General features: G+C 59.1%; 37 protein-coding genes and 11 pseudogenes. 21 read left to right on the forward strand and 27 right to left on the reverse strand.

Features of this window, described 5'->3' with window-relative positions; all coding sequences use genetic code 11:
• Positions 1–248 precede the first annotated feature (248 nt).
• Together RCCGE510_RS29950 and RCCGE510_RS29955 are read left to right on the forward strand one after the other, a co-directional pair.
• Positions 249–692 carry a thermonuclease family protein gene (locus RCCGE510_RS29950; RefSeq protein ID WP_192815373.1) on the forward strand — a complete coding sequence of 148 codons (444 nt, stop codon included), beginning with the start codon at positions 249–251 and terminating at the stop codon, positions 690–692.
• Between the two features lie 202 nt (positions 693–894).
• Positions 895–1,152, forward strand: a complete 258-nt coding sequence (locus RCCGE510_RS29955; protein WP_007636621.1) for a WGR domain-containing protein — start codon at positions 895–897, stop codon at positions 1,150–1,152.
• A gap of 36 nt (positions 1,153–1,188) precedes the next feature.
• On the opposite strand, the gene RCCGE510_RS29960 is transcribed toward RCCGE510_RS29955, so the two are convergent.
• The 4 genes from RCCGE510_RS29960 to RCCGE510_RS29970 all read right to left on the reverse strand — a co-directional run bounded on the left by RCCGE510_RS29960 (position 1,189) and on the right by RCCGE510_RS29970 (position 3,060).
• Positions 1,189–1,449, reverse strand: a complete 261-nt coding sequence (locus RCCGE510_RS29960; protein WP_007636622.1) for a hypothetical protein — start codon at positions 1,447–1,449, stop codon at positions 1,189–1,191.
• A gap of 94 nt (positions 1,450–1,543) precedes the next feature.
• Positions 1,544–2,035, reverse strand: coding sequence for a hypothetical protein (locus tag RCCGE510_RS29965; RefSeq protein WP_007636623.1), 492 nt, complete (start codon positions 2,033–2,035; stop codon positions 1,544–1,546).
• Between the two features lie 326 nt (positions 2,036–2,361).
• Positions 2,362–2,526 (reverse strand): hypothetical protein, encoded by a 165-nt coding sequence (locus RCCGE510_RS35325; protein ID WP_007636624.1) that lies wholly within the window; start codon positions 2,524–2,526, stop codon positions 2,362–2,364.
• 225 nt (positions 2,527–2,751) lie between these two features.
• Positions 2,752–3,060 (reverse strand): DUF736 domain-containing protein, encoded by a 309-nt coding sequence (locus RCCGE510_RS29970; protein WP_007636625.1) that lies wholly within the window; start codon positions 3,058–3,060, stop codon positions 2,752–2,754.
• Positions 3,061–3,685: 625 nt separating this feature from the next.
• Here RCCGE510_RS29970 and ltrA point away from each other — a divergent pair.
• Positions 3,686–5,212, forward strand: a complete 1,527-nt coding sequence (ltrA, locus tag RCCGE510_RS29975) for a group II intron reverse transcriptase/maturase (RefSeq protein WP_007636202.1) — start codon at positions 3,686–3,688, stop codon at positions 5,210–5,212.
• 558 nt (positions 5,213–5,770) lie between these two features.
• Positions 5,771–5,947 carry a hypothetical protein gene (locus RCCGE510_RS35330; RefSeq protein WP_007636626.1) on the forward strand — a complete coding sequence of 59 codons (177 nt, stop codon included), beginning with the start codon at positions 5,771–5,773 and terminating at the stop codon, positions 5,945–5,947.
• A 6-nt stretch (positions 5,948–5,953) separates the two neighbouring features.
• Here the strand turns inward: RCCGE510_RS35330 and RCCGE510_RS34050 are convergent.
• Positions 5,954–6,175: pseudogene (locus RCCGE510_RS34050) on the reverse strand (zincin-like metallopeptidase domain-containing protein); the annotation flags it as partial.
• Positions 6,176–6,281: 106 nt separating this feature from the next.
• A complete protein-coding gene (locus RCCGE510_RS29980; RefSeq protein WP_007636627.1) occupies positions 6,282–7,235 on the reverse strand; it encodes a hypothetical protein in 954 nt (317 codons plus the stop codon).
• A gap of 98 nt (positions 7,236–7,333) precedes the next feature.
• On the opposite strand from RCCGE510_RS29980, the gene RCCGE510_RS29985 reads away from it, so the two are divergent.
• Positions 7,334–7,804: an Lrp/AsnC family transcriptional regulator gene (locus RCCGE510_RS29985; RefSeq protein WP_007636628.1), complete on the forward strand. Its 471-nt coding sequence runs from the start codon at positions 7,334–7,336 to the stop codon at positions 7,802–7,804.
• A gap of 128 nt (positions 7,805–7,932) precedes the next feature.
• Here RCCGE510_RS29985 and RCCGE510_RS29990 read toward each other — a convergent pair whose 3' ends face one another.
• Positions 7,933–8,799: a zincin-like metallopeptidase domain-containing protein gene (locus RCCGE510_RS29990; protein ID WP_007636629.1), complete on the reverse strand. Its 867-nt coding sequence runs from the start codon at positions 8,797–8,799 to the stop codon at positions 7,933–7,935.
• Between the two features lie 387 nt (positions 8,800–9,186).
• Here RCCGE510_RS29990 and RCCGE510_RS36010 point away from each other — a divergent pair, with 387 nt between their 5' ends.
• Positions 9,187–9,312 (forward strand): hypothetical protein, encoded by a 126-nt coding sequence (locus RCCGE510_RS36010; protein WP_276310698.1) that lies wholly within the window; start codon positions 9,187–9,189, stop codon positions 9,310–9,312.
• Positions 9,313–9,537: 225 nt separating this feature from the next.
• Here the strand turns inward: RCCGE510_RS36010 and RCCGE510_RS35335 are convergent, their stop codons facing one another.
• The 4 genes and pseudogenes from RCCGE510_RS35335 to RCCGE510_RS30010 all read right to left on the reverse strand — a co-directional run bounded on the left by RCCGE510_RS35335 (position 9,538) and on the right by RCCGE510_RS30010 (position 13,859).
• Positions 9,538–9,834 (reverse strand): hypothetical protein, encoded by a 297-nt coding sequence (locus RCCGE510_RS35335; protein WP_192815370.1) that lies wholly within the window; start codon positions 9,832–9,834, stop codon positions 9,538–9,540.
• A gap of 121 nt (positions 9,835–9,955) precedes the next feature.
• Positions 9,956–10,153 carry a hypothetical protein gene (locus RCCGE510_RS30000; RefSeq protein WP_007636631.1) on the reverse strand — a complete coding sequence of 66 codons (198 nt, stop codon included), beginning with the start codon at positions 10,151–10,153 and terminating at the stop codon, positions 9,956–9,958.
• Positions 10,154–10,203: 50 nt separating this feature from the next.
• Positions 10,204–11,840, reverse strand: a pseudogene (locus RCCGE510_RS30005) (MFS transporter).
• Between the two features lie 375 nt (positions 11,841–12,215).
• Positions 12,216–13,859: an MFS transporter gene (locus RCCGE510_RS30010; RefSeq protein ID WP_037080366.1), complete on the reverse strand. Its 1,644-nt coding sequence runs from the start codon at positions 13,857–13,859 to the stop codon at positions 12,216–12,218.
• A 695-nt stretch (positions 13,860–14,554) separates the two neighbouring features.
• Here RCCGE510_RS30010 and RCCGE510_RS30015 point away from each other — a divergent pair.
• The 3 genes and pseudogenes from RCCGE510_RS30015 (at position 14,555) to purU (ending at position 16,876) form a co-directional block, all read left to right on the forward strand.
• Positions 14,555–14,758, forward strand: coding sequence for a cold-shock protein (locus RCCGE510_RS30015; RefSeq protein ID WP_007636633.1), 204 nt, complete (start codon positions 14,555–14,557; stop codon positions 14,756–14,758).
• 412 nt (positions 14,759–15,170) lie between these two features.
• On the forward strand, positions 15,171–15,872 hold the full coding sequence (locus RCCGE510_RS30020; protein ID WP_240539714.1) for a GntR family transcriptional regulator: 702 nt from the start codon (positions 15,171–15,173) through the stop codon (positions 15,870–15,872).
• Positions 15,873–15,996: 124 nt separating this feature from the next.
• Positions 15,997–16,876, forward strand: a pseudogene (gene purU, locus RCCGE510_RS30025) (formyltetrahydrofolate deformylase).
• Positions 16,877–17,227: 351 nt separating this feature from the next.
• Here purU and RCCGE510_RS30030 read toward each other — a convergent pair.
• The 5 genes from RCCGE510_RS30030 to tssI all read right to left on the reverse strand — a co-directional run bounded on the left by RCCGE510_RS30030 (position 17,228) and on the right by tssI (position 23,471).
• A protein-coding gene (locus RCCGE510_RS30030; RefSeq protein WP_085989785.1) for an IS3 family transposase occupies positions 17,228–18,417 on the reverse strand; the annotation gives its coding sequence in 2 pieces (ribosomal slippage) (positions 17,228–18,165 and positions 18,165–18,417; 1,191 coding nt in all).
• A 309-nt stretch (positions 18,418–18,726) separates the two neighbouring features.
• Complete coding sequence (locus RCCGE510_RS34065; RefSeq protein ID WP_346426508.1) at positions 18,727–18,882, reverse strand: hypothetical protein; 156 nt, start codon at positions 18,880–18,882, stop codon at positions 18,727–18,729.
• A 42-nt stretch (positions 18,883–18,924) separates the two neighbouring features.
• Positions 18,925–19,230, reverse strand: coding sequence for a hypothetical protein (locus RCCGE510_RS30045; RefSeq protein ID WP_007636648.1), 306 nt, complete (start codon positions 19,228–19,230; stop codon positions 18,925–18,927).
• A 516-nt stretch (positions 19,231–19,746) separates the two neighbouring features.
• Positions 19,747–20,718: a hypothetical protein gene (locus RCCGE510_RS30050; RefSeq protein ID WP_007636650.1), complete on the reverse strand. Its 972-nt coding sequence runs from the start codon at positions 20,716–20,718 to the stop codon at positions 19,747–19,749.
• A gap of 725 nt (positions 20,719–21,443) precedes the next feature.
• Positions 21,444–23,471, reverse strand: coding sequence for a type VI secretion system tip protein TssI/VgrG (gene tssI, locus RCCGE510_RS30055; RefSeq protein WP_007636652.1), 2,028 nt, complete (start codon positions 23,469–23,471; stop codon positions 21,444–21,446).
• A 549-nt stretch (positions 23,472–24,020) separates the two neighbouring features.
• Between tssI and RCCGE510_RS35785 the strand changes: the two are divergent.
• A pseudogene (locus tag RCCGE510_RS35785) lies at positions 24,021–24,158 on the forward strand (CoA ester lyase); the annotation flags it as partial.
• A gap of 105 nt (positions 24,159–24,263) precedes the next feature.
• On the opposite strand, the pseudogene tssG reads toward RCCGE510_RS35785, so the two are convergent.
• From tssG to tssA, 7 genes and pseudogenes are all read right to left on the reverse strand, one after another.
• Positions 24,264–25,235, reverse strand: a pseudogene (gene tssG / locus RCCGE510_RS30060) (type VI secretion system baseplate subunit TssG); the annotation flags it as partial.
• A complete protein-coding gene (tssF, locus tag RCCGE510_RS30065; RefSeq protein WP_007636656.1) occupies positions 25,199–27,085 on the reverse strand; it encodes a type VI secretion system baseplate subunit TssF in 1,887 nt (628 codons plus the stop codon). The pseudogene tssG and the gene tssF, both read right to left, overlap by 37 nt.
• Entirely contained in the window at positions 27,085–27,591 is a 507-nt protein-coding gene (tssE, locus tag RCCGE510_RS30070) for a type VI secretion system baseplate subunit TssE (RefSeq protein ID WP_007636659.1), read from the reverse strand. Before tssE ends, tssF begins: the two co-directional genes overlap by 1 nt.
• A gap of 83 nt (positions 27,592–27,674) precedes the next feature.
• Positions 27,675–28,208, reverse strand: a complete 534-nt coding sequence (locus RCCGE510_RS30075; protein WP_007636660.1) for a type VI secretion system tube protein Hcp — start codon at positions 28,206–28,208, stop codon at positions 27,675–27,677.
• 115 nt (positions 28,209–28,323) lie between these two features.
• Positions 28,324–29,811, reverse strand: a complete 1,488-nt coding sequence (gene tssC, locus RCCGE510_RS30080) for a type VI secretion system contractile sheath large subunit (RefSeq protein WP_007636661.1) — start codon at positions 29,809–29,811, stop codon at positions 28,324–28,326.
• A 2-nt stretch (positions 29,812–29,813) separates the two neighbouring features.
• Positions 29,814–30,368 carry a type VI secretion system contractile sheath small subunit gene (gene tssB, locus RCCGE510_RS30085; protein WP_007636663.1) on the reverse strand — a complete coding sequence of 185 codons (555 nt, stop codon included), beginning with the start codon at positions 30,366–30,368 and terminating at the stop codon, positions 29,814–29,816.
• A 33-nt stretch (positions 30,369–30,401) separates the two neighbouring features.
• Positions 30,402–31,394, reverse strand: a complete 993-nt coding sequence (gene tssA / locus RCCGE510_RS30090; protein WP_007636664.1) for a type VI secretion system protein TssA — start codon at positions 31,392–31,394, stop codon at positions 30,402–30,404.
• 126 nt (positions 31,395–31,520) lie between these two features.
• On the opposite strand from tssA, the pseudogene RCCGE510_RS34575 reads away from it, so the two are divergent.
• Positions 31,521–31,735, forward strand: a pseudogene (locus tag RCCGE510_RS34575) (IS3 family transposase); the annotation flags it as partial.
• 1,341 nt (positions 31,736–33,076) lie between these two features.
• Here the strand turns inward: RCCGE510_RS34575 and RCCGE510_RS35790 are convergent.
• Entirely contained in the window at positions 33,077–34,066 is a 990-nt protein-coding gene (locus tag RCCGE510_RS35790) for a hypothetical protein (RefSeq protein ID WP_240539715.1), read from the reverse strand.
• Positions 34,067–35,277: 1,211 nt separating this feature from the next.
• Positions 35,278–35,845, reverse strand: a pseudogene (locus RCCGE510_RS34075) (transposase); the annotation flags it as partial.
• A 646-nt stretch (positions 35,846–36,491) separates the two neighbouring features.
• On the opposite strand from RCCGE510_RS34075, the gene tssK reads away from it, so the two are divergent.
• From tssK to RCCGE510_RS30140, 9 genes and pseudogenes are all read left to right on the forward strand, one after another.
• Positions 36,492–37,847 carry a type VI secretion system baseplate subunit TssK gene (gene tssK, locus RCCGE510_RS30110; protein ID WP_007636670.1) on the forward strand — a complete coding sequence of 452 codons (1,356 nt, stop codon included), beginning with the start codon at positions 36,492–36,494 and terminating at the stop codon, positions 37,845–37,847.
• A gap of 61 nt (positions 37,848–37,908) precedes the next feature.
• Positions 37,909–38,511 (forward strand): FHA domain-containing protein, encoded by a 603-nt coding sequence (locus tag RCCGE510_RS30115; RefSeq protein ID WP_037080261.1) that lies wholly within the window; start codon positions 37,909–37,911, stop codon positions 38,509–38,511.
• The gene (gene icmH, locus RCCGE510_RS30120; RefSeq protein ID WP_007636673.1) at positions 38,511–39,800 is read left to right on the forward strand and encodes a type IVB secretion system protein IcmH/DotU; all 1,290 of its coding nucleotides are present in this window, start codon (positions 38,511–38,513) and stop codon (positions 39,798–39,800) included. The genes RCCGE510_RS30115 and icmH overlap by 1 nt, the downstream gene beginning before the upstream one ends.
• Positions 39,801–39,809: 9 nt before the next feature.
• Positions 39,810–43,421 (forward strand): type VI secretion system membrane subunit TssM, encoded by a 3,612-nt coding sequence (tssM, locus tag RCCGE510_RS30125; protein ID WP_007636675.1) that lies wholly within the window; start codon positions 39,810–39,812, stop codon positions 43,419–43,421.
• 296 nt (positions 43,422–43,717) lie between these two features.
• Entirely contained in the window at positions 43,718–45,334 is a 1,617-nt protein-coding gene (locus RCCGE510_RS30130; RefSeq protein WP_037080265.1) for a hypothetical protein, read from the forward strand.
• Between the two features lie 105 nt (positions 45,335–45,439).
• A pseudogene (locus RCCGE510_RS30135) lies at positions 45,440–45,673 on the forward strand (SIR2 family protein); the annotation flags it as partial.
• A gap of 857 nt (positions 45,674–46,530) precedes the next feature.
• A pseudogene (locus tag RCCGE510_RS34085) lies at positions 46,531–46,857 on the forward strand (carbamoyltransferase N-terminal domain-containing protein); the annotation flags it as partial.
• Positions 46,858–46,909: 52 nt separating this feature from the next.
• Complete coding sequence (locus tag RCCGE510_RS34090; RefSeq protein WP_004678808.1) at positions 46,910–47,053, forward strand: hypothetical protein; 144 nt, start codon at positions 46,910–46,912, stop codon at positions 47,051–47,053.
• Entirely contained in the window at positions 47,050–48,060 is a 1,011-nt protein-coding gene (locus RCCGE510_RS30140; protein WP_037080268.1) for a LysR substrate-binding domain-containing protein, read from the forward strand. Before RCCGE510_RS34090 ends, RCCGE510_RS30140 begins: the two co-directional genes overlap by 4 nt.
• Positions 48,061–48,271: 211 nt before the next feature.
• Here the strand turns inward: RCCGE510_RS30140 and RCCGE510_RS34095 are convergent.
• Positions 48,272–48,847: pseudogene (locus tag RCCGE510_RS34095) on the reverse strand (radical SAM protein); the annotation flags it as partial.
• 765 nt (positions 48,848–49,612) lie between these two features.
• Here RCCGE510_RS34095 and RCCGE510_RS35795 point away from each other — a divergent pair.
• Positions 49,613–49,889 (forward strand): annotated as a pseudogene (locus RCCGE510_RS35795) (nuclear transport factor 2 family protein); the annotation flags it as partial.
• A 134-nt stretch (positions 49,890–50,023) separates the two neighbouring features.
• On the opposite strand, the gene RCCGE510_RS30150 reads toward RCCGE510_RS35795, so the two are convergent.
• Complete coding sequence (locus RCCGE510_RS30150; protein ID WP_037080273.1) at positions 50,024–50,911, reverse strand: hypothetical protein; 888 nt, start codon at positions 50,909–50,911, stop codon at positions 50,024–50,026.
• Positions 50,912–52,119: the final 1,208 nt, after the last annotated feature.

The raw sequence follows: 52,119 nt of genomic DNA on the forward strand, positions 1-52,119 counted from the left end.
GCTCGCGCACACCATATTACCGACCCTACTGAAGGTCGAGGCCGAGAGTCTCCATAAACGCAGATGAAACCGGGTCCGAGATAGGTTGAGGAAAGCAGGAGAGGAGCGGGCAAGTGGCGAATTCGAATGTGGTTCCGTTCAGGAGGCCGCGGAAATCCGGTGGCAAGATCGATCGCCGTAGCCCGCAGGGAAAACCTCGAACGGGACAGAGCGGTCCGCGCAAATTACTGATGGCAGTCATCTCAGCCATCGTCGTTGCTGCGGCAGGCTGGCTTGCCTTCGGCGGCGCCGGCAACCTCCCCGGACTGCCGGCTGTGGCCAAGACACCGGTAACGGACTCGTCGTCGGCCGCGTTTTCAATCTGCGGCGGCGGCCGTCATGTGAATTGCGTCGTCGACGGCGAGACGTTCTGGTTCCAGGGGCAGAAAATCCGCATCGCGGATATCGACACGCCGGAACTCAGCCCTCCGCGCTGTGAGGCGGAGCGGATCAAAGGCGAGGCCGCGAAAGCCCGCCTGCTTGCGCTGCTCAATGGAGGCAACTTCTCACTGGCGGCCAGCTGGCGCGACGAAGACAAGTATGGCCGCAAGCTCCGGACCGTAATGCGATCAGGACACTCGCTCGGAGACACTCTCGTCAACGAGGGCCTTGCCAGGCGCTGGGACGGTGCCAGACACGGATGGTGGGGTTGAGGACCCGCGAGAGGATCGTTGCCGGATGGCCGAAACCGCCCCGCGGGTTCGGGGAGCATAAGCGAGTAGAGCCGTGCGCCGAAGGCGTCTCGCCCAAGTCTGTCATGACCGTTCACCTATCATCACCGATGTGAATCGATCTGTGCCGACCACTTCATAAGTGTCGTTGGACGCGATTCCCAGGATCAGCGATTCTAACCTCATGATCTCGCAACCCTACCATCTCTATGTCGAGCGCTCAGACGCGTCCAGGAACATGTCGCGCTACTACGCCATGTCGATCGAACCCAACCTGTTCGGGGACGTCTGTCTCCTGCGTAAATGGGGCCGCATTGGAGCCAAAGGCCCGATGATGGTCCATCATTTCGGACGGGAAGAAGAGGCCGTCGAACTGTTTCTCGATCTGCTCCGACAAAAGCGCAAACGCGGCTATCGCCCGCGCGCCTCCGTGGCGAATTGAGAAATGCCCGCCGAAGCGGGCCTTGAACTCTCCTCATCAGCGCCGGTTCCAGTCGGTCTCGAAGGACACCTCGATCTCGACGAAGAACGGGATCTTGATCGCAAGCTTCAGGCCGAGCTTGCCCTTGCGGAAGAAGTGGCTGATCACCTTGGCGAGAGTCCGGAGCCGGCGGCCGGTATCCGCGAGGAGCCGCAGAAGGCGGCGGGGAAAATTCTGGCGGCGGCAGGTTGCGTCGTGACGAACGGGTTGCAACATCCCCGATGAGAGATGACGGCAGGTCGAAAGGAAGAGGCTCAACTGGTCGTTCTCGCGATCATCGCGATGATCTCGTAGGCATCCCAATGAAAGGCGGCTCTCGCCGCCCTTCGGATGGTCGAGCCCTCAGGATTGATTATGATGCTGGGCACCTGATGTAGCTGACACGGGAGGCACTTACCGCGATACCGGTTTCCCGCGTGATATCCTTGATGATCGGCGCTAGCGAGCCGAGTTCGTCATCGTTGAGCGCACTCAGCTCCGGATAGTCGATGTCGACGCCGGTATTGTCCGCCGTCAAAGCGCTGGACCAATCGCCGCCGTTGACGCGGTTTTCGTGCGTGTCCAAATCGATGTCGAGTTCATCCAGCAGATTGATGGTGAAGCGTCCGAAGATCTCGGTCTCACCTTCCAGCCGGTACGCGGCATATTCGTCGTCGCCGGCAAGAATGCTCCGCTCCAATGCCATGATGGTCCGGATACGACCGGCAGCCGCCTCGAGCCCTTCGAGCAGTCGCTCATGGAGCTTTCGCAAGAGGTCGGTATCGCAGCCGAAGCGGTTTGCCCGGACGACGAGCCGGAAACCGGAAAACTTGGCATAAAGCATGAGGTTTTGATTGGTTGTCATAATTTGATCTCCTTCATCTTGATGACGGAGATCGGCCACTCCGTGGCAAAGAGGGGTCAGGGACCGCGGAACGCGGTTCGCAAGCGGGGGAACCGATTTTTCTGAGAAGCGCAGCGGCGGAAAAATTGGGGGAACCGCGCCGTCCTGACGCCGGATTTGCTGGAGTAAACTGGGACTTCAGAGAGAGAAGAGACCCACGGTCCCGGAGGGGGCGTGACCGTATCCGGCGTGAGCCGGAGGGGAGCGTTGAGGGGTGAAATCCCTGACAGCCGGGAGGCCGGTCGATCCGGCCGACAGGCTTATATTCCAGCAGAATGAGAGCCGCCTCAGAAAGGTGGCTCGGCTTCGATGATGCCGTCCTGTTCAGCAAGCGCCACGGCCAGATCAGCCTGGGCGAGCTGAAGCTCCGCTTCGACCTGGCGCCGCTCGACGGCGTCGCAGGCGCTCCTCAACTCGGCACGCAGTTCTTCGATGTGCTGTTCGATGGTCATCGTCTCATCTCCTTGAGTTCGTGAAAGACGAGACGGCGGGGCGGGACGATGTGACGGGGTCAAGGAGCGCGGAAGCGACCGGCGGAGCCGGCGAGTGGGGGAGCCGATTTTGTGGAGCGGAGGGAACCGGAGCGGAGGCAAAATTGGGGGAAACCGCTCGTCCTCGAGGCCGGCTTTTCCTTGTGGCCGGTTGGCCCTGCCTGGCCGGCGGGGCCTGTCCGGATCTCAGTCCCGGTTGGGACGGGACCAGATCAGCTGGTAGCCGTCCTCGCCCTCGACCTCGGTGAGCGTCGCGTAGATCGGAGCGGGGAAGCTCGGGTCGTCGAGCTTGACCGAGAGGTAGTCGCGATCCTGCTCGGAGCGCTTCTGCCAGGCCGCACCCAGCTCGACGTTGCCGGCGTAGATGCGGTAGTGCGGACCCTTGTCGGAGGGATTTTCGATGCGGGCGATGCGGGCCTTGACGTTGAGGGCGAGCGTGCGGATCGAGCCGTTGAAGCCGGTTTCGGTGGCGGTGAAGGTGCCGATGACTGCCATGACTTGGTTCGTGCGCCAAGAGTGACGGCTGGAAACCGTCACGCGCACTTGTTGCCCCTGCGGGGTGGGAGACCCCGACGCCAACGTGCCGCAAGCACGGGGGGTGAAGCAGACGGGTGAGGTAAGCCGGGTGCCTTCGGCGAGCCATAAATCAGCAGAACCCGTCAAAGTCGGACGACCAGGGACTTCCGCCCGTGGCCGGTCCGGCAAGCATGCCTGCTATGGGAAGAGTGATCGAACCGATGTCTGACGCCTCGTTGCAACATGGAACCTGCCAAACCGGAAGTGGGCAGGTCGGTCGAAAGACCGGAGTAGCGCCGATCTCCGTTGAATCACCGGAGATCAGGGGCGTGCGCTATCGCGCACGTCAGCCAGCGGCCCAGCTTGCGGTGGCCGATGGTCGGAGTTCTCACGGGGTAGAGTCGGTCCCTAAGGCAGGCGAAGGGACATCAGGTGAACTTGGGAACCTTGCCGTGTTCTCTCCCGCCGGACGGCGCGAGATGATCGAGGCGACCGATGATCGGTACGGCAGGGGGCGGAGTCTTCGTAGTAGTCCGAGGACGGGAAAGCCGTCCACATGGCGAAGGGAGACAGTGAGTGAAGCAAGCCGGCAGGAGGTGGGCCGATGAAGCCCGATGCGGTGAACACCGTGTTCGTCCTCGACATGCAGCGCAAACTTCACAGGTGGAGTGTCGCGGACGCCAACAAGGTGTTCGCGGATCTGTTCAACATCGTATGCGACCGCAGGACGCTCTCGGAAAGTTGGCGACGATTGTCCCGTAACAAGGGCAGTCGAACACCAGGAACCGATGGCGTCACGCGGAAAACGGTCGAAGAGTGGCCGGGCGGCGCTACGCAGTTCATCGAAGATATTCGAAACGAGCTGCGCGGCGGCACCTATCGGCCCGAGCCTGTCCGGCAAAGGCTGATCCCCAAACCGGGCAAACCCGGCAAGGTGCGTCCACTCGGCATTCCGACGCTCAGAGACCGACTGGTACAAATGGCTTTGAAGCTCGTGCTGGAACCGATCTTCGAGGCGGACTTCTATCCGTCCTCATACGGTTTCCGGCCCGGCAGGAGCACCCATGATGCGCTGGCGAACATCCAGCGTCATTTGCACCCCACACCCAGCGGCACCTCCGAGTACCGCTTCGTGATTGAAGGGGACATCAAGGGCTGCTTCGATGCCGTCAATCATCACGTGCTGATGGAGCGCGTACGCCGCCGTATTGGGGATCGTAATGTCCTCAGGCTCGTACTCGCCTTCCTGAAAGCTGGTGTCATGATCGAGGGTTCCGTCCATCACCCTGTCACGGGTACCCCGCAGGGCGGCATCATCTCGCCGTTGCTGGCCAACGTCTATCTGGCTGCCATCGACGAGAGATATGGACGGTGGTCGATGCGTCCTCGCGAGCGTCCGCAGAATGCAGCCGACCGGCGGCTCTATGACCGCCGGAGAAACAGGCCGACATTCTTCGCCGTGCGTTATGCCGACGACTTCGTCGTGCTGACGGATGGGACACTCAAGGACGCCGAAGCCGAAAAGCTGGCGCTGGCGCAGTTCCTCAAGCAGGAATTGCGAATGGAGCTATCGATGGAAAAGACCAGGATCACGCAGGTCGGGGAAGGCTTCGACTTCCTCGGCTACCGGGTGGTGCAGACCAAAGCGCGCCGCACCGGTCGTATGGTCGGCAATCTCTTCATACCGAAGAGCAAGCTGAAGGATCTGCGCCACAAGATCAAGGTCAGGGTGAAGGAGACACCGACAGGTCAATCCCTTGCCTATCTCATCGAGAGCCTCAACCCGGTCATCACCGGCTGGCGAAATTATTACCGCTACGCCACATGGGCTACGCGGGAGTTCTCCGGTCTGGATTGGTGGTTGTGGGAGCTCATCGGGCGCTGGTTGCGCAAGAAGCATCGGAAGGCAACATGGCGTGAGCTATGTCGCCGCTTCCGTCCAACAGCGCCCGACAGCCGCTGGCGATGGGTCGACGGACCGAAATCGCTGCGGTTCTTCCGGGAGGGCGGGTCAACCCGCTTCCCGTTCCGGGGCACACGCATACCGAACGGATGGAACGATCCCGACGAGAAGTTCCGAAAAGGAGCTGATCGCTTCTGGGCATCGTTCAACACCCTCATGTCCGTGTGAGGGCCACCCGTGGCGATCGCCACGCACGGAGAGCCGGTAGCTTGGAAACTTGCACGTCCGGTTCGGCGAGAGGGGCGCAGAAACCACCTGCCGCGAGGCAGGCAGGCGCTGTGCTCCTACTCTACCTTTCGTTGCCCGGGCCGCGCCCACCGCGGCCTCGATAGCTGTCGCAAGGATCGGGGACGATCGGACCGCACCCGGAGGGCCGGAACAAGGTGGAGGGCGGCCAGGGAAAACTTTGTTGTTCCGCGAGGAATGGGCGCACCGCGCTCAGGGGAAGAAAGTTTTGGAAGGCCGTTGCGGGAGGACGATCGAGGCGAAGCCGGTTTTCGATCAGACATGCCTCATCGAGCCCGCGAAGGACGTGGCCTGGCTCAGTGGCCAAAGGTATATGGCGATGGCAGCTGCGCCCCGACTGCCTGCCGGGTCCCTGCGACGGTGGATCCGCCGCCCTGTCCAATTGTCAAAATCAGACGTCCGGGAGCAGCCGAGCGAGGGCGTTGCGTTGGCCGTTCTTCGCGCTATCGTCGTGCTCGCGATTCGTCGCCAGGAGGATCTATGCGTCAGCAGGCAAAGCCGTTTATCGTCGAAATCAAGCCGTCCCGGAAGCTCAAGCCGATCGACCGGAAAACCTCTATCTGGGGCAAACTGGACCTCACGGCTGATCCCGACACGCTCTCCGCGTTGAGGCCTGAACAGGTGCCGGCCGCTGGCGAGACAAACGACCGACGCTGATGGTCCTCAAGCGGCGAGCCGCTCGCCAGCGGTTTCGGGCTGCAGGGAGTGCAGGAAACTGACGGCCCGCTGCGCATGCGCCGCCGCCTGGAAGATCGCCCGTCTGTCGTCGGCCAGGACCTTGAGCCAGGAGCCAAGGTACGAGGCGTGATCGGGGCGGAGCTCGAGCTCGAGCTCGGGAGCAATGCCAAGATCGGCGCACAGGAAGCAGCTGCCGAGGTCGGCGATATATCCTGACAGTCAAGGAATATCGACGTCTGTCGCCCGGAGCGGAAATGAATGGGATGAAAACTTCCTCGCAAAATAGTGACTTCTGCGAGCAATTATAGCCAACTTAGGAGTTCTGCGGCGGCTGTCGCCGCTTGTGAGCGTCCGACAGGCCGGCTCCACCATATGCCGCCAGCACAGCTCCTGCGAAATAGATCATCAGACCCATCATCGTGGCCGGCGCGTAAGCCACGCGACCTTCAATGATTTGGAACAGGAAAACGAATAGTGGACCAAGCGCCGTAATCGCGGCCAGCGACAGGGTGGACATCAGCGAAATGGCCTTTTGCATCGCAAAAACTGGAAACGCCATGATCGCGAATCCGATCATGATGACAGCAAACAGCCCACTGAGATCGACCGGACCTTTCCCATCCAGGCCGAACCACGCGGCTGGGAGTGCCATCATTACGTACAGCGGAAACCGCAGCCCATATTGAGCAGCCGGTGCGATACCGAGGCCGTTGAGCCGCTGGCTGTAGACCATCATCGCCGTGAGGCTAACGGCAGACACACTGGTCAGCAGCAATCCGGCCATCGCGGCAGCCCAGCCGCCTCGCACGAAGCCTGATTGTCCGAGCATCGTGATCGTCGCCAGATAACCGACGCCGATTACTATGGCGATCAAGCCGACCCCTTCGACCCGGTTGCGCAACGGTGACGCTTCCGGAACCCCGCAAGCGAAGGCAACTAGGACGCTAACAGCTATAAGCCCTGAAAACACTGTGAAGACCACAGCGGGTTCGATCATTTGAAGCGCGAAGAAATATGTGATCCAGACAAGGGCCGTCGAGAGGTTCAGACCGAGCACACTGGCTCCGTTGGCCCATGCCGTCTTCAGTTGATCCGGGGTCCGCATCTTTGCCCAGATCAATGTTCCGGTTGCCGTGGATCCAAAGACCGCTCCGCCGATCAAGAACGAGTCATAGTCCTGAAACACGCCGCCGAAAAACACAGCTTGTGCTGCTTCCAAGATTACAAAGGAGAAGGCCCAGATCAGCCCCAACGTTGCACTGTTCATACATCACGATCCCGGTTTGCTATTTTATATGGAGAAATTGGCGGATAAGGTGACCAAAATATTGTAGAAAATGGTGTTTTGGACCACGAGGCACTCCAATGGATGAACTGGATCTCCGGATCGTGGCTGCGCTTCAGGCAGATGGTGCGCTCACCAAGGCAGAGTTGGCCGAAGCGGTCGGCTCGACGCCTTCAACCTGCCTGCGTCGGGTCGCAGAGCTGCGACGAACGGGCGTCCTGAAAGCCTGCGTCTATCTCGCGGACCCGGTCAAGCTCGGGCGCAGCATTCGGGCTGTCATCACTGTCATAACACGCAACCACACCAAGGATGTGCGGTCATCCTTCGCGTCGCGCATTTTAGAGGAGCCCGCAATCACCCAAGCATTCGGTGTTACGGGTGATCTGGACGCGGTGCTAATTGGCCACTTCTGCGACATGGAGGAATATCAGGCGCTCTGCGACCGCCTCTTTGACAATGATCCAGATGTGGTCCGCTACACAACGCTGTTTGCCGTAGAAACCTATAAGGAGACGACGAAGATCGCGCCTCAAGATGCTTCCCCCAAATGATGACGGCGAGCCGCCGTCGCAGAACAGGGAGTTTACAGACAGCCGCTATGTCATCTTTCGATGGCGCGATCCGGCAGAGGTGATACCGTCTCCTTAGTTGTCACCAGGAACAGTCAGACGAGAGCTAATCACGCAGCCAGGGTCTCGCTCTGAGGCTGCTGCGCATGCATCCAGTCGGCTGCCTGCTGCGCTTTGCTTGCTGCGGTGAAGATGGCTTTGGGATCGTCCTTCAGGACTTTGAGCCACGAGGCGACATAGGCAGCATGATCGGGGCGCGGATGGTGAGCGATTCCAAGATCAGCCAGGACGAGCCCGCTCAGAATTTCTACGCAGCATTCTTCGGCGGCGTAGGCGGCTGACCCGAAACGCCCGGAAAGATCGCGATCGAGCCGGTGCTTTGAACCGCTCGCATGCCCGCACTCATGCAGCCACACGCCATAAAATGACGCGGCGTCACGGAATGACGCGAACGGCGGCATGGCGACAGTGTCGGCCGAAGGGCGGTAGTAGGCATCCGACCCTCCGAACACGGTCTTGACGCCCAGGTTCGCGATAAACGCTTCCGCATGGGCCAGACGGTCGGCCTCGGGCAGCGTCGAAGTCTCCGGGCGCTCGTAACCGTTCACCTGTGCAATGTTGAACACCGAAAACGCGCGGGCAAACATTCGCTGCTGGCCTTCACCGTCGCCATCGTCATCATTGGCATGTCGTGAAGCCTTGATCTCGGTCCATAGGACGACCGTCGTCGCACGCTCTCCTTCGCGTACTTGTGCTCCGACTTCCTGCCATTGCTTGTAAGTGCCCCAGAGCCCGTCGTCATATCCAGCGACGAAACCCGCGGCCCAGAGCGCCAAAATGTTGATGCCTCGGTATCGTTTGCTGGATGCGAGATTGGTCGGTCGGGCAATGCTGGTCCCGTTGTGGAACCATGGAGCACGCCATTCGCCGGCACCTCGCTCGATTGCCGCGATGATCTCCGCGGTGACGCGGGGCATAGGGGGTCGAACCATCCGCGCCCTTCATGCGTGACTATGACAATCTCACTGCTGCGCCGAAACTTCACTGCCCGACGGGTGCTCTCCTTGGCGTCAACGGCAAAACCGGCCTCTTTCAGCACCGCGGCGCAGGATACGGCGTCGCGAAGGCCCTCTATCTCTCTTCTTTTCATTTTCCTTCCGATCACGAGTGATCGCCTCCTGCTCGTCAGCGTTATCTATCAGCCGCTTCAGCGGCCGCGAAGAGCAAAGGCCGCAAAGGCGCGGCTGGCAACCTAGTGAATTATACAAAGTCGGCCGCGGCGAAGCCTCCCTTGCGGCCTGCCGCTCGCAAGCGGCACGGCCGCAGGCCATGTCGCCGCCCGCTCAATGCCAAGGCGTGTATTCATGGACGATCTCAAGATCGTCGTCGACGTCGATTTCGTCGGACGGCAGGACGCCGTATTCGCCGACGACGGAAAAGATGGTGGCGGGGGCCATCAGGTCGGGAGAGAGCTGGAAAGTGCGTCTTAGCGATCTCGATAGCTCCAGCTAACAAGCTCCCGAAAACAGATCGCGGGCACCCGGCGTGACATATCGGACGCTTTCAACTGGCGAAGAACCCAGCAACTTGGTATCTCACCGCGTAGGCGGCAGGCCGAGCAGGGAAGTTGGTAATGGATTCACGCAGGGACATAGCCGAGCGGGTCATCGCGCGTTGGAATGCACGGGGAATTCGGCTCGATGAAGACCCGGGTTTCATGGAACTGGTCGCTCTTTGGACGGCAGGGAGGATTGCGTCCGATGAAATGCGCCGCCGATATTCTGCGCTTCAGCGCGAGCGGTCGCTGTCCAGGTCAAATCCACTTGGTGTGAATCGCTGCGACGAAGGGGCGGATGTCGATCATCGGTCGATTGCGATTCCAGACGATGGACCGGATGACCGGGGAGGTCTCGGACTGCCGCCGCAAGGATAACTTTCACGAAGGGGTCAAGGAAGAGAAGCTCCTTCGCCGAGTTGCTTCGCGCGGGAATGCCGAGAATAAAATCGAACACCGGTTCCGGATTTCCTGGAATCGCGACCTAAAACAGGCGGCGTTCCCGCGGCTCCTTCCACCGTGCGCTCGAATCCGAATTTTCAAAGCCTCAAGCAGCGCGCCGAAAGATCGCCATCACTTCAAGCTGTCTTTTCGATCATACGAATGGCCGCCTCAATCGAGTCTGCGCCGAGCAGCACCAAAGCATCCTGCAGGCATCGCTCGATATCGACGACGGTTCGGTCCTCGATCCGCGCGATCTCTTCCAACGTTCTGCTCTGTTTCAGCCATCGGAGGGAGGCCAACTGGAGGGGGCAAAGCTTCGACGTATCCATCATCGAACGATCCTCTCTTGCTGGATGAGTTGCCTCGGAGTCGCATAGCGTGCTCATTTCTGGGAAACGTACGGCACGGGCGTGGACTTGCGCGCAGCCGTCGGGCGCTCCACCAGAACGATTGTTCGCGGGAGGTCGGATGCCACGCTCAGCGACTTGAGCTCATCGCCCAGGCGCTTGTCCGCTTCGTTGAGGCGGTGATGAAGGCGATGGTAATCCGTCCAGGTTGGCGTCCGAAAGGTCTCGAGCCATCGCGAAGGCTGCTGAACGTCGCGCGTGAGGGTCCAATGGCGTGCGCCGGCTCGGCTTTGAACATGCCGCCGTCTGCGCATGATCTCCAGAAAGACAGCGGCGTTCTCTTCCGCCACAGCGTATTCCGTCGTCACCAGAATTGGGCCGCTTCTCGGCTTCAGATCGAGTGCAGGTACTGGCGCATCGAAGGCGCCGGAGGCTTCGAGTTCAGACTCCAAGCGGTTGCTGATCGGCAGCTTGAGCCCAAGTGCGGCGACCAGCAACGAGGCGGCAGCAGAACATGCCAAGGATAGGGAGAGGGAATGGTTTTCGGCGATAATTCCCCAGAGCCAACTGCCAGCGGCGATCCCCCCATAAGTAAAAGCGCTGTAGATGGAAATCGTGCGGCCCACCACCCAGCGCGGGCTTGCCAACTGCACGTTGACGCCGAACCCCGACCATCCGGTTACCCAGCCGGCGCCGCCGAAGGCGAGGCAGACTGTTGCGATGATCAGGGAAGACGTCAGCGCAAGTGAGATCGCACATACCGCGCACGCGACACATGCCAGAACAATCAGCAGTTCCTGCGTGACCGCGCGCCTGAGTGGTGGGTTCACGAGCCCCGCGATCAGCGCGCCGGCGCCGAAGCCACCCATGAGAATACCGTAGTCGATTGGGCCGCCCTTCAAGAGGTCTCTTGCGACGAGCGGCAGGAGCGCCAGCATCGAGGTTCCGGTCAGCCCAAACAGCGTACCGCGGACAATAGCTGCCTTGATTTCCGAGGATATCGCCGTGAACCGCAGTCCATCATAGATCGCCGTCATGAGCGCTTCGCGAGGGAGGGGCGACGCTTTCACGGTCCACTTGTTTCGCCACAGAGCGGTGAGGGGCGCGACGAAGCCAAGCGTGGTGAGCGCGAAAGTGACGAGCGGCCCAAAAATCGCGACGATGATGCCGCCAAGCGCGGGACCGACGCTACGGACCGTGTTGAATCCGACATTGAGAAGGGTGACGGCCGACGGCAGATGGCGGCGCTCCAGCATGTCGCCAAGCGAAGCGCCTACGCGGGATCGCTGAGTGCGATACCGCAGCCGTCAAGGAAACTGAAAGCCAGGATCATCCATGGATCGGTGATGCCGAAAGCCATCAGGATCATCAGCATCGCCGAGGCCGCCATCATCAGGCTTCGGCCGACGATCATGACCATGCGCCGGCTGTAGTTGTCGGCAATCGCGCCAACGAAAATCGCAAGAAAAAAGGCAGGCAGGGTAGACGAGGCCTGGACGAGGGCGACCATCACATCCGAAGTGGAAACGGTGGCCATCAGCCAGCTGAGGGCCACCGTCTGCATCAGCCAACCCAGGCTGGAGAGCTGAGACGCGAAGAAAATCGAACGGAACGTCGAATTCTTCAGTGGCGCCAGTAGGCCTACGGATGCTGTCCCTTCATTTGATGGCATGTCATTCGGTCTCTTTCGGACGGGGCACTTCTGCCGTCTTTGCGGGGCGGCGGCGATGAGGGAGGGCAGTGGGAACTGGGTTGGCCTTACTTCCTCTCTCCGGCCTTGAGCCTGTGAGCAGAGGGTCGCAAGTTCCGCTTCGGCGGGCTGCGGCAAGACCACAATCAAAAACAGAGGAAAAAGCGGCTGTCGTCGACCAGGGATCGACGACAGCCGAGTGAACCTGGATGGCAGGGGTTGATGCCACTCCCAGGCCAGGAGCCGTGTCGGACTTGCGGCTATTCTCCGCAGTCCTAGTGATCGTGAGGTTTTGTTTTTGGTCGGCGCCGCCTTTTAACCGTTGCTGCTCGACGGATGGTCTCATCACTCATCACCTCACGGACGCAAAACGCGCGGGACTGGATGGCTCCGGGTTCGTCGCGCGTCCGTTGTACGTTCAATAACGAGCTCAGTTTCCGCAGGCTTTTCACTCAAATGCAAAGCGGCGAGAAGCTGGGAGACGTCCTGATCCGATAGAGAGAGGCGATGATGCAGACGCCGGAAACTCATCCAGGCCGGCGTGCGAAGCGTTTCCGTCCAATGGGAGGGCTTTCGAAGATTTCGCTGGAGCGTCCAGTCGCGCGTGCCTGCGCGAGCTAAGGCGTATCTGCGAGTGCGCATGTGATCGAAGAAGCTGTCCAGGTCGCTTTCGTCTATGGAATACTCTGTCCTCGCTGCAATCGGACCGCTTTGCGGCTTCAGATCAAGCGCCACCGATGGAGCCGGAAAAACCGAGCTCTGCTGGTCTCCCTCCGCCCCCAGATGCACCTGCAAGACGAACCCTGACGCAGCAACAAGAAGCAGGGCGGCCGCGGCCAGCTCGAGAGAAGAAGCGAGCGAATATGACTGGGCAACATTGCCCCAGATCCAGCTGCCGGCTGCCATGCCGCCGGATAGGAATGCATAATAGATCGAGAGCGTGCGGCCGACGACCCAGCGCGGACTTGCCAATTGCACCCAGACGTCAAAGCCGGTCCAGGTGATGACCCAGCCGGCGCCGCCGATAGCAAGCGCAAGTGTTGCTAAAGGCACAGAGGAGGTGAAGGCAAGTGAGATGCAACACACCGCGCAAGCGATGGAAGCAATTGCCATCAGCCATTCCTGAGGAATAACTTTCCTTAAGAGCCGGTTGTTCAATCCGGCCACGCAGGCGCCCGTTCCGAAACCTGCGAAAAGAACGCCGTAGGCGATGGGGTCGCCGGCCAAACGATCGCGGGCGACGAGCGGCAGAAGTGCGAGGATAGCAATAGCGGCAAGGCCGAAGAGGGTTGCGCGCATGATTGTCGCCCGGATATCGGAGGAAAGCGCCGTGAACCGGATGCCGTCTCGGATTGCTGTCGAGATACACTCCGCAGGCAGAGGAGACGGGCGCGCGTGCCACTTGTTACGCAATACCGCGGCGAGAGGCGCCAGGTTGCTGCATGCGGAGAAGAGAAAGGCGGCCAATGGTCCGAGAAAGGCGAGAATAACCCCGCCCAGCGCCGACCCAACGCTGCGCGTTATGTTATATCCAATAGACATAAGCGTCACCGCGGCCGGGATATCCCGCTTGTCGAGGATATCCCCCACGGAGGCGTGCCAGGCGGGGTCATTAAGCGCAAATCCGCAGCCTGCCATAAATCCCAGCGCTAGAATGAGCCAGGGACTGAGGAAGCCGAAGGCGGCGGCAACTGCCAGTGCGACAGACGCTAGCGCGATCAATGACAGTCCTATGATCATCACCGATCGGCGGCTATGAGTATCGGCGATGGCTCCGGCGACGATGGAGAGTATGAATGCCGGAAGCGTTGTCGACGCCTGTACGAGCGCGACCATCAGATCGGAAGCGGTGATCGTCACCATCTGCCAACCAATCGCGACGGTCTGCACAAGCCATCCCAGATTTGCGACTTGCGCTGAACTCCAAATCGAACAGAATGCCGCATTGCGCAGTGGAGCAGGGGTGGTTGCCCCGGTCATGGAAACGTCTTCGATCTGCATCTGCATTTAGGTTACTCTGACGCTTCCCATCATCTCGCTGACGAAGGAGCTTATCCGGAACCACGATACGATTTCCGGCGTTATTCAGCTGCTTGGCGCAGGAACACTGCGTCGAGCAGAAGGGACACCAGGCACGTAGCGCCGGTGTGAAGGCGGGCCGCCTGATATTCACCCTCGCGAATCTTTGAACCGGCTGCCGAAATTTGTCCCTTCAGAGTTCACGCACGGCACTGCCGGTTCGGCCAACTGCCAAAGGCTTTCCCAGACCTCATGCGCCTCCCATACTAGCCCGGATTGAAGAGGTTTGGCCCCAGACGGAATCGTCCGAGTCCACAGATGCCCCTGTTGCGAGGCGCAACGGCCCGGCGTGGCAGCCGAGGCTCGCTAGTCCGACGCGCACGGGATGCGGCTGCCGACCCGGAAGCGAGCACAATCCGTAACAGAGGTGAGTTACGGGGCGGCGAACTTCGCAGCAGCCATAACCTATCAAACAGTACCCCGGAATCGCTAAGGATCTCACGGGAGGCTCCCCGCCAGGTCCGAAACATCGGCCCGGATACCTAGAAATGAGCAGCGAAAACCTTAATTCAGTTCGATGGCTTAAAAATCAGGCCAAACATATTGCGGCTGGCACTTCGTCGCCTTAAAGGTTTTTGCAGTGGCGATCTTCTATGAAAGCGTGAAGGGTTTTGTTCATGGCCACCGGCACAGTTAAGTTTTTCAATGGAGACAAGGGTTTTGGCTTCATTACGCCCGACAATGGAGGCGCTGACGTGTTTGTGCATGTGTCTGCTTTGCAGGGTGCCAGCAATCTGAGCGAAGGACAAACAGTGAGCTACGATGTCGGTCAGGATCGCAAGACTGGTAAATCGAAGGCGGAAAACGTACGCGTTCTCTGATTTGCGATCGTCTAGTTTGTCCATCGGCCGAAGCGCGAGGCCCACGGGTGTGAGCGCTCCGATGAACTCGCTGTCCGGCACAAGATCCGTTTTTGACAGAACCTGAAGGACCGTGCTTTCGGGACCGGATTTCGATGCGGACGATCTCCTTGATCAGGAGATACCGGCGTGCGAGGGCAGGACGAGCAGTCAGTTTGAAGTGATACATTTGCATCATCCTTACTAAACGTTCAGCTTCGTGTTGTCGGGATCGAAGAAGTTCCGATTGCACACGCGGCCGCGCATAAACTCGCCGCGAAGACCGTTCCAGATCTGAACTTCTTCCCCATGCCGCTCGGATCCGCGGCGAACCAGTGCCAACCCGATCGTCGAACGGGTGTGGGCCGAGTAGCTCGAGATTAGATACCTCTGGTTGTTTTCGAGCGCAGGGTCCGCAGCCTTCTCAAGAATGTGCGACCCGTGCCGCGCCGCCGCGGGGACAGGCAACCGAAATCCACCGCGTGCTCCGCGACCGGATCTGCCTGCTGCAATATCGCCCCGGCGAGCTATAGTTGAAACGGAGCTTGCGGTTGAATTCAACGTCAGCCGCACGCCGATCCGACAGGCGCTGCAGCGTCTCGACTACGACGGCTTGGTAGAGACGCGAAACGGCGTCGGGACCACGGTCACGGGAGTTGATTTTCAGGAGTTCAAGGATGTGTATGCATTTCGCCTGAAGCTTAGCGAGATGATAGGCGATTTCGGAAGGCCAGAGCGCGTTTCGAGATCGCTTAATGAAATTGAGGCACTCATCCCGCGCGTTGAAGCGCTTTTGCAGTCACGCGATTTCGAGCAGTTCTGGCAGATCAACCACGAACTCCATTTCGCGGTCAACGCGCTTATCGGAAACTCGGCGATGCGCGATAGCCACGATCAACTTTACTTTCAGGCCTCGCGTGTGTGGTACACGTTCGTGGATCGCATGTGGGACGACGAGGTGCGGTTCCTCAAGGAGGAGCTTGACGAACTTTGCCGCGCTCTGCGGGCAGGGGATTTGAAGGCCGTCGGCTTTGTGCAGCGGAACTACATCTCTTACGGCTTGTCCCGCGTCGCCAGATACATCTCCGCGGGCTGAAACCACCCATTTCGACTGTACTGCCCTCATGGGGCAAGCGGACTGCTGTTCCCCGCCGCGCTGCGGCCAACTACCCTGCATCACCGCGATGCGGGGCTTTTTCCTCATGCCTAAAGAGAGAGCCATGACGAGATTTGTCCTAACGGCAACCTGCAAGTCAACACGCGGCATCGTCGCCGCGATATCCGGATTTTTAGCGGAGATGGGCTGCAACATTGTCGACAGCTCTCAGTTCGATGACCTTGGGACGGGTCAGTTTTTCATGCGCGTATCATTCTTTTCCGAACTAGGTAAAAAAGGAGAGGCGCTGAGCGCTGGTTTAAAGCCGCGGAAAAGTTCGAGATGGAAACCGAACTGCACGACCATTCGGAGCGTATGAAGGTCGTGTCATGGTCTCCCGCTTCGGCCACTGCCTTAACGACCTTCTTTACCGCTGGCGAATTGGCGCGCTGCCCATCGACATCGTCGGCGTGGTCTCAAACCACTTCGACTATCAGAAGCTCGTTGTCAATCACGATATTCCCTTCCTCCATATTCCCGTGACCAAAGAAAACAAGCCGCACGCTGAAGCCAAGATCATGGAGATCGTAGAGTCGACGTCCACGGAACTCGTCGTCCTGGCGCGCTACATGCACGTACTTTCGGACACGATGTGCGAGCGGATGTCCGGCCGCATCATCAACATCCATCACTCCTTCTTACCGAGCTTTAAAGGCGCGAACCCTTACAAGCAGGCGTATCAGCGCGGCGTGAAGCTTATCGGCGCAACGGCGCACTACGTCACAGCCGATCTCGATGAGGGCCCGATCATCGAGCAGGACACCGTGCGGATTACCCATGCTCAGTCTCCAGACGATTACGTTTCGCTGGGACGCGATGTCGAAGCCCAGGTTCTGGCGCGAGCTATACACGCACATATTCACCACCGGGTCTTCCTCAATGGAAGCCGTACGGTCGTGTTCCCGCCAAACCCCGGATCCTACGCTTCCGAGCGAATGGGATAGAGCCTCTTTAGAGCATCCAACGTGAGGATCCGATGAGCTCAATACTTGCACTTTCGGTGGGTTCTTGCGGCGCCGGCACGTGACACAGTGAGACATCGCCCAACCAGGGAGCCGTCGTTCCAGGAAGTCATTCGTCTCGCCGCGTTGCGGTCGTTTACCAACCGCGCCGCCGTCTTATCCATCGGGGTAGGGGCGTTCTGAACGCGAAGCGTAAACCGTGTCTGGGGTTCCCTGGGAACCCACGCCCCGCAGAGTTTGGGGATCGTCAAGGCCAATCTTGGTGCAGGCGATCCAAGCCAAAACGGTATCGAGGAGAAGAACCATGACCGATAGTGACCTGCCACTGAATTTTCATCCGGCGGCGATTAGAGCCTCGGCGGTTTTGAATACGCCAAGTGGCGCGGTGTGAGCAACCGGCGGAAACGCGAAGCTTTCATCTCGCGCAGCGTTGGAGCCGGTTGCGGCAATTGTATCGGCATAGCTTGCCGGGGTCTGGTATCCGAGCGATGAGTGCGGCCGGAAGTGGTTGTAATCGTCGGCCCATTCAGCAATGGCGCTTCGGGCATGGTCGAGGCCGAAGAACAGGCTTTCGTTGAGCAGCTCGTCGCGCATCCGGCCGTTGAAGCTCTCGACATAGCCATTCTGCATCGGCTTTCCCGGCGTGATGTAGTGCCACTCGACCTTATGATCTTTCGACCAGGCAAGGATGGCATTCGAGGTGAGTTCCGTGCCGTTGTCGGAGACGATCATTCCAGGTTTGCCGCGCCGTTCGATGAGGGTCGTCAGTTCGCGAGCGACGCGACGGCCGGAGATCGAGGTGTCCGGGATCGCCGCCAGGCATTCGCGCGTCACGTCATCGACGATGTTGAGCACGCGAAACCTCCTTCCGCAGGCGAACTGGTCGTCAACGAAATCCAGTGACCAGCGGGCATTGGCCTTTGCCTCGATCAGGATCGGTGCACGCGTGCCGACAGCACGCCGCCGGGCTTTCCGCTTGCGAACGGAAAGCCCTTCCTCGCGATAAAGGCGATAGATGCGATTGACCCCGGACGGTTCTCCCTCCCGCCGAAGCAGGACGAACAGCCGCCGGTAGCCGAAACGCCGCCGCTCATTGGCGAGGTCACGTAGCTTTGCCCGCAGTTCTACCTCCGGCGGTCGACTTGACCGATAACGGATCGTCTTGCGGTCGGCGGATATGATCTGGCAGGCCCGCCGTTCCGAAAGACCCATGACGGTCTTCAGATGCGTGACGGCGTCACGCTTGGCGACAGGCCCTACCATTTTTTTGAAAGAAGCTCGCGAAGTGCTGCTGCGTCCAACATCTGCTCGGCCAGCAGCTTCTTCAGCCTCGCGTTCTCGTCCTCAAGCGCCTTCAGCCGTTTTGCCTCGGAGACTTCCATGCCACCGTATTTGGCTTTCCAGTTGTAAAATGGCGCTTCCGAAATCCCATGCTTACGGCAAAGGTCGGCCGCCTTCGCGCCAGCCTCCTGCTCCTTCAGCACCGCAATTATCTGCTCTTCGGTAAATCTCTGCTTCTTCATTCGTCCGTCCTTTGATGGGCCGGACTCTAATCAATTCTGGAGGAAATTCGCAGGGGCAGGTCAATAGTCCCCGATATCGCGTTCAGCACCAGATTTGGCACCGCTCAACTCCTGTGTCGAGTTGGCATCCTTGTCCTTGCACCTCCGCCCGCTAAACTAGACTCGGTCCTGTGGTCGCCAATTCTTGGATTTTGGCAGATCCCGCTGTGTTCGACAATTTATTGTCTTCCATCAGAGTCTCCGGCTTGCGCAAATTGCCCCCGATGAGGTTCGTCCGCCCGGTCTTCCGCATGGGAAACGCGTGTTCCCTCAAAAACGCCGGTGCGCCATGCATAGGTCGTATCGTCGATGATCTGCGGCTAGACCTCCTGGTTTTGTCGGACGGCCGTACCATTTGGTGACGATGCGGGCGACTTTGGCGACGAGCGCGGTACCCATGTGAAGGTTCGAGTGTGCATCAAACATCTCCGGTGCCAAATAGCATCGAGACCTCGTTTGGGCGAAAGGTTATTCCTTTGCTGCAAAGCCAAGCTCAACGCGGCTTACATCCAAGATCGCCCGAAGGACGTCGATGCCGAATTTGAGGCTTTCCACCTCGACATCCAGCGAGATGCCCTCGGTGACTGTGCCTTTTGCGTTAGCGATTACCACCTTCTCCAGGTCTTCGAACCACTGAGGACTGTTCCCTTTGTGAAGCTTCGATAGTTCCGCAATTGCGACACTAAATGCCGATTGGACCGCGATTAGAGCGGCGCCGAGCTTTCGTTCGTCTACACCCGAGATGCAAACAATGGGGCTGTTTTTCTCATCCATGGGCTGTCCCTCTGCTGGCTCGCCACGAAACCTATTTCAACTGGTAGGCGACAGAGTCCTCGATCGCCGACGAATCCAAAAAGGCCCGTAGGCTGAAGTCTCGGGTAGTTAGATCAACGAATACGCGATGCTGGGATGTGGGAAATGGCCGATGCGCTTGAGGACTGTTGGCATCGGGTCCAGCTTGCGAGGTTTCCAACCGGCAGCAAGGCCTCTAGGGCCATAAGCGTCGCACCTTCTGATACGCGAGAGCGGGTAATCCTTTGTACAAAGTGGCTCGCATGCAAGGTCGCATGAAGGACACAAGTGCCGAGCCTGGGCTTTCCGGCCATGGTCTTCAGCGAGACGTCTGTTGCTTCCACAACTCAACACATTCCGACGAGCGGCATAAACCTGCAAACTCATTGTTTTTGATCCGCACGCGTCATACCTGGCCTGCACCCCACCGTCATGGCTTCGGCAAAAGGCTTTTACTCAAAGCGCAGGGACCTAGTTAGGCCCGTTTCTCAGGCAGCGTCACAAAAAGATCTGCGGAAGGCTCGTCCCGCTTTGCGCGCTCAGGTGCGCCCGCAGTCGATCTGGGAGCGGATTGCTATTCAGGTACACTTTGCAATCACGACCAAGCCGCGACAGAATGTGCGGCAGTGCAGTTCGCGCGTCGCCATGTCCTCTCAGGTTGTTTCCACGAACGCTAAGCTCCTCCAGCCCCGTCGGCAGGTTAGGGGGCAGGTGGCTCAGTTCATTGCTGTCGGCGCTGAGCCACTTTAGGGTGGCCGGGAGGTCCTCGGGTAGGCTAGTCAGTTCATTGTGAGTGACTTCGAGCCTCGTGAGCTTTGCGGGAAGGCGCTCGGGCAGGCGAATTATGTTATTGAGCTCGGCGCGGAGATCCATTAATTCGAGGGGGAGATTCTCCGGCAGGTGCGCGATTTCGTTGCGGGTGACATGAAGCTCCCTGAGCTCAGGCGGCAGGTTATCGGGCAAACTGGTCAGCCGGTTGTGGTTGACGTAGAGATACTTTAGTCCGGAAGGAAGCTCGTTCGGCAATCTGGTCAGCCGGTTGCCGTCGACGCAGAGCGTCTCGAGCATGTCCGGAAGAACCTCAGGCAGCGTGGTCAGCTGGTTGTCGCAGGCAGAGAGCTCTCGCAGACCGGGCGGGAGGTTTCTGGGCAGCCTGCCCAACCGGTTGTCATTGGCGTTGAGCCGCTGGAGGCCGGCCGGTAAGGTGGGGGGCAGTGCCGTTAGGGACAGCAATGTCAAGTTCAGGGGGGCACGGAAATTGCGGGTTTCCGTCCAGGCCTCGATCCGTGCCATTGCCTCGTGCCGGTCCTCGTCCTGCTCCTGCTGCCCGTCTTCCGCCCAGGCTAGTAAAATTTCTTTCAGCGCAGCTTCGCCGGACGAGGAGCCAGTCAAGCCTTCAACCCGGTTAAAAGTCTCTTCACCACCTTGTTCGGAACTATTGCCACCACCCCCCTGCCTTCTGCCGTACATTGCGTCGCTCCTTAGGTCATTGCGTCACTGCTGATGTTATTTCCGTCGCGACCTTTCCTTCCAATACCAAATTCGTATCACGTTATGCTTCGGGGGCATGGCCAGCGTCCTTCCTCGAAGTGGACAGCGCATAATTCTTACCGCGACGTTGACCAATCCCACCATTGACATGCTGCGCGAACTCGGCCTGACAGGCATGGCCAGCGCCTATCAGAAACGCGAAACGCAAACGGAAGCGAGAGCCCTTCAAGCATGGTGAATGGCTTCGACTGCGCTCGAACGCGAGGCGGCTTCCGCCAGTAGTGCTTCGAGGCAAGAGCCCGCCCTGCAAAGCAGCGCTATGACGCCAGATCGAGAACGCTGATTTTGCGCCGCCCGCGCCCTGATCGCAATTTCGTGACGCCGAGTGATAAAGGTATTTCATCCTCATGATGGGCTATACTCCAGCTTGGTGGAGACATAAACTAGACGCATTTGGAGCCGCTTGCGGCCGATTTCGCGAGGCAACTCCATCAACTGAGGCGCAAGTTCCCGGAACAAGTGCTCACGCACGATAACCTTCCCTCATTTTCGGGCAATCTCGCGGTGTCGCGTTGATTCGGTAGGTCAGCTTACGACGCCAAAGCCGTTCCGCTGTTCATCTCTACGCCTGCAGGGCCCTGCCGACTTAAAGGCAACGACTGCCGGACAGCCGAGGCCCAGAACCAGTTCACCTTGACATCGTGTCACTCGGGCGTAACAGGCGGCAGCCCGAGTGTCGCAATAAGCTTCATTATCGACGGCGTGGGTGGACCCGGTGTCGGCGGCGGCATGGAGACGATGGACCCGAGCCGCGGAGGCGTTGCCATAACGCCAATCATCGTGCCGATAATGGCTATCCCATCGGCGCTGATTTCGATGGCCTGGGGGCCGGTTCTGCCCGATACTACAAGGCGGATCTTGTCGGGTGTTACCTCGACGCGGCTACCCAAGGCCGCTGCGGCAGAGGACGCGGGCGCGGCGACGCCCGAGGTCAGGAGGAAGTGTCTCTTGACGTCGATGCTGTAGATATTCCCGACCTCGACGGTATGATTCTTCTGCGCCTTCAAATAGACCTCCTCACGGCCTTGCTTGTCCTCAAAGCGCAGTTCATTGTACGCATTAGCGGCGCCGCCATCGGTATGCGTCCGGAAAGTCGACCGCGTTTTGTCAGTCGGCAGGGTTTCAGGCGGCAGATTTGAGCCATTGTATACGACGCCGGTCACCAGGGGCGTGTCGGGATTGCCGTGGATGAAATCAACGACGACCTCATGGCCGATCCGTGGGACGACCAGGTTGCCAAAACCCTTACCAGCGAAGTTTTGGGCCACCCGAATCCAGCAGGAGCTGTTCTCGTTCTTTTCGCCTTCTCGGTCCCAGAAGAACTGAACCTTCACACGGCCGTACTTATCCGTCGCGATCGACTCGCCCTCGGGGCCTACGACGACGGCCGTCTGCGGTCCGTGAATCAACCGCGCCGATGTGCGGCGCCTCGGGCGGTACTGGGTGGTCGCGGGGATAATCTCTACGTTGCTGTGATAGAGGAAGCGCTCGCCCTTCCCCCCCACGGTGTCCGCAGTGAGATCGTCCCCCACCTCTCCAATCACAGTGAACTCCTGTCCGACTGCCAGAAAGCGATCGGTGGGTTTCGGCCGGGAACCTACCTGGCCGTAGTAGAAGGGATTTGCGGCCTTGAATAATGACCCGGTCGTTATCTGGCGCGCAGTGCTTTCGATCCGCGCGCGATAAGCGTTGCAGGCGAGTTCCTCGGCACGGATGGTGGCGTAGAAATCGCCATCGCTTTTTTTTGTATAGTGGCCTGGATACTCGAAGACCTCCCGCATTGCCGTGCAGCCGCTGCTTGCCGACGAGGTCTCGCCCGTTCTGACCGCCACGCTCTCCGGCGGTCGGGTGATGGCGCTTCCCGTGAGCTTGCGGGGCGGAATGCCGCCTGTCCTCACGGGAGGAACGCGCGCGACAGACGTGAGTTCTGCCATCGGCTTCTCATGGTCATAGTCCCTGAGAACGACCTTGTTCGGCTGTAGCGAAACGACCTCGTCCCAATGCAGGATGACGTCTTCTTGGTAAAGACTTCGGGCGGGCCTGAGATTGTGGTGGGTCTCCACGATCTCAGGCGTGCAGGCCATGTGGCTCGCGGCGTTGTCGACCAGCACGAGGTCATGTTGGTCCTCAGCATGTTCAAAATAGTAGTAGATGCCGTCCTGCTCCATGAGGCGGCTGACGAAGGCCAGATCCGTTTCATCGTACTGGACGCAATATGGGCGCTGTGGGAACCGTCGGGCGGTCTGATTCTTGAAATTGCCTTTATGTTCTCGAAAAATCGTGGTGATGATCTCGATGCTGGTCTTGTTCTGAAAGACCCGACTGTTTGAGCGATGCTCGAGCAATGAAATCCACGGGCGCACCTGCGCCACGTAGTTGAGGTGCTCGGTATCGTCGAGGCCGAGATATTGGAAGCGCGTAACAACACCGTTGAAGAAGCGCGTTTGCGAGTCCTTGAGCTTAAGCCCGATTGTCAGGCTTTGACCGGGAATCGTAGCAAAGTTCTGAACTGGATTGCGGCTGGCGAGCTTCACCTCGTAGAGGAAAGGTTCCCCCAGCCGCTCGGTGCCACTGAGCCGTCGGAGAGAGATTTCATTCAACTCGGACGCGGCCGAAGTGACCGCAACAAAACGATTGTGCCTTAAGAGACTCTCGATTCTTGACAGGACCATGGTGGTGTGTGTTCCGCAGATTTGATGAGAAGGCGCGGTTGCGCCCGATAGCGTGAGTAAGATGCCGCCGAAGCCATCGGCGAAGATGCAGAAAGGCGTTTATCTCGTGCATCGAAATCGCCGACCGTTGCTCAGCCAAGATGGCTTGCTGGCCCGCATCGTCAGAGCCAAGCGGGGGGGGGCGGGGCGAAGAAAGCGTGTGGGCCTCTTTGAACTCACCCACGCTAACTCCCACCCAAATCTCGCCATGCGGCCTTAGAACATCGATGAGTTGGCGGATTCCGGCGGTGCTAGCGACGACGTATCTCCTGGAATTCTCAGCCAGGCCCAGGGCGCAGCGCCCTAGCGGACAACCACGGTGGTCGAATTTCGCCGCGATCGTCGCCTCGATCGGCCTCTCCGCTGCTGAAGCCTCAAGGGCGTCAAAATGGCGAGAACATTCCAAAGAGGCGTCACGGCGAATTTTGCAAAGGGCCTTGGCGGTCTCATTGCAGTTTGCGTTGAGCTTACTGAAGATAGTCTGGCTTCCGATGCTTGTCATAACGGGCCTTCCAAGCCGCCGCCCGCCGTGCCGCCGCACTTGGCATCGAGGGCACGTAGGCCATTCATCCGATCCAGATCGATCTCGCCAACGAGATCTTCTCCCCGCCCGAAATGAAGGTCGAGCGGGCCCGCCGCATCATGGATGTCCGTTTCGGGAGAGTGCCATGCGGCAGCCGGTGGGCCGCGATCAGTTGGGGTAGTTGTCAAGTCATCGGCGTGCTGGCGCCTTTTCCGCTTGCCCATCCAACTGGACCAACCGAGTCTGCCGCAGCGACCCAACTGCACTTCCGGGACCTGCTCCTGACGAAGAACGAGGTTAATCTCCCAGTCCAGTTCATCTCCAAGGTAGTTGGAAATGATCTGCGCTATCGACTTGAGGCCGGGAGCTGCGGGCAGAAGCGACTCGTAATGAGCCAAGCTGAGGGGACCCACAATGAGTCGGAACCGATGGTGCCACACTTTGATCCTCGCACCCGCAACAGCCGTGCTGTTCAGCGTACCCGTGCCCGGGTCGCGGCCCAGGAGGCAGAGCGATATGCGGGGCAGCTCGACCCATTTTGGGACAAATTCACGGATATCAACCGGCGCCTCGACGAAGCTGGCGAGGATGGCAGCGAGCCCCTCGGCGTTGCGGGTGTGTGAGGCGAGACGGCCGGTGAAGTGGAGTTTGGCCAGATCGGGCATAGCATCCCGCGCGCGCAGGGAGGTCATCCCGAAGCCGGCTAGCGCGCCGAGCTGAAGGGCAAATCGATCTTCTTGTGGCCTGTCATAGCTCACGGTCGGTTCGCCCTCCGCCCATGCGCGGAAGAAGAACGAGGCCATTCGATGATGAAAGGTATCAGCAAATCGGATCAGCGTCTCATCCGCGGAGTTGTGCTGCCGGAGAAGGGCGTACTCCGTCAGATGCAGTGGGAGGGGACCGTGGGGTCCAAACAAGCCGAAGGCGTAGGTGGAGATTACGGGATCGTTCTCCTCGTGAGCAGTCACGCCCGCGATCGATCGAGTCGGAAATGCAAGGGAGGGCTGCTGGGCGATCCGCACACGATCCAGGCTGGGACCGCTCGATTCTCCCAGCCGAGGCCGATCTGAGCTGATTGCATCGATCCGCCGCAGAGCCTGGAAGAAGTCGCAGGCATGCGGCTCGGCCCCAAGCGAGCTTAGGAAGTCGCCGAGTGCCCCCGAAATCAAAGGATCGCCCGGCGGCCGGCCATCGTCGGCCATCGCATTACCTCCCCGCGCTGTAGCGTCGAGACGACCATCTCGGTGAAGCTGTTGATGGATACGTATTTTGCGAAGAACTGGTTGAGCACGGAGGCGAGCGGAAAGATGCCAACGCCTTCGAAGGCCGCTTCGTCCAGGATGATAGCAACCTCAATCCCACGTGCTACGGCGGCTTGTCCACCGCTGGACAATCGCCTGACCGCAGGCCTGGACCGGATCTCCCGGATCCCGTCGATCTGCCGTGAGGCGAAGGCATTGACTGGATCGACGTAGAGGCGGAGGAGTTCACGCAGCGCTTCTGCGCCCCGGTGGTCGTTCCTATCGGAATTGCTGATCGAGAGGTAGTTCAGTGAGAGATGGCTAATTAATCGCCAGGTGATATCGCCATTGGCGAAGGAGTGGCGCGGTCGGCTCGGGGGCGATACGCACCGGGTGGCGGTAACTGGAGCGCCGATTTCCAGGGTGAAGTCTGTCTCGTCCCGGCCAATCGGCAGCAGCAGCGCCAGATCCCGGTTCGAGCACAGGCAGTTTACAGACAAATGCCGGAGTTCTGCCGAATAGGGAGCCGCCTGGCGATCAACTAGAGAAACGAACGTCTCGCTGCCGATATAGCCAGTCCGCGCGCCATTTAGACGCTGGTGCTCCGACATGAGGCGCTGCTCCCGGCGGATCGCGTAGTATCTGGAATGCTGCTCCTCCTGACCGTGCGCGCTGATGCTATAGAACGGGTAGAACCTCACGGGAGCCGCTTCGTTTTTCGCCCCGTCTCCGCTCATCTCGAGGATCGAGTGGACCTCAAAGTCGAGCGGCCTCATCCTGTCAACAATCACATGATGCTCGGTGTTCTTGTCGCTCACGTGGACGAGATCTGCCTGGCGTTCGAACAGATTAATCGCGGGCGTTGCGAAGAGAACGATATTTTGGGGTCCGAGCTGTCGTTCCAGCCGTGGCTCGACACGTCCAAGTGCGAAGACGATCTCAAGGGTCTCGGCAGTTGACAGGGCTACTGCGTCTGCCAGCCCGCTAACCTCGACGAACAACGTCCGCTCCGCGAGGGCGAAATACTCCTGTAGGAGACGGTACCCGTCGAAAGAGCGTGGCACCTCGGGCAGGAGAGCACAGCTCGGCTCCAAACCGCGCTGCTGCAGCGCATGAACCGGAATCTTTTCCTGCCAAGGGATGGGCCGGCCGACCGGACGGGCTATGATATTGCATGCGTCACCGAGAAGCTGTTCGGCGAGTGCGGCGCCGATGCCACCGGGGCCTGTTAGGTGCAGTGTGAGAGCGTCTAGTGCGAGTCTATTGAACGGCATGCCATTCGTGGTGCGAAGGCGTAGTCGCAAAGCAGCCTTCGCATCTTGCCGGGCCGGAAGATCCAGTGCGGCGATCTGCCCCGGCGTCGAAAAATAATCGGCAGCGCTTACCACAATTGGCCAGAGATGCACATCATGGGCCGTGCGGAACTCGCAATGTGTGACGGCACCCGGAGCAAGACGGCCCAAAAGCTTGGTTCCCCGCGGCACGACGTATCCATTCTCAAGTCGTCCGGCCTCCTGATCGGGCTCGAAGCGCACGATCGTCATCGACGGGAGCGGCGGTAGAAAATGCGGATAGACCATTTCCAGGAGGTGCTGGGTGAATTCCGGAAAGCGAGACTGAAGCTTCAATTGCACCCGCGCCGCCATGAAAGCGAAGCCTTCCAGAAGCCGCTCGACGTAGGGGTCGGCGACCTCCACTGATTCCATCCCGAGCCGGGCGGCGACCTTCGGGAATGCGCGGGCGAACTCGGCCCCCATCTCGCGCATATAGGCAAGTTCATCGTTGTACAGTCGCAGGAGCCGGGGATCCATCAGCTTATCTCTGTACCGAGATGAAGGACGCGGGCGGATTCGAGCTCGGAGTTTACCTCCGTACGCATCACCATTCGCACCGGCAATGGCTGCGCCCACAGATCGGCTTCGATCCTAAAGCGAAAAGTGCCGCAACCCTGACCATCGTCCAGGACCGTCACCTTGAGGGTGTCCGGTAAGAGACGCGGCTCAAAGCGCTGAAGGCTCTCGATTATCGCTTCGCGCAATGCGCTCTTATCCATGCCTTCGCGAATTTGTCCGCTGAGAGGCCAGGCACCATAATTAAGTGCACTGGCCGCTACGTGTGGGTACGCTTGTAGATCTACGGTTGCACCCAATTGGTTGGTGTTCAACAACCAGGAAACATCGCGTAGAATCACCTCTTCCAGTTGGCGAACAGAGAAACTGCGCTTGTCCTGCGCTTCGCACGAGCTGCGGGGCTCATCGTCCGTAAGCCGGTCCAGGAGGGATGGTTGCACGAGATCCCGCTTAACATCTCTGCCCATGTTACAATCTCCAGGTGCAATATCGAAGAGGCGATCCGCCGTTTTCGCGCGCGCCCGGAATATTCCACTTCCCGATGGCGCCATCAGCCGACGAGCCTATTGAAGTCGGTGCTGTTCGCGATCTGGTTCCAGATGCCCTCGCCTGCTTTGGTAAGAGCGCCTTTTTCATCCTGCCTGTAATAGATGACCTTGCAGGCGCCGAACCGGAATGTGATCGTCTCCTCGGGGGCCTCTTCCGCATAGGACCACTCGACCTTCTCGACTACCAGCATGTTGAAACTCCAGTGCAAGAACAGGTTCGATTCTGATGTAGCTTGTCCGCTCCCCGTCGCTTTGAAAAGTTTTAGTTCAACGTTATTGAAGTGGGCGCCGCGACCGCAGGCAACGTACAAAGAGGGCGATGACGTATCCACCTGCTTCTTGATAGTGAAGACCTCGAATTCGGCCTTGCCCGCGCCCGCCCCGGCGGTATGAGGCCCAATGTTCAGCTTGTTTTCGAGTGAAAAGCTCCATTCGTCCGCTAGCGTGATACCGTCCTTTAGAATTATAGATTCGCCCTTGGGCAAAATGCCGTCCTTGGACGCCTGCGTGAACTTTATAACCGCGTCGAACGCCATGATGGATTTTCCTTATCTCGTTGATCTGATTGGGCCTGGATTGCATCAGCCAGCCCAGGGCAGCCATTCCCGAGTTTTGGCGCCGAGAACGGAGCACAATCATCTGCGGGTTTTCTCAGCCCTTGCGGGCGGATGGCAGGCGCGAGACCAGTCTCAAAGAGATGGTTAGGCCTTCGAGCTGATAGTGTGGCCGCATGTAAAATCTCGCAACGTAATATCCGGGATTATCTTCGACCTCTTCCACCTTGACCTCGGCCGAGGAGAGCGGCTGCTGTGCCTTACTCTCTTCGCTCCCAAGCTCGGGCGAGGGGTGGACGTAGCCCTGAATCCATTGGTTGAGCCACTCCTCGACCTCGTGGCGCTCCTTGAACGTGCCAATCTTGTCCCGGACCATACACTTCAAATAATGTGCGAAGCGGCAGGTTGCGAAGATGTAGGGTAGCCGGGCACTGAGTTCGGCGTTCGCTGACGCGTCGGGGTCTTCGTATTTGACCGGCTTGTTAATAGTCTGAGCGCCAATAAATACGCCGAGGTCCGTGTTCTTGCGGTGCAACAGCGGTAGAAGACCGTTTTTGGAGAGTTCGGCCTCACGGCGGTCGCTGATCGCGATCTCAGTGGGGCATTTTAGGTCGACGCCACCGTCGTCGCTGCGGAAGGTATGTACCGGCAGGCCCTCGACGAGGCCGCCGGATTCGACGCCACGAATTCTGGAGAGCCAGCCATAGAGCTTGAACGAGCGCGTGATATTTACGCCCATGGCGTAGGCTGCGTTCGTCCAAAGGTATTTCTCGCTGTCGCCGCCGTCTGTGTCCTCCTCGAAGGCGAATTCATCGACCGGGTTGGTTTTGGCCCCGTAGGGCAGCCGGCCAAGGGTGCGTGGTAAGGTCAGGGCCACGTACCGCGAGTTCTCGCTTTCGCGGAACGCTCGCCAAGGAGCATGTTCGGGAGTGAGGAAGATTTTTGTGATGTCACGCGGGTTCGCAAGCTCACGCCAAGAATCCATCTGCAGCAGATGTGGTGAGACGGCAGATATAAGCGGTGAGTGGCTCGCCGCCGCGATCTGCGCGAGTCCCGAAAGCAACTCTACGTCCGGTGGGGTATGGTCGAAATAGTAGTCGGCAATCAGGCAGCCATAGGGTTCACCGCCGATTTGGCCATATTCGTCTTCGTAGATTTTTTTGAATAGCGGACTCTGATCCCAGGTGACACCCTTATATTTCCGCAAAGTTCGGGACATCTCCACCTTTGAAACTGGGAGAACGCGAATCTTTAACGTCTCATCGGTTTCGGTGTTGAGGGCAAGGTGATGCAAGCCCCGCCAAGCTGATTCCACGCGCTGGAAATTTTCGTGATGGAGGATCTCGTTGAGTTGCGCAGAAAGCTTCTGGTCGATCGAAGCAATCATTTTTTGGATAGTCGCGACGACATCGTCGCTGATCAGCGACGTGTTTTGAAGTGCCTGCTCGGCCAGTGTTCGGACGGCACTCTCTACCAAGTCACGGGAGTGGTCCGAGCGGATCCTGAACTCGAATCGAAGCATGCGGGTGAAATCGCCGAGATCAACGGTGGCGACCTGTACATCTGTGGCATCTGCAGGCGTCACGATCAGTTCTCCTCTGTGTCTGGGGATGCCAATGGCGGAGCGGCAACCACTCCATCAGGCTTCTCAGTCTCGATGCCACTGCCGAGGGCGCTTAGCAGTGCCGAATCGGCGAGGAAGTGGGTGAGCAACTCTTCGGCGCCGTTCTTCCCGTCCATGTAGGCCAGCAGATTGGAGAGCTCCGTTCGCGCTTCGAGCAGCCTGCTAAGGCTGTCGACCTTGCGCGCCACGGCCGCCGGCGAGAAATCTTCGAGCCGCTCGAAGGTCAAGTCGACAGCGAGTTGGCCTTCTCCGGTCAATAGGTTCGGCACCCGCATCACCACCCTGGGCCTCAGCGATCTGAGCCGATCATCGAAATTGTCGATATCGATCTCCATCATCTTACGCTCCGCGACAGGAGCAAGCAGCTCGGCAGCATTGCCAGCGAGATCGGACATCACGCCGACCACGAAGGGAAGCTGAACCTTCTTCTGAGAGCCATAGGTCTCGACGTCGTATTCGATCTGTACGCGAGGCGGACGAACCCGCGCGATGAACTTTTGACTACTCGCCTTTGTCATGTGTTCCACTCCTGATTAGGAAGATTACGCACGTCACGTGCCCTCATCGACCGCCAGGCCGGCAATCGAGCGGTACTGGGCAACCCCTTCTGGCGCCAACTCTTTGACAAGAGCCATGAAGTCCTTCGAGACAAGTCGCTGCGCGCGCTCCAGAAGGGCTGATAGCGGGCTCGCGGGTTCGTTCACCTGGTACCAGTGGCAAATGCGGCCAAGGATTTCGACAACGTCATCGCGGTTGCGGATCACGTCGGGGTATGGGGCCTTGCTGGAGTCTGGCAATGGAGATGCCGCGGCTGCAGGCTGGGCCCTTTTCCGATGGACGTCGACCAGATCCTTGGCCTGGGTGAGTAGCACTATCAGAGGGTCGAATCGAACGGCCTCGTCACTCGCAACGTGCCGCCGAACACTCGCGTCTAGATCGGTGGCGGCTGCTAGGCTGGCGTCGAGACCAGTGCTGATCTGCTCGAGCTGCAGTGGGTCGGTGTCGGTGAAAGCGAGCTCGATAGTCGAACGATCAACTTCCGCAGACTGCGACCGTAGCGCACCAGCCCAATCGCGGAGCGTAAATGCCCCGAATTGCCTGGAGGCGGTGAGTGGAACTTGGCGTATTTCCGCCAAGATCCCGGAGAGATCGCAGAGGCTTGCCAGAGCGTTGAGGCGAACGGTCTGATCTCCGTCATCTTCTGGATCCGGTCGCGGATGTAGCTCTGACCAGTAGAGCTCGACATAGGCCGCGAGCAGCTCAAGCCCCTGACTTAGACCAGGGAAGCCGAACTGACTGAGGGCGGATCGTGTGAGCAAGATGCCGACTCTTAGATCCTTCGTGCGGGCAGAAAGGTCGAGGCCAAGCCGCCACACCTCTGTCCAATTGGGAGCTTCCTCGGTGGCGATGGAGTCGCCTATCTGCTGGTGCGGCTTGCCATGCGACGCGATCTCGAGCTCCAGGAAGCTCAGATCGTAATCGAGAGCATCCCCGCATGCGTTGCCGTCGCTGATCGGTTTTAATAAATGATCTGCATCGAGCATGACCAAAATCCCAGTTTTCCCGACATTAAAGATCGTCGCGCCTCTGTTTCTCAACGTTTAGCAATGAGCAGACGCGATTGCTCATGCACAATCGACATTCGTATATGTCGTGAATGCTTGGGGCGTGAACGCCGCCGCTTCGGATCTTGATGGAGCTATGTGCTGAGGCGCAAAGGACACCTTGTGAACCACAAGAAGCTCTTCCGGCTCCATCGGGAGGAGAAGCTCACGATGCGCAAGCGCCGTGGCCGGAAACGAGCGAAAGGAAAGCGTTGGTGTTGATCCCGCTGGCTGCCAATGATCGTTGGTCGCTGGACTACGTGTCGGATCAACTCACCGATAGCGCGGGGGCAGTCGTTGCAAAGGGCAACCTGCGGGGTACCGTTGCAAACGTGAGCCTGAAGGCCTCCAACTACGGAGTCTTCGCGCGGCCGCCTCCGCACCAGCACCAGGGTCCGCACCAAGGCGACGGGCGTGGTGTGATACATGTGAAGCTCAACGCCAGCTGGCCTCGAATTGACCTGATGAGGTATAAGAGATTGCCGACGTGCGAGGTCCACGGCACCCGGTCAAACGCTTCAGCTTGCTAGCGCGAGAAAGCCTCGGAGCTGCAACCATTCGGCCGTCTGCCGCTCTGCCTAGCGGAGGATTCGAAGCGCAGAGGGTGCAATGGGTGCTGCATAAGGTGGATGGCCTCGTCGGCGATCGGTCTTGGGGGTGTCGGGGCGCGGACCCACATCGAACGAGCGGCCAGCCGGCGGGTCCATCGCGCGTGCAGCGACCCGGCGTCAGTGGTAGAACGGCTCGAGCACTTCAACGGCATGTAATCTCCTGCGCTCCGCCGGACCGCCGCACGAGGCTTATAGGGCGACAATCTAGATGAGATCCGTATTGACCGCATGTAACGATGCTCCCCGAGATTCGCACGTTGCCTCATTCATTTTGCTTCCAGTTGGAGCGAAGGAGTGGGGTGCGGAGATGGCGGGGTTTCGCAGCGGCCGGCCTCCTTCGCGAGCGCCATTGCCGTTTTCGACGGAAGTCGAAGTCTAATAACCATCGTCGCGGTATATTCTATTGACAATGGGTGTGATGCGGCTTTGCGTGGTCTTCTAAAAGGAATCGAATCCCGCCGCCAATCTCCCGTTCTACCGCGCACCTACCGGACCCCAACGTGACTGTCGACCCTGCTTCCATTAATCGTGCAGGGCAACCACGCGGTCTCTCGTGCAGATCCCTGCGATTTCGAATTGACGGACACCGAACCCGTTAGACGGTCGTGGAGTGCACGCACTTAGTCACCCTAGCCGCCCGGGCACTGCAACCCCGCTGTACCGATCCTTCTACCTCTATGCTAAAGAACGTTTTGGGAAAACTTGCCTCCTCGTCATCGTTCGACGGCGGCCTTGGCGCCAATCTTGCGAGGAGCAGGCCGATGGTTGCAGCGGCATGCGAGCCGACATTCTGCGATCCGCGCCGTCGAAGACGAGGTCGCTCTCGGCGTGTTAGTCAGCCGGAATGCGCCGGCAGTCGTGCCCCTAAATCTCGATCTCGAGCCAGGTATTGGCCTCCAGGCCGAAGAAAAATTCGGCGCTCTCACATGCTCATGCAATCCCGTGGTGGACAACCAACGCACATGATGGTGCAGTTCCTAGGGAATGTGGTGATGAGCCACATGAGCCGCCCTATATCACCTTGAACGCTGCCCTCCTGGCTATCCGTTTCTTTGAGGCACCCACAATTATGGCGGCATCGGCGGCGCTGAGATCGGGATGGGCCGCCTTCAGCGCGTCCGCCCACGCCCCCTTGCTCTGCCCCGGCAGCTGCGGTGTCTGCCTAGCGATTTCGTCCAGCCTCGCCTGGTCGTGAGCCGACACCGTCTGGAACGCCGTCCTCACGGCGATATCGCGCCTTACGGCACCCACGATTATGGCGGCATCGGCAGCGCTGAGATCGGGATGGGCCGCCTTCAGCGCGTCCGCCCACGCCCCCTTGCTCTGCCCCGGCAGCTGCGGTATCGCCGCCTTGATCTCGTCCAGCCTCGCCTGATCCTGGGCCGACACCGTCTGGAACGCCGCTCGATCGACGAGATCGCCCGTTGAGGCCCCCACGATTATGCTGGCATTCGCGGCGCTGAGATCAGGCGCCAACGCCAGCGGCCTTTGAGCATATAACCTCTGCTTGCGGCTGGGCCTGGGATCTGCCTGCTTCTCAGTAGTCCGCCTCTTGCGCCCGCCACCGGTCGGATCGCCGGGCTCCGCGGGCACCTCGGACTTGGCCGAATGCTCCTCTCTTTCACCTGTCACCTCGGTCGGCCTGGCAACCGCCGAAGCTTCAAAATTATAAAACTTTTGCTTGCGGCTGGGCCTGGGATCTGCGCCCTTCTCAGTAGTCTGCCTCTTGCGACCGCCACCGGTCGGATCGCTGGGCTCCGCGGGCACCTCGGACATGGCCGAATGCTCCTCTCTTTCACCCGGCATCTCGGTCGGCCTGGCAACCGCCGAGGCTTCTAAATTCCCAAGGCCATGCAGCCCCCTGCGCTGAGGGCCAGTCTCCAGCGGCTGGCCCTCGACGAGGTGAATAATGCGATCGGCATTATTGTATTCATCTGTTGTCCTCGTGAGGTTGAACGCGGTCTCTGCCGGGACGACCGGAACTCTCATCAGTTCCGTCATGTCAGCCATCATTTGCGGGGTTAGTTGTTCAGGGCCTTGAAGCTCGGTCGGCGGGCTTGGCTGCTCGACGCTTATCGCAGCCCAAGAGGCCGTTTCAGAAGGCTCCAGCCAGAAGTCCTGCGAATTGAAGCTGCCGGCTGACAGCGGACCGGCTTGATCCGCCGCCTGCCAAAGCTCCTCTTGATCGGCAGACGCCACTAAAGGCTGCGTGCTTTGATCCGTTGGCTGCCGAGGGCTGGCTCCGGCCGCTGTCGCGCTCGCGAGGTTGAACGCGGTCTCTGCCGGGGCGACGGCTACTCGGGTAAGCCCCGTTAGCCTTTCCACGTAACGCAACATCGGATTCTCTTGCCAGATGTCGTCCGAATTGAAGTTGTCGGCCACGTGATCGACACGCGCCACTGAAGACTGCGCTCTTTGATCCGCTGGGTGCCGGCCCTCCTTCGCGCGCGAAGTGCCCTGCCCTTTAGTCCGAGGGTCCCTGTCAACCATGCTCACCCCCCTGGGATATGGCCTTCAGGAAACAAGGGGTCAGCTGTCGAGCACCGACTGCTGACGGAAGGTCAGAATTTATCAGGGGCTCAAGCGACTTAACCAGATCGCAAGGGACGCGACTGCAACCATCGACCGCTCCAGGTTGCCGAGCCTCGTTCGGACGCCGCTCAATCACCGTGGGTCCCGTTTTCTGCTGTTGTGGCATGGGGCGGCTCTGCGGAATCGAGCTCAGGTGACGGGAGGCCGGCAGATCCCGAAGACATGGCCAGGCCGTTGATAGCTGGTGGCGTGAACGCATCATTGCAGCAGAACCTCGAAAACCACGGAGAAGAGCCCGCGATTCAAACTAGCGCAGTCCCGGTATTGGATTGCATGCACAGGTGATATGCTCGCATCCAGTTAGTGAGCGGCTATGGCGCAGCTCCTGCGTGAACCCGTAACGACAGCGGCGATCCTTCGAGAGATGCAGCGACGACCCGTTCTCCAGACCGGAGGTCCGTGCTTGATGTGGCGATCGGCACGGATTGCTATCAACGCTGACGGCCGCCGGTGCCGCGCAAGCCAGTTACGACGCGAACATCGACATAATCTCTTCTATGGTGGGATTGATTGGCCCACCGATACCAGGGTAGTGGCAACTGTCGCCAATTGCGGCGCCAGTGAGGTCGGCCCTTCGTCTTCGAACTCTTTGCTGGCTTCCGCTAAACAACGCGGCCTTATCACAAAAGACTGGGAGATTTAACGATAATCCCGGCATCCGGACTTCTGCGCATTGCCGGCCGGTAATAGCGCGAAAGACTTGCAGCAATCGCAGCGCCGGCGGCACACGTGACCAGTATCCGCACTGCCTGGCTCGTAACAATGCGCTGTGACCAGCGGAAGCCGATCTCGTGGAAAGACAAGGCATGCTGCGGGCTGATATGATGAAAGACACCGGCAATGGTGCGGCGGACCCGGGGCTTGAAACCTCCCACCGAGTTGACGTGGGCGGCGTCTCGAACGAATTCGCGGCTCGAATGCTTTACGTTCTCATGCGTAGCGAAGCTCTTGCCAATCGCCATGAACGCCTCACCGCCCATCAAGCAGGCATGCGGTTCGATCCCTTTTCGCCGTCGCGCGCCCTGCACGTATCGAAAGGCCCTTTCGGCCCCGTCCAGGCGGTAGACCGTCCGGACTCTTTCTCGGTCGCTCACCGAGATGAAAACGGTCGATCTCCACCGTGCCATCGAGCATGTGCTCGCGCGCCAACATGAGGCGCAGCGCATATCCCATTCGCTAGCTATTGGGCATCACCAAATGTGCAAATGCCTATCTTCGCCGCATGAATGATCCATGCCGCCAGGGCTGCTATCCCGCACCTGGCGCGAACCGGGACTGCAACCGGTTCGTGGATCGTGTCCAGGAGGTGGTTGTCTAATCGCTAAACTAGTCGTCAAGGTGCTTTAGGGGCGGCGGCGCGTGAAGACGATGTTGGCGGCGGCACATGCCTTCGGCGTATTCAGGAACATTTTCGACGAGGCAACGCGCATCACGTGTCACCTTGCCTGTTGCGCTGCACTTTTGGCCCCGTACTTGCGGCGCCGGCTCTCAAGGCTTCCGGGCGATCATTTGCAAGATTCATCCCGTACGAGCGACAGGACAGGCCGAATTGGCACGTAGTAGGTAAGTGTGAACATGAACGACCAATAAGGCTCTGACGGCAACGGGCTACTGAGCGACAGTCTAGATGAGATCCCTTGCTTGTCGCGCTGCAAGGGGGCTCATGACCAATCCTGATGAGCTTCGGCACTTGCATATCTGAGCTGTCTCGACACGCGATGCTCTTCTACCAGCGCATTGTTGGATATCAGATGTGCATGCAAGGGGGCAGTGAAGCTCTGCTACTTTTTACGGAGAAAGCCGTTCTGTCAGGTGGACGCGAGGCGAGTCTTGAATGTCGTGGAATAATAGGGTCGTCTGGTCGGAGGGCTTATTCCTCCGCCCGCAGCATTTTCAGCAGGCCGATCGTCACGTCGAACAGCTGGTGCGTAGCAGGACGGCGGTTTTGCATGGGTACGGGTGGGGTATCAGCGAGCTGCGGCTCAATCGAGAGCTACTTGGTCTCGGCAAGATCGCCATCGAAGCGGCTCGCGGCGTCTTGGAGGACGGCATGCCCTTCAGTATTCCTGACGAAGCCAACCAGCCAACTCCCTACGACGTTCCGCGGGATTTTCGAGATTCGCTTATTCACTTGGCGGTACCGTTTTATCAACCCGGCGCTCTTGAAACCGACGCGCAAGCGGGAATTGACGTACCTATCCGCTTCGCAGTCTCCACTGAGGATGTTGTCGACACCAACGCTGGCGAGCGGGGCAGCGCCTCCATCGACGTAGCGCGGCTGGATTTTCGACTGCTGCCGGACGCGGCAGACCGGTCTGGCTACACTTGCATCCCAATCGCCCGTATCATAGAGGTCCGGGCCGACCGACAGATCATTCTGGACGAGACGCACGTGCCGCCAACCCCCGACTGCGCCAGCTCCCGGGTCCTCTCGAACTACATCACTGAGATCACCGGCCTGCTTCACCATCGTGGTGAAGCTCTGGCTACGCGGGTCTCCCAGTCGGGCACGAACCGGGTTGCAGAGCTCGCGGACTTCCTTCTGCTGCAGGCGATCAATCGGTACGAGCCCTACTTCTGCCACCTGTCCAAGGCCGCCGTTGTAAATCCGGAATCGCTGTATGTTCTCATGCTCCAGCTGGCGGGTGAACTAGCCACGTTCGCCCGCCTCGATAAACGTGCCCCGACCCTTGGTGTTTACAAGCACGACTCTCTCGCGGAGGCGTTTTTGCCAGTGATCCAGTCGATCCGGGCTTCGCTGGGTGCAGTGATTGAGCAGACTGCGGTCTCCGTACCGCTGCAGCGGCAAAAATACGGTATCCATGTGGCTGAGGTGGCCGACCGCTCTCTCTTTACGACCTCGAGCTTCGTGCTGGCTGCTCGGGCTGATATTGAGGTCGAGCGCCTCCGGCGCGAGTTCCCGTCTCAGATTAAGATCGGCCCGGCGGAGAAAATCACGGAACTCGTCAATGTCGCACTGCCCGGCATTATCATCAATCCCCTACCGGTCGCGCCGCGCCAGATCCCGTTCCATGTTGGATTCAGCTATTTCGAGATCGATCAAAATAGCCGCTTCTGGAAGGATATGCCCCAATCCGCCGGCTTGGCGCTGCACGTTGCTGGCGACTTCCCAAATCTCGAAATGGCTCTTTGGGCCATCCGAGCCGGACAGAACCCAAATTTGAGTTAGCCCACCAATGCCCCTCACGCTACGTGTACACAGCAATAGATGCAGTTTTCCGGAATATCTCGTGCCGGGCGACGCGGCTGGTGGGCTGACTACCAGCCGAGCAGGCAACAGCCTCGTTCTGCCGGATGATCAGCAGATGGTCTCGAAATACCACTGCTCAATCGAATGCATGGCACGGCGATACGGACTGATCGACCGAGGCCGCGGCAACACATGTCTGAGTGACGAGGCTGTGCGGCTTCCGTCAGAGGCGCCGGTCGCCCGGAAAACCAGCGATGTTATTCAGATCGGCGCCTATAGGATCGATGTCGTCGCGGTGTTCCTCCGCGGAGACCTGGCCGTTGAGCAAGCCTTCGTCGACCGTGGGACGCATGACGTGTTATTGGCGGCTGTACAGAAGGCTCCGTCCAGCGTCCGTGCACGCTTGTCCCTAGCAGGGATCGAGAAGGCGATGGGGCGGACCCGTTCCCTCTTGCACCGCAACCATAAGGCGCAAAACCGGAGTGCGTACGTGCGTGTCTTCAATGACGTCGTATCGAACATCGAAACGGATTTGCTCCGGAGCTTCGGCGCCGACTTCGCGCGCCCAGTGCGAGAGCGTCGCCGACCCGCCCGCCGATCCCACGATGAGAGCGTCCGCTCCGAAGGGAAGTGGGCGGGTTGATGATGGTGATTGAGGAAACGATGCCAAAATCCCAGCCACTCGTCCTCCTCCACGCCGAGGAGCAGTTGGCTGTCCCTTCGCCGTCATCGCCAGTGCCGGACGAACTTACCTGGGAGATGCTTGCGCTCGACCGACTTAATCCACTGGTCGCCGCCGCGGCGGCGCTGCTGGGTCTCAGCGCTCAGCTCAAGAGCAGTGCTAGCCATATCGACGTTGAAGCACTGCGCCTTAGAGTGCTGCAGGAGATCGATGCTTTTGAGCGTCGGATCACGCCGCTCGGATTGCCATCGCGAGCGATCAAGGTCTGCAAATACGCCCTCTGCGCGACCATCGATGACATCGTTCTGAACACAGCCTGGGGCAGCAACAGCGTCTGGACGACGCGCAGCTTGGTGGGATCGCTGTTCAGTGATACCTGGGGCGGCGAGCGTTTCTTCGATCTGCTGACGCAATTGAAAAATGAACCGGCCATCAATATAGAACTGCTGGAGCTGCTCTACTACTGCATGAGGTTGGGCTTCGAAGGCCGCTACCGCGTCACTGCGGGAGGAGCCGCAGAGCTCAGTGTGCTGTGCGAAGACGTCTACCGCCTGATCCGAGCAGCCCGTGGTGACTTCGAGCGCGAACTATCCCCGCACTGGCGGAGGAACTCTAATAATCCGAAGCCACGCCGCACAATCGTTCCAATCTGGGCTGTCGTAGCGTTTGGGGCAGGGTTACTCCTCTCGATCTATACCGGACTTCTGCATGCATTAAATGCCCGCGCCGATGCTGTCTTCAACGATCTCGCGACATTGCCGCCGAACGGCGCTGTCAGATCGGTGAAAATCGTATTGCCGCCAAAGGTTGTGATGAGCAGCGGCCGACTGCGTAACTTCCTCGAGCCCGAAATCCGCGAAGGGCTTGTCACTGTGTCCGAGGACCCACAGCAGATCGTCGTTACCATTCGCGCCTCCGGGATGTTCGATTCTGCTAGTCCGGAAGTGAAGAAAATGTTCCTGCCGCTTCTTTTACGAATTGGTCGTTCTCTGAACGATGAGTCGGGAGCAATCCTCCTGACCGGGCACACCGACGCCATGCCGGTGCAATCGCTCGCCTTCCCTTCAAACGATTCCCTTTCGCTCGCGCGTGCGAGGACAGCTGCCGAGATTATCAAATCCATCATGGATGACCCAGGCCGCGTGCGAGAAGAGGGCAGAGGGAGCGGTGAACCGGTCGCTTCGAACCATACGCCCGAGGGCCGCGCGCGGAACCGTCGGATTGAAATCATCATCACAAAGACACGATGAAGGCAGGCCATGCAGTCAATCAAAAAAGCGCTTAGGTGGCAATGGCTCCGTGTCGGCGGGGCAGGGATCGTGTGTGCCTTAATCTTCACGCTCGGACCAAACATCTCGGTCGGAGGATTTGCGCCGCTTGACAGCCTTCGCAGCCAGATCGCGGCATCGATGCTGATTCCGGTCGGATACACCGTGATCTACTTGATCCAGTCCCAGCTTTACAAGGTTCAGGCCTATTTTGAAGACCTCGTCCAATCACGAGTGTCGGGAGCCCTGGACGAGGTTGGGGCCGAGCAGAAGAAGGGAGACCCAAGGCCTTCCGACCGAAGTGTGGGCCAAGCCAGCACGCTTGCTGAAAGAGAGCTTGAGGCGATTCGTCATCGTTTCCGCGAGGCCCTTACCACACTCAAGGGGCGCCGCTACGCAGGAGGTATCAGCAGGCGGTGGCTCTATCAGCGGCCATGGTATGTGATGATCGGTCCGCCCGACTCGGGGAAGACCACAGCAATAGTCAATTCCGGGCTCAGCTTTCCGCTGGCGGCAAGGTCCGGTCTGAGAGCCGCCGGTGGGGTCGCGGGTACGGAAAACTGCGACTGGTGGATCACCGATGACGCGGTGTTCGTCGACACTGCTGGGCGCTACACGATACAGGAGGGTGATGCAGACCGGGACAAAGCGGTTTGGCGTGGCTTGCTTCGTATGCTCAGACGCTCCCGGCCACGGCAGCCGCTGAACGGGGTCTTAGTCACGATCGGCATCAGCGAGCTGAACTCGACATCCGAGGAAGTGCTGGCCGATCGCGCGCGCTGTATCCGTGAGCGGCTCCTCGAAGTTTACAGGGAGCTTCGCCTGCAACTGCCGATTTATGTGCTTTTCACTAAGAGCGATCTGCTGGCGGGATTTGTTGAATTCTTCGACGATCTGGGTCGCGAGGGGCGGGAGGCGGTGTGGGGGTTCACCTTTGCGCAAGAGGCTTCGGAGGACGAAGGCGATCCGATGGCGTTTGCCGCAGCATACGATGCGCTGGTTGGCCGCCTAAACGAAAGGCTGCTTGAACGAATGCAGTATGAAAGCAACCTCCAGCGTCGCGCGCTCATGTTCGGCTTCCCACAGCAGGTCGCTAGCCTCAAGCACCTGACGCAACAGTTCTTGAAGGAAGCCTTTGGCGGGAATTCGTTCCAGGAACCGCTTATGCTCCGCGGCGTCTACTTCTTAAGCGGCACGCAAATTGGCATGCCCTTCGATCGAGTTGCGAACGCCAGATCCCAGACCTTCGAGATCGCTCAGCCGCCCTGTACAGCGCTTCGTGGCCCGGGCCGTGGTTATTTCATCAGCCGGCTGCTGCGCGAAGTCGTTTTCGCCGAAGCTGGGCTCGCCGATGCCAATCACCGCTTCGATCGGCGCCAGCGGCGGATCCGGTATGGCGCCTACACGATGATAGCGGCGGTCATCGTTACCGCCGGCGTCTTGTGGACGTTCAGCTATATTCGGAATGTTGAGCGGATCGAGAGCGTTCGCCTAATGGCTGGCAGCTATGCCAGAGGGGCCGAAAAGCTGAAGCTCGACCGGGTTGAGAGTGGCGATCTTCGACCCATCCTGCCACTGCTTCAGCAGCTGCGTGATGCCAACGGCGACAGCGCGGGCGGCCGCCTATCAAGTTCGGGTCTCGACCAGAGAAAGAAAATCAAGGTTCAGACGCTCGCGGCGTACCGCCGCGCCGTGAACACCGTCCTGCTGCCGCGGCTGATGTTCCGGTTGGAAACCTTATTGGTCGAGCGGCACGACGATGATCAGTTCGTCTACCAGGCGTTAAAGGTTTACCTGATGCTGGGTCAGCAGGGTCCGCTCCAGCGCGCGGTCGTCAAGAACTGGATGGCTGCCGACTGGCGAGTGATGTTTCCGGCCGAAGCCGATGCCGGCCTGCGCAGCGCGCTCGCTGATCACTTGGATGCGCTCATGGAAGGGCCGCTGCCCCATAGTGAGCTTAATGGCGAACTGATCGAGAGGACCCGCGCGAAGCTCCAGACCGTCTCAATGGCGCGCCGCGTCCTCGACATCATCGCGACCAGTCCCGAAGCCTCGCGGGCGCCAACCTGGCGTCTGGCCGACCATGCCGGGCCGCTGGCGCAGGGCGTCCTGGCTCGCAAATCAGGACAGCCGCTCAGCGAGGGGGTTCCTGGCATCTACACGAGGGCGGGGTTTTACGGAACCTTCCTGCGATTGCTGCCGCAGGTGGCTGACGCTGTCGCTGCAGAAGGCTGGGTTCTCGACGCACAGGTAGTCGCGCCGATCGCAGCCGGTGATGTGAGCCAGAAGCTGCGGCGTTCGGCGGCGGATCTCTACGCTCAGGAGTTCGCGTTGCGCTGGGACCAGCTCATTGGCGATATGTCTATCCGCCCGTTTGGGGGCATCGATGACGCGCTGCGCACCTTGAACACGCTGTCCGCGCCGACGTCACCAATGCGCCTGTTCCTTTTCGCGGCGGCGCAGGAGCTAAAGCTCAAGCTCAAGCAACCACCGGCTCCCGAGAACGGCTTGACGAAAGGTGACAGTGTCCCCCAGGGCGAGGTGTTGCCAAGCGAGCTCGAGGCACTGTTCCGCTCTCAACCGGCCGCGGACACGCCTGAAGCTCACGTCCAGCTCTATATGGGCGATCATTTCCAGTGGCTGCACCAGTTGGTCGAAGTGCCGTCGAACAGCCAAGCGGGCGCGCAGGCGCCGATCGACAGTGCTCTCCGGGATCTGGGCGAACTGTATCGCTCCCTCAGCCAGGCGCAGGGGCTGGCGGGTTCGAACATCTTGGAACACAACGGGCAGGCGGGCGTCGCCATCCACCAGATCGAGGCGGGGGCGGCCGATCTGCCCGAACCCATCCGGCAATGGATTCTCGGCCTCAGCCGCCACAGCTCGGACCTAACCGTCAGCGGCATGAGGCGCGGGTTGGCGAGCGGTTGGGCGGGCGGCCCCGGCGATTTGTGCCGGCGGGCTACCGAAGGACGGTATCCCTTCGCGCGCGGATCCCCCCGGGATATCCCTTTGAGCGATTTCGCCCGGCTGTTCGGCCGCAAGGCGGAGATCGACACTTTCTTCGCCGAGAACCTCTCTCCATTCGTCGACAAATCCAAAGGTACATGGCAGTTTCGGCCAACGAGCGGTGTCGATTTCCCTATCGGCCGCAATACCTTGACCCAGTTCCAACGGGCAGCCACGATCCGCGACACCATGTTCGAGGATACCGGCCAGTTGTCAGTTGGATTCCTGCTCACCGTCGCCGAGACCGATCCGTTGACAGACCAGGTGGTGGTGGACATCGACGGCCAGCGCCTCGAACATCGACGAGGAACGGCCGCCGCGGCAATGCATTTCCATTGGCCCTCGGCCAGCGGCGTCGGCGGCGCTTCCGTCGCTTTCATCGGTTTTCAAGGCGCCATTCTCTCCAAGAGCGGCCATTGGGCGCTATTTCGCCTCTTAAATGAGGCGGACAAGCGGCCCTTGGGAGGAGGGGACCTTATTCAGGTACGACTGGTGTCCGGTGACCATTGGGCGGTTTTTAACCTCCAGCCTGACAGCGTGATGAGCCCGTTGTCCCGCAATCTGCTGTCAGAATTCCGATGTCCAGATTTCTTATGACCGCCGGGATAGCATCCGACTTGCGCTGGGAAGGCCCTATGGGATCACGAGACGCCCACGCAGGTCTGCGGCGGGAGAGGTCGGCATTTCGGTTGCCGGCCGGATCGGAGGCGGTCACGGCTGCGACTGGCGGCGATCGTTGCTTGATCTCGGCGCGCCGCTTTCCCGCTCGACTAGACCGCTGGAGAGCGCGGTCACCTCCATCAGGCAGATCTTCGGGAAGTTGGGTGATCAGATCCTGTCCCATCCTATCAACCGACGTACACTGATCTAGAACAGGAAACTGGAGAGATATAATGGCCGGAATGAAGCACAATAGGACAAGAGCGAAGAAGTTTATGCAGTTGATCGACCAGACGAGGAACAGTGCGGATTTGGAGTTCTGCTTTGCGGTTGGCACGGTTGGCGATCTGCGGAAGCCTGCTGTCCTGGTGAGTAAGAAAAAGCTCAATGGATTGGCACAAACTTTGAAAAGCATGCCTTTTGAAGATGATGAGGATAGTGGTAAGGAGACCTTTTCGCTTCTGCGGAGAGGCACGGGCAGGATGAACGAAAACGGCGTTATCCTCGTCAAGTTGGCTGATGGTGGAAAGGCCGGGTTCCCGCAGGTCCAAAAGGTGATGAAGAAGTATTTCGTGAACTTCCGCATGAGGCTGCCTGACATGCAGGAAGCAGGAATTTTAACTGAAGAAGACATTCAGCAGTTTGAGATGAACGCCGAGGAGAACTCTCAATTTCTTCCACCCGACGACTCTGAAGAATTAAATCGGCCGATGGCGGCACTGGATAGCGCGGAAGGGAACTCCGCAGGGAGTGTTGAGGAAACTGAAGAGAGAAGCAAGCGTGAAGGCGGAGCTGAGCTCCTGGAGCAGCTTCTCCCGGAAGTGAAGGAGGGCATTGCCGCCGCGGCAGCGACCATTTCCAATCACGCAGTAAGTCTCAGCGCGCAAATTGGCGCGGGACAGACCGCAGAGTTGTCCCATCTGACCACGAAGATCGCGGATTGGCTGCAACGTGTGCTGGCTGCGACGCCTCCGGAAGAGCAGGAGGCAACGCTGCACAACTTCGCCGGCCGGCTTCTGTTGATGCTGGCCTATCCTGAGAATCTGCGAAATCTTCAATATGTGGATGACATGCCCGATGGGGCGGGGCAGGGCGAGACAAACGGCGACCGCCGCGAAGAGGTCGTGGTGAATGGGATCGATCTGAACAGAGTCCCAACGGGTGCTCTCGATCAAGACGAGGTAGTAGAGTCCTTGTTCCGTCTGATCAAGGCAAAGGCTCAGGAGCGACAGCTTTCTTATCCGCTAGAGAACGCGAATTCTGAAAGGATTGCGAAGATAGTGTCGTCGCAATGGCCGAAGGAACTAGGCGATGTAGCCCGTAGGCGCGTGGTTGTGGAGCGTCTGATCGCAGCGGTGGTCCCGCGGCTCGGTAACGATGATCAACTTCTGGTTCTTCTTGGCATCGCAGACCAGCCCGAAAGGACCAAGTCCGTCGAAAACTCGGTCGAAAGTATCATAGCTGCATGGCAGGCTCATCTCGACACTGCCTTGACACTGAGGGATGAGGTAAAGAGCAAGATCAACCAGATGGTCGATGTGGAAGCCCGCGGCGGAACGTGGAGGTATGTCGACGACATCTTCCTGCAGTTCGGTGGAGAGCTTTCGGATCAGCTCTCCGCCATCACCGAACGCAACGGTGAGGCAATGTCGAGCGCGACCGAGCGTGTCAGAACCACAGTTCAGAAGAAGCTCGACTATCTCAACGGCAGCGACATTGTAGCCATGCTTGACAATCCTCCAATCGACATCGGTCCGGGCACTATAGGGCAGACGCTGCGGGAAGGGCTCGCCGCCATCACCGATGGACTGAAGCGCATCGAAACCTCGCACGCCGCGCCCGCCGCGTAGTGATCGCCTGCCTCGATGCCGGTCGGCCCACCGGAAGGCCGGCCGAGCACGCCATCAAACGGCTGCATCAGCGACGGAAGGAGTTCGCCGCTCAGGTGGATCAGCGAAGCGGTGAAGGAGCGGCGCACCAACAGAGGCTTCTTCTTCATCGGCTGCCGCTTCAACGACCAGATGCTGCGCACCTACGCCCGACAGATCACGAAGCGATCCAACGCCCCACGTTTGGCGGTGCTGGATGCGGCAGCGCTGACCAACAAAGGACGCCGTTTCTTTGCAGCAAGCCCGATCACGCTTATCGACGTGCCGACTGGCGAAGCTGCGGCTCGGCTTGTCGGCTGAAACTAGAGTAGAGCAGGAGTATTGCGGATGCGACGATACACAAGGATTTCGTCGGTCGGTCGGTCGGTCGGTCGGTCGGTCGACACCGACGTCGGAGGCGAATTTGCCGTAAACGTTGATCATCACGGCCGCCATTTGAAAGGAAGGATGGTAGTGCCGCTCGCCTTCCTATCAATCCACCCATCCCTTTTTTGCACGCATTCCATCCAAACAAACAATTTTACTGGTCAAAACAATTGCCCTTAGAAAAAACGCTGAAGAGCGCTGTGCAGAACGATTGTGTGGAGTTCTAAAAATGGGTCCTCAGGTTCGGTAGAGACTGTGCTGGAAAACGAGTTGGAGCACTCTGTCAGTTGCCTGGCCTCGATTGTTATCACGTTGGACGTGATCGGGCAAATCTTGGCCGTTGCTTCTGCCGTTTCAGTGCTAATGGGCTCTCACAAGAAGCACTGTTGCCTGGTCGACTAAATCTGTGAGTGCATCCCTCACAATGACTAGAAGCCAGAGCAGGCGCGCTCGCAGCCGCAAGGACATGATCTGCGCCTTTTGCAGGAACACCAAACCTCGTGATGTTTTCTTGCGGCTGTCGGGCCGAAATATGAAGGACTGAGTAATGTGGATAGGTTACGTGGCAGTTCTGCTGCAAATGCTTCCGTCAGGGTTTCCGTGCGGCGTCGCAACTATAGCATCAAGAAGGTTGCGCAGCATCGATTGTCGGCAATGTCGCCGAGCCGGTCGCTATTAGTATCGGCTTCGCCTGTGAGCTCTATCTGACACGTCAAACACAAGCTTTGAACTTACGAAAGCCGGCGGTCGGGCCAGAGCGACCTACCTTTCGAAACGGACTGGAGAGCAACATGCTGTGTCTAGGGCTGAGTGGGCGTCTAAGCAGAGTCTACGAAAATTCGTTCGATCTACCGAACAGCTTTATGCACAATGGGGCTGCGGTTCGCGTTCGCGACGGCCGAGTGATAGCGGCAGTCGAAGAGGAACGGCCTAACCGAATCAAGCACTCCAACACGCTACCAATTCGTTCGATTCAATATTGCCTCGCATCTGCAGGTGTTCAGCTCAGCGACATCGACCGCATCGCGTATTATGCAACCGAGGCCTATTGCAACGCTGTGCTCGAGCGCGTGCGCCTCTCTCACCCAAGCACCCCAGTATCGGATGCGAGGCTGTTGCAACGGGCTCGGGGAGGTCGACACGGGCTCTATATTCCTGTGGGACACCCCGATGTTCCATGTGATCGCCATCGTCACACAGATCTGGCCGCCCATTGGACGCGTGATGGCACAATGCCATGGAGGTTGTCACCCGCGCTCCACCGCCGAGATGAACTCGAAAACGTTGGACCCGGAATTGATTGTTGAGGAATGAACTTCATGAAACGCAATGTAGAACAAGAGGTGACGGATCAACTCGCTTATAGGCGAAAGATGTTGCAAGATTGGAGAGGAGAGCGCCTCACTGGACACCAGATAAACCTAGCATCAATAGACCTCAACCTCCTGGTGGCGCTCGAGGCTCTGCTCGAATACCGGAACGTGACGCACGCGGGCCAGCACATCGGGCGGAGTCAACCGGCGATGAGCCGCGCACTGGGAAGGCTGCGCGGCTTGTTCAATGATGATCTCCTGGTGCGGTCTTCAACGGGTTTGATCCCAACGCCGCAAGGCGAACATTTGGCTCAAAGGCTGCCGTCGGCACTGCGTACGATCCGAGAGATGGTGACAAGCCGCAGCGTAATCTCAAAAGAATCGGGGAGGGGGGCAACGCTGGCGATCCCCGATCATCAAGCTTTGGCTGTACTACCGCGCCTCCTGCCGTGGTTACGCGAGCGTGCCCCTCATCTCGACACACTCGCCTGTTTGCCGTTTGATCGTGCCGTGCGGGGGCTTGAGCAAGGTGATATTGATTTGGCCGTTGGGCATATCGACGTGCAACTGCCTGGCTATTTTCGGCGCAGTCTTTATACAGACCGCTTCGCGTGTTTGTTGCGCCACGACCATCCAGCGCTGGCGCAGGAATGGACGATCGACAACTTCGCGACCTTGCGTCACGCTGCCATCAGTACGGACTCCCCCGACCACTTCGGCCCGATCTACGACCACTTGCCCAACCTGCGAGCGGATCGTAGTCCCATACTGTTTTCCAGCGTTCTCACGGCAGCGGTGGTAGCTTCGGCAACGGATTTGGTATTGCTCGTCCCGCGCCGCGTTGCGACCCAAGTTTCCGCGATGCTGCCGCTTAGGGTTGTTGATCCACCCCTCGAGCCGGCACCGTATAAGGTCATGCTCATCTGGCACGAGCGGTGCCATCACGACCCGCAGCATAAATGGCTGCGCAAGGAGGTCGCCGCCGCGTTGGAGACGGGAGCGGACTGACACAAGAAGCGGGTGATCGGGATGCTCCTGAAGCATCAAAGAGAGCAACCGGGCATTTTGCGCGGGGAGATGACCAAGGCCCCAGCGCTGCTGCGACCGAGAGTGCCAGGCATGTTGGACGAATATCGAGACTTGGCTGCCTATGTGCTCGCGGGGCCTGCTTGTGTCCGGGCTTCTGCTGAGCTGCGGCACGGCCCGGCAGTGGCGCGGATATCTTCGCGCCGACTCTCGGATCGACCATGTTGATGGTGATCGTCAAGTGATCAACATTCATGTCAGCAAGCTCGCCGACACGGTCCGGCAGTGCCAGACCGTTGGTTGAAAGACACAGCTTGATATCGGGGATCTCTGTGGCTCCGCGTTCAAATGTCGCCTTTGTCTTCTTCCGGTCATAACAGGCATCGCTTGGTCCGGTGATAAAGAGCACGGAAAGCTGAGGGACTTCATTGGCGACCGCAACGACCTTTCGCAGCGCCTGGTCAGGCGTCAGCTTTTCCGAGACGACCCCAGGCCGGCTTTCGTTGGCGCAGTATTTACGATCGCAGTAGTTGCACTGGATATTGCAGGCTGGTGCGGCTACGACGTGCATGCGCGCGAAATAGTAAGCTTCTTCTGAATAGCAGGAAAGGTCCTTGATTTTCTCCCACACAGCCGGCTCGGCGTGGTGCGGCTTTGCGGACGAACCGCACAATGACGCGGCGCAAGCAGTGGACTTCGCTGTGGCCAGCAGTTGGTTCATGGTTGTCGTGCTGGTCAGGCTCTTGAGCGAAATCATTGGTGGGGACATTGAAGGCTCCGTTGCTGCTTAACATCGCGGTTCAAAAAGCAAGGGCCATGCCAATGAAACTAGCTATGTTTTTCAACTGGTTAGCGTTTTTTGTCCGGTTCCCTCCATTTGCGACCCGACATAGGGTTGTCAGGCATTTGACAATAGACAGACACCGGTAAAATGGCGGCTCGCCTCGAGTGCATGAGTTGAGGAGGGCAGGTCGGGCCGTTCGACCACACCAGGCTTAGAACTTTCTTTCACCCCGATTTGATGCCCGCGGATGGCATAACCAACCTAAGGTGGGGTGAGGCCGAGAGGCGAGCCGCCTGGCCTGAACCCACCCAGATTTCTCCATCGCGTCGATCAGCCGTTCCCGCTCGGTCAGACGCGCACCGATTGCGAGCCAGGAAGGATCGTTCGGATCACAGGCTTTGGAGGAGGCTTCGCCGAGGCAGGCGCCGGCGCGCCCGGCGGCCGCAAACGGGGATCCAGTCGACATTGGGCTCGTTCTGGCGAACTCGTCAATCGCATTGTTGCCGAATGGACCGTTAGCTCCCTTCCACACAAGCGCAGAGAGGCACTGGCTGTTCTTGCAGGCAAAATCCAACGGAGCAATGGTCCTTGATTGCGCGAGAGTTGCTGTCTTACGCACGCGGTTTCAAGTTCACAGACGTTCCCTGGGAAGCGGCATTGCGAGGCCAGGTCAAGCGCCGACGGCGCGAATGTCCGTTCGCAGATGCACCGAACGCCACTTTCAACTCAAGACTAGACTTGCGACGGGCCGTGGACCACGAGAAAATGGTCGAATTGCATGATCGCGAAACGATCCGCGACTGTCTCTATCGGTATTGCCGCGGGATAGACGGGCGGACGAGGCGGCGCTGCGCAGCTCCTTCTGGCTCGCGCAGGACAATCACGGAGCGTATACGGGCTCCGCCGAGGCTTCATTGAGTTCGCGCTTGGTGTCTTCAAGACCGAACCGCCCAACATCCACCAGATCACGAAAGTTCTGATTGAGTTTATCAGCCCGACTGAAGCAGCTGTCGAGAGCTACTTCACAGTGCAGCATGAGGCGGGCCGTCGCAGACAGTCGCAGCAAGATTGCAGTCTCTAATCTTCGCCTGCGTCCTCGTAATAGAGGGGCGTATCAATTCGGCCGGCGGCGCAAAAAGTCATCACGATGACGGCAAGCTTTTATTCGCGGTTCAAATTGAGGTGTTCGAAGTACCAAGACGGGTCATCATCGGATGAATCTGTCTCGACACTGGCTTCACTCGAATGCCCCTCGACACCTGCTTCATCGTCGCTAAGATAGTCCACGGTTTTAGAGAGATAACTCCAAGGTTTGCCTGCGCGCTGCCATCCACCCTTGCTATTCTTTGTCCACTTGTCCGGATGTTGCGTAGGGTCGAGCACCCAGCGATTTTGACCCACGTCAACGAAACCCATCTGCTCTAGACGGGCTCCCATCTCTGGCGAAGCGGGACGTGACATGATTAACGGCTGTTCGCCGTCGAGTTGAAGTTGATGTTCGAGCAGAATATCGCCTGCGTTCTCGACAAGCGGATGAGTAACGCGAAGGTCTACAATCGAAGTGATTCTTTTTCGACCGGGAAATAGTTCCCGCCACGGCTCGTTTTCGATGCTAAATCCATCCTCTGTTCTTAAAAGCCCAACGCTTCGTTCTCCCAGATCATAGCTGAAATATCGCGCGCTGGGCGTATCATTGTCGGTGCCGCCGTAGAGTCGAGCGATGGTAGCCGTACGCAGGGCTTTAGAGGACACGAAGGGCGAGTACTCTTGTGGATTGACGGAAATGTGCTTGATATCATCACCGTAAAATTCCCTCACTTTTCTGGCAAATGTCGATCTGTCGAGCACCTTAATTGGAGGTTCGGAAGAGAGCGAGTATGGCCGCGTTGGCGACGAAGGCGAACGAGCATGGGGATCTGACGTTGATCGGGACGGCATGCCCGTAAGTGTTTGTGCCCCGGTCATATTCTCGATCCACCCCGCCATGGCCCGGGTGCGATCATCTTCCTCGGAAATGTTGTAGCGCAGCGATCGTTCTGAGTAATCCATGGCGGTCTCTCCTGAGAGTGAAAGGTGTGATGAAGCGCATCCTTTTCAGTCGCTTCACATGTGGGAACGGTGCGCTCACATGTCCGGCCTATAAAGCGGATACGTGACTGCTAAGCTTCGATGAAGCGGGGGGTACGCGTTGCATGCGCGGCTCCTGGTCTCGCCTAGAGGGGACTAAACTTCCGCGAACTGGGCGGAAAGACGACCTGCGGGGCCCATATAGCCCGATGCGATCACTGGTTCTGCCAGCGTCGTCCGGACCCGCTCGGGAAGCTGCTCACAGCCGGTTGTCGTCCGCGAGCTTCTGGAGCTCTGGCGGAACAGTGCCGGCGGCTTGGCCAGCCGCAGTGATTGTAGTTGCATTAACATCGCCAGCGTCCATCCACGTTATAGTTCGTCTTACCGCCTCCAGCCGCTCCTCGTCTCCTCCTGATCCCTTTCCTCAGCCAAGCCTCGAGGATTCGTGAAAGCGTGGTCCCTTCGCCAAACCATCGTCGAAGTCCGTCGGAGGTGTCTGCGCCGCGGCAGGGCTAAGATTAGCTTGAATGTTAGAGGTGTCCTCGGAGGATTTACCGCCCCGCGGGCCTGTTCTGTGTTCACCGTTGTTGGTCTCCAATTGCAGATTACGCATATGCTAGTGCAACCGGACTGGCCGCCATCATGCAAAATCGATATTCCAAAATGCTTTGGAAAAGCGGATCCACGGAGTCCCCTTAGGTGGTGAAGGTTCTGAGGAGTAGGTGGGCATCAGTGGTTTTTCGGCAGGGTCTGGTTGTTCAAGCACAGCCCGATAGAAGGCGACTGATGACCAATGAGATGATGGACCTCCGCTCGGGAATACGTCATGCCAAGCTGATAGCTGCTTGGCGGCGCAAGTCCCATCCGGCCAAAGTCACAGCGGCGAAGCCGGGGCGAGTCTTGCGGGCGTCGCGGTAACGGGGGAGCTGAAGTGTAGACAGATACGGGTGCGGGAATGAGCCTCAAAAGTTGAATGATCACGGAAGGCCGAGTGGGTTCTGTAGAGCGACAATCTGGCTGAGTCTCACCTTGTTTGTCGCCGCGCACTGAGGCGGCGAAATCAGAAAGGCCGGCGGAAAGATTGGTTGGAATCGGAAATCCTGACGGCACCCTTCACGCTGCATGTTCCACACATCACCCGAAACTGCTTAAATGAAGGCCAATTTTAGCGGGCTCCGCATGGCAAGCGG

The sequence above is a fragment of the Rhizobium sp. CCGE 510 genome (genome assembly GCF_000292525.1).
Lineage (GTDB): Bacteria > Pseudomonadota > Alphaproteobacteria > Rhizobiales > Rhizobiaceae > Rhizobium.

Bases quoted from the DNA above. Each gene is read 5' to 3' on its own strand.
- tssB (WP_007636663.1), bottom strand. From the start codon at position 30,368: ATGACAAAGGCGAGTAGTCAAAAGTTCATCGCGCGGGTTCGTCCGCCT.
- RCCGE510_RS36010 (WP_276310698.1), top strand. From the start codon at position 9,187: ATGGACGATCTCAAGATCGTCGTCGACGTCGATTTCGTCGGACGGCAG.
- tssM (WP_007636675.1), top strand. From the start codon at position 39,810: ATGCAGTCAATCAAAAAAGCGCTTAGGTGGCAATGGCTCCGTGTCGGC.
- RCCGE510_RS35330 (WP_007636626.1), top strand. From the start codon at position 5,771: ATGCGTCAGCAGGCAAAGCCGTTTATCGTCGAAATCAAGCCGTCCCGG.
- RCCGE510_RS30000 (WP_007636631.1), bottom strand. From the start codon at position 10,153: ATGATGGATACGTCGAAGCTTTGCCCCCTCCAGTTGGCCTCCCTCCGA.
- RCCGE510_RS34090 (WP_004678808.1), top strand. From the start codon at position 46,910: ATGTTCCATGTGATCGCCATCGTCACACAGATCTGGCCGCCCATTGGA.
- RCCGE510_RS29955 (WP_007636621.1), top strand. From the start codon at position 895: ATGATCTCGCAACCCTACCATCTCTATGTCGAGCGCTCAGACGCGTCC.
- RCCGE510_RS30045 (WP_007636648.1), bottom strand. From the start codon at position 19,230: ATGGATGAGAAAAACAGCCCCATTGTTTGCATCTCGGGTGTAGACGAA.
- RCCGE510_RS29985 (WP_007636628.1), top strand. From the start codon at position 7,334: ATGGATGAACTGGATCTCCGGATCGTGGCTGCGCTTCAGGCAGATGGT.
- ltrA (WP_007636202.1), top strand. From the start codon at position 3,686: ATGAAGCCCGATGCGGTGAACACCGTGTTCGTCCTCGACATGCAGCGC.
- RCCGE510_RS35325 (WP_007636624.1), bottom strand. From the start codon at position 2,526: ATGACCATCGAACAGCACATCGAAGAACTGCGTGCCGAGTTGAGGAGC.
- RCCGE510_RS30140 (WP_037080268.1), top strand. From the start codon at position 47,050: ATGAACTTCATGAAACGCAATGTAGAACAAGAGGTGACGGATCAACTC.
- icmH (WP_007636673.1), top strand. From the start codon at position 38,511: ATGATGGTGATTGAGGAAACGATGCCAAAATCCCAGCCACTCGTCCTC.
- RCCGE510_RS34065 (WP_346426508.1), bottom strand. From the start codon at position 18,882: ATGTTTGATGCACACTCGAACCTTCACATGGGTACCGCGCTCGTCGCC.
- tssA (WP_007636664.1), bottom strand. From the start codon at position 31,394: ATGCTCGATGCAGATCATTTATTAAAACCGATCAGCGACGGCAACGCA.
- RCCGE510_RS30015 (WP_007636633.1), top strand. From the start codon at position 14,555: ATGGCCACCGGCACAGTTAAGTTTTTCAATGGAGACAAGGGTTTTGGC.
- RCCGE510_RS30150 (WP_037080273.1), bottom strand. From the start codon at position 50,911: ATGGATTACTCAGAACGATCGCTGCGCTACAACATTTCCGAGGAAGAT.
- RCCGE510_RS29970 (WP_007636625.1), bottom strand. From the start codon at position 3,060: ATGGCAGTCATCGGCACCTTCACCGCCACCGAAACCGGCTTCAACGGC.
- RCCGE510_RS30130 (WP_037080265.1), top strand. From the start codon at position 43,718: ATGGCCGGAATGAAGCACAATAGGACAAGAGCGAAGAAGTTTATGCAG.
- RCCGE510_RS30050 (WP_007636650.1), bottom strand. From the start codon at position 20,718: ATGTACGGCAGAAGGCAGGGGGGTGGTGGCAATAGTTCCGAACAAGGT.
- tssE (WP_007636659.1), bottom strand. From the start codon at position 27,591: ATGGGCAGAGATGTTAAGCGGGATCTCGTGCAACCATCCCTCCTGGAC.
- RCCGE510_RS35790 (WP_240539715.1), bottom strand. From the start codon at position 34,066: ATGACGGAACTGATGAGAGTTCCGGTCGTCCCGGCAGAGACCGCGTTC.
- tssK (WP_007636670.1), top strand. From the start codon at position 36,492: ATGTCGTGGAATAATAGGGTCGTCTGGTCGGAGGGCTTATTCCTCCGC.
- RCCGE510_RS29990 (WP_007636629.1), bottom strand. From the start codon at position 8,799: ATGCCCCGCGTCACCGCGGAGATCATCGCGGCAATCGAGCGAGGTGCC.
- RCCGE510_RS30010 (WP_037080366.1), bottom strand. From the start codon at position 13,859: ATGCAGATCGAAGACGTTTCCATGACCGGGGCAACCACCCCTGCTCCA.
- RCCGE510_RS29965 (WP_007636623.1), bottom strand. From the start codon at position 2,035: ATGACAACCAATCAAAACCTCATGCTTTATGCCAAGTTTTCCGGTTTC.
- RCCGE510_RS30075 (WP_007636660.1), bottom strand. From the start codon at position 28,208: ATGGCGTTCGACGCGGTTATAAAGTTCACGCAGGCGTCCAAGGACGGC.
- RCCGE510_RS29980 (WP_007636627.1), bottom strand. From the start codon at position 7,235: ATGAACAGTGCAACGTTGGGGCTGATCTGGGCCTTCTCCTTTGTAATC.
- tssF (WP_007636656.1), bottom strand. From the start codon at position 27,085: ATGGATCCCCGGCTCCTGCGACTGTACAACGATGAACTTGCCTATATG.
- tssI (WP_007636652.1), bottom strand. From the start codon at position 23,471: ATGGTCCTGTCAAGAATCGAGAGTCTCTTAAGGCACAATCGTTTTGTT.